50 protein-coding genes, 5 tRNA genes, 1 rRNA gene and 1 pseudogene are annotated in these 54,676 nt (G+C 47.0%); 35 read left to right on the forward strand and 22 right to left on the reverse strand.

What is annotated here, in order from left to right; all coding sequences use genetic code 11:
- The 5 genes from DPF93_RS18490 to DPF93_RS18510 form a co-directional block, all read right to left on the reverse strand.
- The coding region (locus DPF93_RS18490) for a GTP-binding protein (RefSeq protein ID WP_244204753.1) at positions 1-221 on the reverse strand (221 nt) is incomplete at its 3' end.
- A 102-nt stretch (positions 222-323) separates the two neighbouring features.
- A tRNA-Thr gene (locus DPF93_RS18495) sits at positions 324-399 on the reverse strand.
- A gap of 13 nt (positions 400-412) precedes the next feature.
- Positions 413-487, reverse strand: a tRNA-Gly gene (locus tag DPF93_RS18500).
- Between the two features lie 34 nt (positions 488-521).
- Positions 522-606 (reverse strand) — tRNA-Tyr (locus DPF93_RS18505).
- A gap of 46 nt (positions 607-652) precedes the next feature.
- Positions 653-728 (reverse strand) — tRNA-Thr (locus DPF93_RS18510).
- 208 nt (positions 729-936) lie between these two features.
- Between DPF93_RS18510 and coaA the strand changes: the two genes are divergently transcribed.
- Complete coding sequence (coaA, locus tag DPF93_RS18520; RefSeq protein ID WP_114767537.1) at positions 937-1,860, forward strand: type I pantothenate kinase; 924 nt, start codon at positions 937-939, stop codon at positions 1,858-1,860.
- Between the two features lie 73 nt (positions 1,861-1,933).
- On the opposite strand, the gene DPF93_RS18525 is transcribed toward coaA, so the two are convergent.
- Together DPF93_RS18525 and DPF93_RS18530 are read right to left on the reverse strand one after the other, a co-directional pair.
- On the reverse strand, positions 1,934-2,359 hold the full coding sequence (locus DPF93_RS18525; protein WP_114767538.1) for a DUF805 domain-containing protein: 426 nt from the start codon (positions 2,357-2,359) through the stop codon (positions 1,934-1,936).
- Positions 2,360-2,380: 21 nt separating this feature from the next.
- A complete protein-coding gene (locus DPF93_RS18530; protein WP_114767539.1) occupies positions 2,381-2,728 on the reverse strand; it encodes a 5-carboxymethyl-2-hydroxymuconate Delta-isomerase in 348 nt (115 codons plus the stop codon).
- A 254-nt stretch (positions 2,729-2,982) separates the two neighbouring features.
- Between DPF93_RS18530 and tpiA the strand changes: the two genes are divergently transcribed.
- Positions 2,983-3,753 (forward strand): triose-phosphate isomerase, encoded by a 771-nt coding sequence (tpiA, locus tag DPF93_RS18535; RefSeq protein WP_114767540.1) that lies wholly within the window; start codon positions 2,983-2,985, stop codon positions 3,751-3,753.
- Positions 3,754-3,916: 163 nt separating this feature from the next.
- On the forward strand, positions 3,917-5,260 hold the full coding sequence (locus DPF93_RS18540; protein ID WP_114767541.1) for an MATE family efflux transporter: 1,344 nt from the start codon (positions 3,917-3,919) through the stop codon (positions 5,258-5,260).
- Between the two features lie 72 nt (positions 5,261-5,332).
- On the opposite strand, the gene rraA is transcribed toward DPF93_RS18540, so the two are convergent.
- The 3 genes from rraA to efp all read right to left on the reverse strand — a co-directional run bounded on the left by rraA (position 5,333) and on the right by efp (position 7,524).
- Entirely contained in the window at positions 5,333-5,857 is a 525-nt protein-coding gene (rraA, locus tag DPF93_RS18545) for a ribonuclease E activity regulator RraA (protein WP_114767542.1), read from the reverse strand.
- A 76-nt stretch (positions 5,858-5,933) separates the two neighbouring features.
- Complete coding sequence (locus DPF93_RS18550; RefSeq protein ID WP_114767578.1) at positions 5,934-6,851, reverse strand: 1,4-dihydroxy-2-naphthoate polyprenyltransferase; 918 nt, start codon at positions 6,849-6,851, stop codon at positions 5,934-5,936.
- Positions 6,852-6,957: 106 nt separating this feature from the next.
- Positions 6,958-7,524 carry an elongation factor P gene (gene efp, locus DPF93_RS18555; RefSeq protein ID WP_075649449.1) on the reverse strand — a complete coding sequence of 189 codons (567 nt, stop codon included), beginning with the start codon at positions 7,522-7,524 and terminating at the stop codon, positions 6,958-6,960.
- Between the two features lie 33 nt (positions 7,525-7,557).
- On the opposite strand from efp, the gene epmB reads away from it, so the two are divergent.
- From epmB to DPF93_RS18570, 3 genes are all read left to right on the forward strand, one after another.
- Positions 7,558-8,580 carry an EF-P beta-lysylation protein EpmB gene (epmB, locus tag DPF93_RS18560; protein ID WP_114767543.1) on the forward strand — a complete coding sequence of 341 codons (1,023 nt, stop codon included), beginning with the start codon at positions 7,558-7,560 and terminating at the stop codon, positions 8,578-8,580.
- 82 nt (positions 8,581-8,662) lie between these two features.
- Positions 8,663-9,166: a type II secretion system protein gene (locus DPF93_RS18565; RefSeq protein WP_114767544.1), complete on the forward strand. Its 504-nt coding sequence runs from the start codon at positions 8,663-8,665 to the stop codon at positions 9,164-9,166.
- 90 nt (positions 9,167-9,256) lie between these two features.
- The gene (locus DPF93_RS18570; protein ID WP_114767545.1) at positions 9,257-9,784 is read left to right on the forward strand and encodes an MgtC/SapB family protein; all 528 of its coding nucleotides are present in this window, start codon (positions 9,257-9,259) and stop codon (positions 9,782-9,784) included.
- A 90-nt stretch (positions 9,785-9,874) separates the two neighbouring features.
- On the opposite strand, the gene pfkA is transcribed toward DPF93_RS18570, so the two are convergent.
- From pfkA to DPF93_RS18585, 3 genes are all read right to left on the reverse strand, one after another.
- Positions 9,875-10,837 carry a 6-phosphofructokinase gene (gene pfkA / locus DPF93_RS18575; RefSeq protein WP_114767546.1) on the reverse strand — a complete coding sequence of 321 codons (963 nt, stop codon included), beginning with the start codon at positions 10,835-10,837 and terminating at the stop codon, positions 9,875-9,877.
- A gap of 270 nt (positions 10,838-11,107) precedes the next feature.
- Positions 11,108-12,016 (reverse strand): CDF family cation-efflux transporter FieF, encoded by a 909-nt coding sequence (gene fieF, locus DPF93_RS18580; RefSeq protein ID WP_114767547.1) that lies wholly within the window; start codon positions 12,014-12,016, stop codon positions 11,108-11,110.
- Between the two features lie 98 nt (positions 12,017-12,114).
- Entirely contained in the window at positions 12,115-12,603 is a 489-nt protein-coding gene (locus DPF93_RS18585; RefSeq protein ID WP_114767548.1) for a CpxP family protein, read from the reverse strand.
- A gap of 184 nt (positions 12,604-12,787) precedes the next feature.
- Here DPF93_RS18585 and DPF93_RS18590 point away from each other — a divergent pair, with 184 nt between their 5' ends.
- From DPF93_RS18590 to trmL, 4 genes are all read left to right on the forward strand, one after another.
- Positions 12,788-13,471, forward strand: a complete 684-nt coding sequence (locus DPF93_RS18590) for a response regulator (protein WP_114767549.1) — start codon at positions 12,788-12,790, stop codon at positions 13,469-13,471.
- Positions 13,471-14,895, forward strand: a complete 1,425-nt coding sequence (gene cpxA / locus DPF93_RS18595; protein WP_114767550.1) for an envelope stress sensor histidine kinase CpxA — start codon at positions 13,471-13,473, stop codon at positions 14,893-14,895. The genes DPF93_RS18590 and cpxA overlap by 1 nt, the downstream gene beginning before the upstream one ends.
- Before the next feature lie 99 nt (positions 14,896-14,994).
- A complete protein-coding gene (locus tag DPF93_RS18600) occupies positions 14,995-15,603 on the forward strand; it encodes a superoxide dismutase (protein WP_114767551.1) in 609 nt (202 codons plus the stop codon).
- Between the two features lie 123 nt (positions 15,604-15,726).
- A complete protein-coding gene (trmL, locus tag DPF93_RS18605) occupies positions 15,727-16,206 on the forward strand; it encodes a tRNA (uridine(34)/cytosine(34)/5-carboxymethylaminomethyluridine(34)-2'-O)-methyltransferase TrmL (protein ID WP_114767552.1) in 480 nt (159 codons plus the stop codon).
- 82 nt (positions 16,207-16,288) lie between these two features.
- On the opposite strand, the gene DPF93_RS18610 is transcribed toward trmL, so the two are convergent.
- Complete coding sequence (locus DPF93_RS18610) at positions 16,289-16,792, reverse strand: FxsA family protein (RefSeq protein WP_114767553.1); 504 nt, start codon at positions 16,790-16,792, stop codon at positions 16,289-16,291.
- Between the two features lie 145 nt (positions 16,793-16,937).
- Between DPF93_RS18610 and DPF93_RS18615 the strand changes: the two genes are divergently transcribed.
- The 9 genes from DPF93_RS18615 (at position 16,938) to DPF93_RS18655 (ending at position 28,468) form a co-directional block, all read left to right on the forward strand.
- Positions 16,938-18,857 carry a sensor domain-containing diguanylate cyclase gene (locus DPF93_RS18615; protein ID WP_114767554.1) on the forward strand — a complete coding sequence of 640 codons (1,920 nt, stop codon included), beginning with the start codon at positions 16,938-16,940 and terminating at the stop codon, positions 18,855-18,857.
- Positions 18,858-19,082: 225 nt separating this feature from the next.
- A complete protein-coding gene (aspA, locus tag DPF93_RS18620; protein WP_114767555.1) occupies positions 19,083-20,531 on the forward strand; it encodes an aspartate ammonia-lyase in 1,449 nt (482 codons plus the stop codon).
- Between the two features lie 145 nt (positions 20,532-20,676).
- Positions 20,677-21,984, forward strand: a complete 1,308-nt coding sequence (locus tag DPF93_RS18625) for an anaerobic C4-dicarboxylate transporter (RefSeq protein WP_114767556.1) — start codon at positions 20,677-20,679, stop codon at positions 21,982-21,984.
- A 213-nt stretch (positions 21,985-22,197) separates the two neighbouring features.
- Positions 22,198-23,991: a protein-disulfide reductase DsbD gene (locus tag DPF93_RS18630; protein ID WP_114767557.1), complete on the forward strand. Its 1,794-nt coding sequence runs from the start codon at positions 22,198-22,200 to the stop codon at positions 23,989-23,991.
- 159 nt (positions 23,992-24,150) lie between these two features.
- Positions 24,151-24,786, forward strand: a complete 636-nt coding sequence (locus DPF93_RS18635) for a response regulator (protein WP_114767558.1) — start codon at positions 24,151-24,153, stop codon at positions 24,784-24,786.
- 201 nt (positions 24,787-24,987) lie between these two features.
- The gene (locus DPF93_RS18640; RefSeq protein ID WP_114767559.1) at positions 24,988-25,614 is read left to right on the forward strand and encodes a MarC family protein; all 627 of its coding nucleotides are present in this window, start codon (positions 24,988-24,990) and stop codon (positions 25,612-25,614) included.
- A 217-nt stretch (positions 25,615-25,831) separates the two neighbouring features.
- Positions 25,832-26,095: a DUF4212 domain-containing protein gene (locus DPF93_RS18645; protein ID WP_075649464.1), complete on the forward strand. Its 264-nt coding sequence runs from the start codon at positions 25,832-25,834 to the stop codon at positions 26,093-26,095.
- 12 nt (positions 26,096-26,107) lie between these two features.
- Complete coding sequence (locus tag DPF93_RS18650) at positions 26,108-27,835, forward strand: sodium:solute symporter family protein (RefSeq protein ID WP_075649465.1); 1,728 nt, start codon at positions 26,108-26,110, stop codon at positions 27,833-27,835.
- Positions 27,836-27,985: 150 nt separating this feature from the next.
- Positions 27,986-28,468, forward strand: coding sequence for a hypothetical protein (locus DPF93_RS18655; RefSeq protein WP_114767560.1), 483 nt, complete (start codon positions 27,986-27,988; stop codon positions 28,466-28,468).
- Between the two features lie 14 nt (positions 28,469-28,482).
- On the opposite strand, the pseudogene DPF93_RS18660 reads toward DPF93_RS18655, so the two are convergent.
- Both DPF93_RS18660 and DPF93_RS18665 read right to left on the reverse strand, forming a co-directional pair.
- A pseudogene (locus tag DPF93_RS18660) lies at positions 28,483-31,913 on the reverse strand (hybrid sensor histidine kinase/response regulator).
- 75 nt (positions 31,914-31,988) lie between these two features.
- A complete protein-coding gene (locus tag DPF93_RS18665) occupies positions 31,989-33,176 on the reverse strand; it encodes a 3-phenylpropionate MFS transporter (RefSeq protein ID WP_114767561.1) in 1,188 nt (395 codons plus the stop codon).
- A 186-nt stretch (positions 33,177-33,362) separates the two neighbouring features.
- On the opposite strand from DPF93_RS18665, the gene DPF93_RS18670 reads away from it, so the two are divergent.
- The 11 genes from DPF93_RS18670 (at position 33,363) to DPF93_RS18720 (ending at position 45,535) form a co-directional block, all read left to right on the forward strand.
- Complete coding sequence (locus tag DPF93_RS18670; protein ID WP_114767562.1) at positions 33,363-35,189, forward strand: DUF294 nucleotidyltransferase-like domain-containing protein; 1,827 nt, start codon at positions 33,363-33,365, stop codon at positions 35,187-35,189.
- Positions 35,190-35,201: 12 nt separating this feature from the next.
- Positions 35,202-35,834, forward strand: coding sequence for a 3'-5' exonuclease (locus tag DPF93_RS18675; RefSeq protein ID WP_114767563.1), 633 nt, complete (start codon positions 35,202-35,204; stop codon positions 35,832-35,834).
- A gap of 223 nt (positions 35,835-36,057) precedes the next feature.
- The gene (acs, locus tag DPF93_RS18680; RefSeq protein ID WP_114767579.1) at positions 36,058-38,010 is read left to right on the forward strand and encodes an acetate--CoA ligase; all 1,953 of its coding nucleotides are present in this window, start codon (positions 36,058-36,060) and stop codon (positions 38,008-38,010) included.
- Positions 38,011-38,303: 293 nt separating this feature from the next.
- A complete protein-coding gene (aroQ, locus tag DPF93_RS18685) occupies positions 38,304-38,753 on the forward strand; it encodes a type II 3-dehydroquinate dehydratase (protein ID WP_114767564.1) in 450 nt (149 codons plus the stop codon).
- Between the two features lie 58 nt (positions 38,754-38,811).
- Positions 38,812-39,270, forward strand: coding sequence for an acetyl-CoA carboxylase biotin carboxyl carrier protein (gene accB, locus DPF93_RS18690; RefSeq protein ID WP_114767565.1), 459 nt, complete (start codon positions 38,812-38,814; stop codon positions 39,268-39,270).
- 14 nt (positions 39,271-39,284) lie between these two features.
- The gene (gene accC / locus DPF93_RS18695) at positions 39,285-40,628 is read left to right on the forward strand and encodes an acetyl-CoA carboxylase biotin carboxylase subunit (RefSeq protein ID WP_114767566.1); all 1,344 of its coding nucleotides are present in this window, start codon (positions 39,285-39,287) and stop codon (positions 40,626-40,628) included.
- 108 nt (positions 40,629-40,736) lie between these two features.
- Positions 40,737-41,624 (forward strand): 50S ribosomal protein L11 methyltransferase, encoded by an 888-nt coding sequence (prmA, locus tag DPF93_RS18700; RefSeq protein ID WP_114767567.1) that lies wholly within the window; start codon positions 40,737-40,739, stop codon positions 41,622-41,624.
- A 139-nt stretch (positions 41,625-41,763) separates the two neighbouring features.
- A complete protein-coding gene (gene dusB / locus DPF93_RS18705) occupies positions 41,764-42,732 on the forward strand; it encodes a tRNA dihydrouridine synthase DusB (protein ID WP_164675397.1) in 969 nt (322 codons plus the stop codon).
- A 23-nt stretch (positions 42,733-42,755) separates the two neighbouring features.
- Positions 42,756-43,052, forward strand: a complete 297-nt coding sequence (fis, locus tag DPF93_RS18710; RefSeq protein ID WP_000462885.1) for a DNA-binding transcriptional regulator Fis — start codon at positions 42,756-42,758, stop codon at positions 43,050-43,052.
- Between the two features lie 304 nt (positions 43,053-43,356).
- A complete protein-coding gene (gene adhP / locus DPF93_RS18715; protein WP_114767580.1) occupies positions 43,357-44,373 on the forward strand; it encodes an alcohol dehydrogenase AdhP in 1,017 nt (338 codons plus the stop codon).
- A 175-nt stretch (positions 44,374-44,548) separates the two neighbouring features.
- A complete protein-coding gene (locus tag DPF93_RS18720) occupies positions 44,549-45,535 on the forward strand; it encodes a sensor domain-containing diguanylate cyclase (protein WP_114767569.1) in 987 nt (328 codons plus the stop codon).
- A gap of 18 nt (positions 45,536-45,553) precedes the next feature.
- Here the strand turns inward: DPF93_RS18720 and zntR are convergent, their stop codons facing one another.
- On the reverse strand, positions 45,554-45,991 hold the full coding sequence (zntR, locus tag DPF93_RS18725; protein WP_114767570.1) for a Zn(2+)-responsive transcriptional regulator: 438 nt from the start codon (positions 45,989-45,991) through the stop codon (positions 45,554-45,556).
- A gap of 261 nt (positions 45,992-46,252) precedes the next feature.
- Here zntR and purH point away from each other — a divergent pair, with 261 nt between their 5' ends.
- Entirely contained in the window at positions 46,253-47,845 is a 1,593-nt protein-coding gene (purH, locus tag DPF93_RS18735) for a bifunctional phosphoribosylaminoimidazolecarboxamide formyltransferase/IMP cyclohydrolase (protein WP_114767571.1), read from the forward strand.
- 282 nt (positions 47,846-48,127) lie between these two features.
- Complete coding sequence (purD, locus tag DPF93_RS18740; protein WP_114767572.1) at positions 48,128-49,417, forward strand: phosphoribosylamine--glycine ligase; 1,290 nt, start codon at positions 48,128-48,130, stop codon at positions 49,415-49,417.
- Positions 49,418-49,482: 65 nt separating this feature from the next.
- On the opposite strand, the gene DPF93_RS18745 is transcribed toward purD, so the two are convergent.
- Positions 49,483-50,178, reverse strand: coding sequence for a DUF1481 domain-containing protein (locus DPF93_RS18745; RefSeq protein ID WP_114767573.1), 696 nt, complete (start codon positions 50,176-50,178; stop codon positions 49,483-49,485).
- A gap of 48 nt (positions 50,179-50,226) precedes the next feature.
- Positions 50,227-50,499 carry a nucleoid-associated protein HU-alpha gene (gene hupA / locus DPF93_RS18750; RefSeq protein ID WP_075649482.1) on the reverse strand — a complete coding sequence of 91 codons (273 nt, stop codon included), beginning with the start codon at positions 50,497-50,499 and terminating at the stop codon, positions 50,227-50,229.
- Between the two features lie 351 nt (positions 50,500-50,850).
- Here hupA and DPF93_RS18755 point away from each other — a divergent pair, with 351 nt between their 5' ends.
- Positions 50,851-51,951: a CNNM domain-containing protein gene (locus DPF93_RS18755; protein WP_114767574.1), complete on the forward strand. Its 1,101-nt coding sequence runs from the start codon at positions 50,851-50,853 to the stop codon at positions 51,949-51,951.
- A gap of 53 nt (positions 51,952-52,004) precedes the next feature.
- Here the strand turns inward: DPF93_RS18755 and DPF93_RS18760 are convergent, their stop codons facing one another.
- The gene (locus DPF93_RS18760) at positions 52,005-52,592 is read right to left on the reverse strand and encodes a YjaG family protein (RefSeq protein ID WP_114767575.1); all 588 of its coding nucleotides are present in this window, start codon (positions 52,590-52,592) and stop codon (positions 52,005-52,007) included.
- Positions 52,593-52,664: 72 nt separating this feature from the next.
- Here DPF93_RS18760 and DPF93_RS18765 point away from each other — a divergent pair, with 72 nt between their 5' ends.
- Positions 52,665-53,591 (forward strand): D-2-hydroxyacid dehydrogenase, encoded by a 927-nt coding sequence (locus tag DPF93_RS18765; protein WP_114767576.1) that lies wholly within the window; start codon positions 52,665-52,667, stop codon positions 53,589-53,591.
- Complete coding sequence (locus DPF93_RS18770) at positions 53,591-54,160, forward strand: uracil-DNA glycosylase family protein (protein WP_114767577.1); 570 nt, start codon at positions 53,591-53,593, stop codon at positions 54,158-54,160. Before DPF93_RS18765 ends, DPF93_RS18770 begins: the two co-directional genes overlap by 1 nt.
- Positions 54,161-54,471: 311 nt before the next feature.
- On the opposite strand, the gene DPF93_RS18775 is transcribed toward DPF93_RS18770, so the two are convergent.
- A tRNA-Asp gene (locus DPF93_RS18775) sits at positions 54,472-54,548 on the reverse strand.
- Between the two features lie 42 nt (positions 54,549-54,590).
- Positions 54,591-54,676, reverse strand: a 5S ribosomal RNA gene (gene rrf, locus DPF93_RS18780); the annotation flags it as partial.

Here is a 54,676-nt window from a genome sequence, read left to right on the forward strand (position 1 = left end):
GTTGGAGTGTCGTACTCTACGTGTGAAGTAGAGATTGTGATACCGCGCTCACGCTCTTCTGGAGCGTTATCGATAGATGCGAAGTCACGAGCAGCACCGCCGTAAACTTTTGCAAGAGTAGTACAGATAGCTGCAGTTAGAGTTGTTTTACCGTGGTCAACGTGGCCGATAGTACCAACGTTTACGTGCGGTTTTACACGTTCAAATTTTTCTTTAGACATGAGTTGTCCCTCTAGGTACGGATTTAAGTGGCGCAAAAGACCACGTAACCAAACTTATTGGTGATAAAGTATATATCAAAAGGAAAATTTTGCTTTGAGAGCTGGTGCTGATACCCAGAGTCGAACTGGGGACCTCATCCTTACCAAGGATGCGCTCTACCGCCTGAGCTATATCAGCAACAAATTGTGATTGGAGCGGGCAGCGGGAATCGAACCCGCATCATCAGCTTGGAAGGCTGAGGTAATAGCCATTATACGATGCCCGCACACGTAACTCTTCGAGCTATTTCCTAAAGAATATGGTGGAGGGGGACGGATTCGAACCATCGAAGGCAGTGCCGGCAGATTTACAGTCTGCTCCCTTTGGCCACTCGGGAACCCCTCCAAATTTTTAGCCATTCTCGCTTCCCTGTTTCTAAAACAGGAGGGAATGGTGCCGACTACCGGAATCGAACTGGTGACCTACTGATTACAAGTCAGTTGCTCTACCTACTGAGCTAAGTCGGCATAAGTGGTGCGCATTCTATTGAATGATTTTCTAGCTTGCAATAGCTAATTTGAAAAAAGTAAAATTTTTGCCTAGATTCCACTCATTTGCTGAAATTTCGCACAGTTTTACGCAGAAAATAGTGAATGCCGCATGCTTGTGATTTGCTTTCTAATCCGCTTGATGTATTTTCGCAACTTCTAAGCGACAAAAACAGTTAGGATAACTATGACGCCATACCTCTCTTTTACTCGGCAACAGTGGGCTGAATTGCGCAATTCAGTGCCGATGACATTGTCCGAAGCAGATCTAAAAGAGCTGCAAGGTGTCAATGAGAGCCTAACCATGGAAGAGTCGGTGGAGATCTACCTGCCGCTCGCTCGTTTACTTAACCTGTATATTTCTGCGCGCCAAAGCCGCAACTCAGTTTTGCAGAACTTTCTTGGTGCCACCAATAGTGCGCCGCCGTTTATTATCGGCATTGCCGGCAGTGTCGCGGTGGGTAAAAGTACCACGGCTCGCTTGCTTAAGGCCCTGCTCTCTCGCTGGAGTGACCACCCAAAAGTCGAGTTGGTCACCACCGATGGTTTCCTTTACCCGAAAAAAGTGCTCGACGAGCGCGGTATTATGCACCGCAAAGGCTTTCCTGAGTCATACGATATCAAGCGCTTAGTTGAATTTGTTTCTGACATCAAAGCCGGTAAGCCCAACTTACAAGTGCCCGTCTATTCGCACATTACTTACGATATTACCGATGAAGTCAAAATCGTTGATCGCCCAGATGTGTTAATTATTGAAGGGTTGAACGTTTTGCAAAGTGGTATGGACTACCCGCACGATCCTCATCGCGTCTTCGTCTCTGACTTTTTAGACTTCACTTTGTATGTCGACGCTGAAACCGATGTGATTGAGAACTGGTATGTCGAGCGCTTTTTGAAATTCCGCCAAGGCGCTTTCACGCAACCGGGATCCTACTTTAGTCACTACACACAGTTAACCGAGCAAGAAGCGGTCGATAAAGCGCGCGCCATTTGGCGTAGCATCAACGGGATCAATCTCGAAGAGAACATCTTGCCGACCAAAGGACGCGCGCAACTTGTACTTAAAAAAGGCGCCAGTCACTTAGTCGAAGAAATCCTACTGCGTAAGTAAAGCGCGACTTCGCCAAGCACACAAAGCAAAAGAGCAAGCCACTGGCTTGCTCTTTTCACGTTAGTATAATGAATTAAACTGGCTCAGAACCATATTTATTCTCACCTGGCTGACCTTTTAGAAAGCCACACTCAACCAAAATCCACACACCACATACCAATGCCGCAAGAGATGTCACCATTTGTAGCGTTGAGGTTTCTACAGGCACGCCAGCATCTGCCGCCGGCATCGTCATACGTCCGATGATCAAGGGAATATTGAGTAGCAACCACCAGCTCGATTTACCTCGGTCATGCCAGCGTTTTGCAGTGATCGCCAGATCAGGAATCAACACCAAAATCAAAAAAACTGGCAAAATCAAATGCGCCAAAGATGGGAACAATGCATTCATCCCAATCCCAAATCCGACGATAGTAAAGTAATAGAAAATATTCCAAGTCCAATAGACTTTGCGTCCTATACGACCTTGAAAGGAAAACAGTAACTCTTTCATTGACATCTTACATACCTAAATGGGTGGCTAATTGACCACTTTTTGAAAACACTCTCGGTCCATATCACGTATGTTGATGGTTAAGCTACGAATATGACTGGCTTGCTGCTGCAAAACCGACATAAGCAAACGGGATAACTCTCGTTTTTGATCAGCACTGCGACCATCTAACAGCTCAAACGTCACATGGATAAAGTCTACACTATCAGCTTCTTCACCAATCAGCCAATCGTGATAGCGACGGGCACGCGATTTCAGCGACGGTGTATCGAACAACGCAGATTGTAGCGCAGCATGATGTAAGTCTTCCAACAAACGTTGAATGTTGACTCGCTCTTCAACGGAATTGGAATATTCCATGACTAGATGTGGCATAACGTCCCCTGTAAATCGCCTTTAGTTAGGCACTAATACCAATTTCCCTCACAGATGCCGAGTCTGTTGCTATCATTCTGTCTAAGAGATCACTGATAGCACCTCGCTCGCCCCCTTTGACACAATTTGTCTCTGACAGCGAGTTAGATCCTAAATAAGAAATGATACGGGTCATGATCTACAAGATTTATTCTGTTATATTCTTACGTAGATTTTTTACATTAACGCTTTAATTTAAATATGGAGATATTCCTATGCGTCGTCCTGTAGTGATGGGTAACTGGAAACTTAATGGCAGCAAAGCAATGGTTAAAGAGCTGCTAACTGGTCTTAACGCTGAGCTTGAAGGCGTTGAAGGTGTTGACGTGGCAGTTGCTCCACCAGCACTTTACATCGATCTAGCTGAACAGCTAATCGCAAAAGGCGGTAACAAGATCATCCTTGGTGCACAAAACACTGACCTAAACAACAGCGGTGCATTCACTGGCGACATGTCTCCAGAAATGTTGAAAGACTTCGGTGCTTCTCACATCATCATCGGTCACTCAGAGCGTCGTGATTACCACAACGAATCTGACGAGTTCATCGCGAAGAAATTCAACTTCCTAAAAGAGAACGGTCTAACGCCTGTTTTCTGTATCGGTGAATCTGAAGCACAAAACGAAGCTGGCGAAACTGAAGCTGTATGTGCACGTCAAATCAACGCAGTGATCGACACTTACGGTGTTGAAGCGCTAAACGGTGCAATCATCGCTTACGAACCAATCTGGGCTATCGGTACTGGTAAAGCAGCAACAGCTGAAGATGCACAACGCATCCACGCTTCTATCCGCGCACTAATCGCAGCGAAAGACGAAGCAGTAGCTGAGCAAGTAATCATCCAGTACGGCGGCAGCGTTAAACCAGAAAACGCTGAAGCTTACTTCTCACAACCAGACATCGACGGTGCTCTAGTTGGTGGTGCTTCTCTAGACGCTAAGAGCTTCGCGGCAATCGCTAAAGCAGCTGCGGCAGCAAAAGCTTAATTTTCGCCTTCATTGTCGAAAATAGATTCAAAGGTCAGCCTCGGCTGACCTTTTTGCTACCTACTCAAACAACAATTATAGTTTGCGGCAAATTCACACCTTTGCCCTATCACCTGCGCGGTGAATCAAGTATTCTACGCTTTTCCCCTAGTTCGACTACTTTATGCACGATAAACATGGTCTATTGACCGGCTCGATCCCTAAAGTGCTGCGGCAGATGACCATTCCAATGACGGTTGGCATGATCGCCATCTTAATGTTCAATTTAGTCGATACCTTTTTTATCTCCTTGCTCGGTACTCAAGCGCTGGCGGCAGTCAGCTACACCTTCCCAGTTACCTTTACGGTTAACTGCATTACCATGGGCATTGGCGTAGGACTATCAACCACCATTGGTCGCCTGCTGGGTCAGCGCCAAGCGCAAGATGCCGCGCGCGTGACCAGTCACGGACTGCTGCTCGCCGTAGCGCTAGTCACGCTAGCCTCCACATTGGGCTTACTTACCATTGAACCGCTTTTCCTTGCACTGGGCGCAGAAGCCAAACTGATCCCGCTGATTGAGCAGTATATGGCTATTTGGTACTTCTCAATCCCACTGCTAGTGATTCCTATGGCGGGCAACAGCGCAATTCGCGCCACGGGGGATACCAAAACACCGGCAAAAATCATGATGTTGGCAGGGCTTATTAATGGCGTACTCGACCCGCTGCTGATCTTTGGCTACGGTCCTTTTCCTGAGCTCGGCATCCAAGGTGCAGCCATCGCCAGTGCGGTAAGTTGGTTTGGCGCGTTAATTGGTTCGCTCTATGTGTTGATCAAACGTGAGAAGTTGCTTGCTTGGCCGCACTTCGCTTACCTGGTCGATGATTGCAAGATGATCCTTAAAATTGGCACGCCAGCCGGGCTATCAAATGCGATGTCACCGCTTTCTGGTGCGCTGCTGATGATGATCTTATCGACGCACGGCACCTCGGTGGTAGCTGCCTATGGCGCGGCGCAGCGCATTGAATCTATTTTGATTTTAGTATTGATGTCGCTAACCTCTGCCCTATCGCCATTTATGGCGCAAAACTTTGGCGCAGATAATCCACAGCGCAGCTTTGCGGGGCTTTTCCTTAGCATGCGCTTTGCCATCGCTTTCCAACTGGTGATCTTTATTATGATGGTACCGCTCAGCATTCCGCTTTCAGCCATGTTCTCGCAAGAGCAAGCAGTACAAAACCAGCTGTGGCATTACCTCATTGTGGTGCCGTTTAGCTACGGATTTCAGGGGATCATGATGATGCTGGTTTCCGGTCTCAACGCGATGCATCAACCAATTAAAGCTTTTCAATGGAGCGCAATGCGTTTATTCCTCTTCACCCTACCATTGGCGTGGTTAGGCGGTGTCTGCTACGACGTTGAAGGGGTGTTCTTTGGGATTGCTGTCGGCAACATTTTGGGGGGGAGCTTAAGCTACCTCTATGCATTAAGGCTGCGCGACCAGTATCGCCATCTTTCTGCCTAGCCAAAACTTGAGATGTAAAAAAGCCAGCTTGAATAGCTGGCTTTTATCTATCTTGGTGACTTACTTAGCAACTTATCGCTCTTCGTCCTCAACATCATCTTCATCGAGTTCAAGATCAATATTAAGCGGCTCTTGAGAAAGAATGACACCAGTATTATCTGCATACAGGTAATCTTCTGGGATAAACGTTACGCCACCGAAGTTAACCGGTACATCGATTTCACCTTCACCTTTATTGGTGGCGCCAACAGGAATCGATGCTAAAGCTTGAATACCAATGCTCATGTCTTCCAGCTCATCGACTTCACGCACGCAGCCATAAACCACAATGCCTTCCCATTCGTTCTCTTCTGCCAGCGCAGCAATCTCTGCATCGACCAATGCGCGACGTAATGAACCACCACCGTCAACCAGCAGGACTCGACCTACGCCATCTTGCTCAAGAACATCGCGAATAATGCCGTTATCTTCAAAACATTTTACCGTTGTGATTTGACCGGCAAACGACGCACTACCGCCGAAATTACTAAACATAGGTTCAACTACATCCACTTGATCTAAGTAGATGTCGCATAATGCTGACGTATTGTATTCCATAGCATTTCTTCTCATCGCATTGGTCATATAGATCGAGTATATCCAGTCACTTTGTCATTGCAATGACAAGCTGAATTTAACTCACCAGAGTTTGAGCTATAACCACTCCCGCAAACAGCAAGTTGGTTACCAGCGAACACTTCACTACCACCGGCATCATTGGCGCAATTTGCGCAGGCTGCTCAGCGAGCCAAACCGCTTTGCCGTGCTTAAAAGTCACCATCAGACTGAGTAAAAATGGCAACATCACCCACACTGGTGATGGCTGCAGCAGCAGATAAGCAATAAACGCACACACAGCACCAGCAAGCAGGACAAAGTGATACTGCTTGGCACGCTGTTGCCCTAAGCGTACTGCGACGGTGCGCTTACCGCACAATTCGTCGTTTTCAATATCACGCATATTATTGATATTGAGCACCGCTACCGCGAGTAGACCGCAGCCAATTGCCGGTAAAGCTAAAGAAAGGTCAACGATACCAGTATGGAGAAAATACGTGCCTGCCACGCCGAGTAAACCAAAGAAGATAAACACCGAGATATCACCCAGCCCCACATAACCGTAAGGCTTATTGCCAACGGTGTAAGCTATCGCAGCCCCGATTGCCAGCAGCCCTAAGCCAATAAAGGCGAGGATACTTTCCCAACTGGTTAGGGCATGCAGAACCAAAATTAACCCCGCAATCATGGTCAAAATTACATTGACGATAATCGCTTGCTTCATGGTTTTTGGCGTCACCGCCCCAGATTGAATCGCTCTTGTCGGACCTAGGCGAGCTTCATTGTCGGTTCCCTTGACTGCATCTCCATAATCATTCGCCAGATTCGATAAGATCTGTAGTAGCGTCGCAGTAATAAATGCCAATACCGCAACAGAGAGAGAAAAATGGTGGCTCGAAAACGCCAAAACACTACCGGTCAAAATAGAGACCAGTGCCAAGGGCAAGGTTTTTGGGCGAGCGGCATCAAGCCAAATTTGCAGCGTCTGTTTCATGCTCATCAGTTTAGTGAGATATCCAATAATAAGAATTGTGTCATATCAAAGTTAGCAGAAAAATAAAAAAGGCCACCGAAGTGACCTTTTTTATTTCTAAGCCAGATTATTTAACGCGGCTTACGTATTCTGCTGAACGAGTGTCAACACGGATCACTTCGCCGATAGCGATAAATAGAGGAACACGTACTACTGCACCAGTAGATAGTGTTGCAGGCTTACCACCCGTACCTTGAGTGTCACCTTTTAGACCAGGGTCTGTTTCAACAACTTCTAGCTCAACGAAGTTTGGTGGAGTAACAGCGATTGGGTTACCGTTCCAAAGCGTTAGCATACAAGTGTTGTTTTCTACTAACCACTTAGCGTTTTCGCCAACAGCTTTCATGTCTGCCGCGATTTGCTCGAACGTTTCGTTGTTCATAAAGTGGTAGAATTCGCCATCGTTGTATAGGTAATCTAGATCGATATCCATTACGTCAGCCACTTCAACAGTGTCGCCAGACTTAAATGTTTTCTCTAGAACTTTACCTGAAAGCAGCTTACGGATTTTAACGCGGTTGAAAGCCTGACCTTTGCCTGGTTTTACATACTCGTTTTCGAGAATGACACAAGGCTCGTTATCAAGCATAATTTTAAGACCGCCTTTGAATTCATTCGTGCTAACAGTAGCCATTTTTTCCTCTTACCATTCTTCGAGTTAAATTTAATGCCGCACATCATAACCCGAAATGTCGATTCTGTTGAGCAAAACTGGCTCAAACTGCTAGCGAATGGGATCTCTGATCCTGCAAAACTGCTGGAACTACTGGAGATTGATCCATCACCATGGCAACACGGATTTGAAGCAAGAACGCTTTTTGCACAGCGTGTGCCGCAAAGTTTTGTCGATAGAATGGAAAAAGGCAATCCTTTTGATCCGCTTTTACGCCAAGTTTTACCGTTATCTGAAGAATTTGCGGTCCATGAAGGCTACTCAAATGATCCATTGGAAGAGCAAGATAACGCCATCCCAGGGCTGCTGCACAAATATCGCAATCGCGCGCTGATGATTGTCAAAGGTGGCTGTGCGATCAACTGCCGCTACTGTTTTCGTCGTCACTTCCCGTATGAGGATAACAAAGGCAGTAAAGCGGTGTGGCAAACCAGTTTGGATTACATTGCCGCTCACACTGAGCTCAATGAAGTGATCCTCTCCGGTGGCGATCCGCTGATGGCAAAAGATGCAGAACTGGATTGGCTGATCAAACGTATTGCAGATATTCCGCATATCAAGCGTCTGCGTATTCACTCGCGTCTACCTGTGGTGATCCCCGCTCGTGTTACACCAGAACTGTTAGAAATCTTGCACACTACCCGCTTGCAAGTGGTACTGGTTACGCACATTAACCATGCCAATGAAATCAATCATGAGCTGGCAGAAAAAACGACTCAGCTAAAACAAGCAGGTGTGACGTTACTTAACCAAGGCGTTTTGCTCAAAGGCGTCAATGACAATGTTCCAGCACTAATCGCGCTCAGTGAAGCTTTGTTTGATGCACAGATTTTGCCGTATTACCTACACGTGCTCGACAAAGTACAAGGTGCAGCGCATTTCTTTGTCAGTGACGAGCAAGCAAAACAGCTGATGGCGGGGTTGATAGAGGCTGTCTCAGGCTACTTAGTGCCAAAGCTAACCCGTGAAATTGGTGGTCGCTCGAGTAAGACACCACTCGATTTACACTTAGAGTAATTTTTACGTAATGCGCACAGTTGCCGGCGCTGAGTTTTGTTACAATACTCCAGTCTGTTAACTCACTCACCTCATATGGATCATGAATAGAACACCGCGCGGCTTTACACTTATTGAACTGGTTATTGTTATTGTCGTACTTGGCATCCTCGCGGTTACCGCCATGCCTCGCCTGATCAATTTGCAATCTGATGCGCGCATTGCCGCTCTTGAAGGATTGAAAGCCGGCATGCAAAGCGCTTCGGACATGGTTCATCCCATTGCCATTCGCGAAGGCAAAGACACGCTAGTCAGCTCCGCCATCACGGTTGAAAATGACACTATACAAATTGCTTATGGTTACCCAGCGGCATACGCGAAAGATACTTGGGCTGAACTGATCGAAGCCACTTTTACTGATAGCACATTTCATCCTGACGATCCCGGTGATTGGTACTTTAGCAACCCTCAAGGTGGCGACAACGATAGCTTGATCTACTTTATGCACAAGTCACGCAAGCTAAGGGGCGAAAATTGCTATTTGCAGTACAACGAAGCGAGCGCCACTACCCCGCCATCATTTGAACTTGAAACTAGCGGCTGCTAAAACAACAAACTAAATTTACCTTAAGCAAAACAATCTTTTGTTCGCTAGGACAAAAGATTGCGCCGATACTCCGCGTTTTTGGAGGTCACTATGTCTATTTCACTTGAGTACTATCTCGATTTGGGTCCATTTAGTTGGGCGGGGCTTTTTTGCTGCGCACTGAATGGCGTGCTGATCGGCGTTGAGCGTCAAACTCGCGGTAAACCAGTTGGTATTCGCACCTCGATTTTAGTGATCTCAGGCACCTACTTCTTTATGTCGATGGCAGTCTCACTCTCACCGAACACTCTTGACCAAGCCCGCGTGTTGGGACAAATCATTACCGGTGTAGGCTTTCTCGGCGCTGGGGTCATGATGACGCAAGATGGCAAGATTCATGGCGTAACCTCCGCGGCGGTTATCTGGGTTCTTGCCGCTTTAGGAATGATGATAGGGCTTGGCTATATGCAGCAATCGGTGCTGATTACCTTACTGGCTTTAAGCGTGTTGCTCGGCGTCGACAAAGCGGAAAACCGCATCAAAGCACTGCGTCGTGGGGTACATAAAACCTTTCAAAAACGCGCCGCGCCAAGTCGGGCTAAGTCGATCGATAAGAACAAAAACGACAAACAAAACTGAGTTGTCATCTTTATAGCAACAACGAAGACCGCCAATCACAGATACAAAAAAACCACCTCAAAAGGTGGTTTTTACATCATTCAAAGTCGCTTAGAACAATTCTTCCGCCACTTTGTATAGATCGTTACGTACTGGACGCTTCATGTTCTCGATTGCATCGATGATATCGTGGTGAACAAGTTGCTCTTTAACGATACCAACACAACGACCACCGTGACCTTCTAGTAGTAGGTGTACTGCGTAGTTACCCATACGAGATGCTAGTACACGGTCAAATGCCGTTGGACGACCACCACGTTGAATGTGACCTAGAACGGTTGCACGAGTTTCACGACCTGTCGCCGATTCAATCTCTTTTGCTAGCTCGTTAGCATCCATCATTAGCTCAGTAAGCGCGATGATCGCGTGTTTCTTACCTTTTTCGATGCCATCTTGGATATTGCCAATTAGCTTCTCTTTGTCTAGACCCGTTTCAGGCGTGATGATGTACTCGCAGCCGCCTGCGATAGCAGACATAAGAGTTAGGTCGCCACAGTGACGGCCCATGATTTCAACGATAGAGATACGTTGGTGAGATGATGAAGTATCACGAAGACGGTCGATCGCATCAATAACTGTGTTTAGTGCAGTTAAGTAGCCGATAGTGTAATCCGTGCCTGCGATATCGTTATCGATAGTGCCTGGCAGACCGATACATGGGTAACCCATTTCAGTTAGCTTTTTCGCACCCATGTAAGAACCGTCACCACCGATCACAACCAGTGCGTCAATGTCGTGTTTCTTCAGGTTTTCGATCGCTTTTTCACGAACTTCAACTTCACGGAATTCTGGGAAACGTGCAGAACCTAGGAAAGTACCACCTTTGTTGATCACATCAGACACGCTAGAGCGGTCTAGTTTCACGATGCGGTCTTCGTATAGACCTAAGTAACCGTCTTGAACGCCGTAAACTTCCAAACCTTCAGATAACGCTGTGCGTACTACGCCACGGATTGCCGCGTTCATACCTGGTGCGTCACCACCACTCGTCAAAACACCGATCTTCTTAATCATGCTCACCCTCGATTTTTGGGAATCTTGTTTCAATTTTTACGTTAGAGGCTTTCAAAAAAGCCGCTGACCAGATTCTTTAGTTGTGCAATATGTTACCTTGCCTTGAAAGGAATACTACTTTTATTTGCACGAAATTATGTAAGTTTTCTACTTATGTAAGAGTATTACAGTTTTACTCATTAACTTTGTTGATACATATCAGTATCACGTTTATTTGTCGTATCGCTGAAAAGATAGCCAATGAAATCTTGCTGTCCAGCACCCGTTTTTTTACCAATCTGCCGACTTTTGTATCCGCTCTGAGGTATGTACCACCGAGTATGGGTCTTGGTGGATAAGGATATCCGCCTGAGGAAAGGCTGCCAGTAAACTCAGCTCTACCTGATCAGAAATTCGATGCGCCTCAATTAATTTTAGTTCGTCTTCCAATTCTAGATGGAGTTGAATAAAACGCACCGGCCCCGACATACGAGTTCGTAACTGATGCACACCAAGTACCCCTTCAACCTGTAAGCAGACCTGTTTTATTTTCAGAAGTTCTTCCTCAGGTAACTGGCGGTCGAGTAAGGCTTGAATCGCCTCATGCACCATTTTAAACGCGCTATATAAGATGTAGATGCCGATGGCGACAGCAAACACAGCATCCGCCTGCCCTAACCCAAACCAGCTCAGCCCCAGCGCCAACATGATTGCCGCATTCATATAAAGGTCGGTTTGATAATGCAGTGAGTCTGCAGCAATCGCCTGGCTGCCAGTTTTGCGTACGACACTTTTTTGAAATTGCACCAGCGCAAATGTAACCAAAATGGCAAAGAAGCTGACATAAACACCAAGCTCTGGCGATTGTAAGTCTTGCGGACGGAAAAAACGCTCAATGCCGTTGAGGATCAAGAACACCGCCGAGCCGGAAATAAACATCGCCTGTGCCAAAGCGGCGAGCGACTCCGCTTTACCATGCCCAAAACGATGCTCTTTGTCGGCAGGTTGCAGAGAAAAGCGAATCACGATGAGATTGACCACTGACGCCGCAATATCAAGCATCGAGTCGATCAATGAAGCCAATAAACTGACCGATCCGGTGATCCACCAGACCGCCAGTTTAACAATCAGTAAGAAGGTGGCGACTAGGGTAGCCGCCCATGCCGCTAAGGTGACAAGTTTTGCGTAGTCTTGTTTCATTGCACTGTTTTTATCATCTAGGATGTCGCAATTATAACCAGCTTAGCCAATAAGCAACAAGGCAGCCAATTGGCTGCCTTGTATCGGTATCAATTTGATTAATCGTGATGTTTACGTTTATCTGCACATTTCTCCATGCGCTCTTTGCTCAGCTCAACAAACTTAGCTTTTTGCTCTGGCGTTAACACGCTCAGCATTTGGTGCTGCTTCTCTAGCATCTTCACTTTGCGCTCTGTTTGCTTCTCAACCATCTGCTTCGCAAGCTCATTCGCTGCTGCTTGGTCAAAGTTATCTGCTAATACAAGTTGCTGAACTTTCTCATGTTGAGCTTGGCGCTCAGCTTTACGCGCTTCAAAGTTCGCTTGATAGTTCTCTTTCATCTGCGCTTTGTTGGTTTCACGCATCTGTTTAAGCTGATCTTTTTGTGCGTCAGTTAAATCTAACTGTTTGATGATGCCACGATCCATACCACCTTGGCAGTGACCACCTTTGTGATCACCTTTGCCACCGAAAGCTAGTGCACTTGCTGATGCAAATACCATTGGAACAACCGCTGCAGCCAATACAAGTTTCTTAACAGTTTTCATAATCTATACCTTTTAAGTGTGTTCGAGAGGCTGCGATTGCAGCGCTTGAATATAGATTAGATCTCTGGAGGTAAATTGGCGTCTAGGGAGCGTAAAGATACGTAAAGAGCAAAATTTACGCTAATGCTCAGACGCAATAACCAGTAATATACTTGAGGTAACGCTTATATAAAGGGCATAAAGCATGGCGCATATCTTATTGATTGATGACGATACCGAACTCACTGGTTTACTCAAAGAAGTACTCTCCTTTGAGGGCTTCAGTGTTTCTGAAGCCAATGATGGTGAAGCTGGGTTGGCAGCATTAAATAAAGACATCGACTTAATCTTATTGGATGTGATGATGCCAAAACTCAATGGCACGGAAACCCTCAAACGCATTCGCGAGAAATGGGATACGCCAGTATTAATGCTCACCGCCAAAGGCGAAGAGATTGACCGCGTGATCGGTCTTGAACTTGGCGCAGATGACTATTTGCCTAAGCCATTTAGTGATCGTGAACTGATGGCACGTATTCGCGCCATTTTACGCCGCACACAGAACACCACCAGCAAATCGAGTGATTGCCTTGAATATCAAGATCTCAAAGTCTATCCAGGCAAACAAGAGGCTTACTGCCAAGAGCAGTTAATCGAGCTCACTACCACGGAGTTTGCTTTGCTCAGTCACTTTGTTGCCAATCCTGGCGCGACGATCACTAAAGAAGAGCTGAGTTTAGATGTATTGGGTAAACGTCTTGCCGCCTTTGATCGTGCTATCGATATGCATGTCTCCAACTTACGCAAGAAACTGCCTGAACGCTCTGATGGCAAACCGCGCATTAAAACCCTGCGCGGACGTGGCTACCTGTTGATGGAGGAAGATTGATGCGCTTTCCGCGTTTCACCAGCCTGTATGGGCGTATTTTTGCGATTTTTTGGCTAACCATGCTGCTCGTGTTGATCGCGGTACTTGCCCTGCCACACCTTGACCCACGTAAGCCTCATGCCATTCCAGCCGAAAATTATAAACAGATGCAGCTGTTCGCTGCCTCTGTGGAAAAGCGCTATCAAGACGAAACCAATTTCAAGCGGCTACTACGTAAAATAGAGGCGGATCGCCCTGCATCTTTGCACTCAAAGTCAGATCCTCGCGATGGTAAATCTCGCTCGCGCTCGACAAAACCGCTCTATTTCCTAACCGATCTCGACGGCAATATTGTCAGTATTCAAAAGCAACACGATTTTAAGATCCGCGCACTGCAAAACCTGATTTCCACCATAGAGTCACCTGAACAACCAAAGCAGCGCTTATACGGTCGCTTTATGGTAGCCGGTCCAGTGCCAGTGACATTAGCGGGACAACCTTTACACATGTATATCTCATTTAAATGGGATGAGCCGCCACCGTTTCTGCTGCGCCTATTTGATCACCCATTGCAACTGCTACTGACTGTAATGCTGGTGAGTACTCCATTTTTGCTGTGGCTTGCTTGGGCGTTGAGCCAACCCGCACGCAAGTTAGAACGCGCAGCAAAGCGCGTGGCAAAGGGCGAATTTATTGCCGATCCCAGCTTAGAAAAAGGCACTTCAGAGTTTCGTCAAGCGGGCACTGCATTTAACCAGATGGTACAAGACGTCAATCAGATGATTTCTGGTCAACAGCGCTTGTTATCGGATATCTCTCATGAGCTGCGCTCACCTTTGACTCGTCTGCGCATGGCGACCGCGCTGGCAACACGTAAACAAGGTGAAAGTCCTGAACTGACTCGTATTGATACCGAAGCGCAGCGACTAGAGCAGATGATCGCAGAGCTGCTAGAACTGTCGCGCACTCAGTTGGATAGCCACACTGATCGAGAGCAACAGCCGCTTACCAGTTTATGGGAAGCGATCCTGAGCGATGCCCAATTTGAAGCGGAGCAGATGGATAAAACACTCAGCTACTCTCCGATTCCCGAGCGAATGATTTCTGGTAAGCCTAAGCTGCTAATGAGTGCGCTGGATAACATCGTGCGCAATGCCATTCATTACGGCAAAGATCAGATCCAAGTCTCCATCAACGCCGATCGCGAACAGGTGATTGTGCATGTAGATGACAATGGTGAAGGGGTTGCAGAACACGAGCTAGAAGCAATTTTCCGTCCTTTCTACCGTGTCTCCACTGCGCGAGACCGTGTGAGCGGTGGTACTGGATTAGGGCTGGCGATTACTCAAACGGCCGTGCGCCAGCATAGTGGTACTATCGAGGCAAGCCGCAGCCCACTTGGTGGATTGCGGGTCACGGTGTGTTTACCACTACTCTACGAATAAGGTTATTTGGAACATCACGGCAAATACCCTTATAAAATCACAGTTGATAATCGATATCATTATCATTTAAAGTAAATCCTTCACCGAGGAGGATTTACTATGTCGCATTTATTTCCAGAGCTTCCTTACGCTTATGACTCGTTAGAGCCATATATCGATGCTAAAACAATGGAAGTTCATTACAGCAAACATCATCGCACTTATTACGATAAATTCATTGTCGCTATCGCAGGTAGCGACCTTGAAGCCACCCGTCTAGAAGACATCTTCGCCAATATCTCTCAGTTATCACCCGCTGTGCGCAATAATGGCGGAGGTTACTACAATCACATTCTCTATTGGAACTGCATGGCACCCAATGGTGGTGGCGAGCCAAGCGGCAAACTGGCCGAGGCAATTAAGCAAACCTTTGGCAGCTTTAGCGCCTTCCAAGAGCAATTTGCCCAAGCAGCAGTCAATACCTTTGGTTCTGGTTTTGTGTGGTTAATTGTCAAAGATGGTCAGCTAGAGATTGTTTCCACCCCCAACCAAGACAATCCTCTAATGGATGTCTCCTCGGCACAAGGCGAGCCAATCCTTGCTTTAGATGTGTGGGAGCATGCTTATTACATCAGCTATCAAAACCGTCGCCCAGAATACATCGATGCATGGTGGAACGTAGTCAACTGGTCAGCGATTGAAGATAACTATAGCCAAGCTATCGCGTAGTCAGTTTACTAATAACGTCAGTCAGCGACGTGCATAACGTCGCTAAATTTTGCCTATCTATCCCCCACATCCGTGCATACTGTTATACTCGATGCAGTTTTCTTCACTACACCGTTAGATTCCATGTTTGATATCGCTTTATACGAACCGGAAATTGCGCCAAATACTGGCAACATTATTCGACTGTGTGCCAACTGCGGCGCCAACCTACACCTAATCGAGCCGCTTGGTTTCGATTTAGAAGAGAAAAAAGTCCGCCGTGCAGGCTTGGATTACCACGATCTGGCCCGCGTGAAACGTCATAAAAACCTGCAAGAATTCCTTGATTATTTGCAAGATGAACGCGAAGGCGACTTCCGTATTTTCGCTTGTACCACCAAGACAACCGGTCATCACGTTGATGCCAAGTTCCAGCAAGGTGATGTGCTGCTATTTGGTCCTGAAACGCGCGGCTTGCCTGCTGATGTCATTGATAGCTTGCCAATGGAACAACGCATCCGCATTCCTATGATGCCAGATGCGCGTAGCCTCAACTTGTCGAATGCAGTGGCGATCATCGCGTATGAAGCGTGGCGCCAAATGGGATTTGACGGTGCGCAGTAAGCGCAGATTTTCGATATAACTTCGATATAGCTACAATATAAAAAGGGCGTCGAAGCGCCCTTTGTGTCAATTAATACCAAGCTTAGTTGAGCTTGTGACGATCATTGTCATCGTCATCTTTACGCTCATATTCACCTTCAAAGGTGTTGCCATTCTCACCGCGTTGATCGAATGGATTTCTTTGGAGCGGATCTTGATCAAAACCGCCATGAAAACCACCACCGACGGATTTCACCACCATTTTGCTCATCAAATATTTAGCAATGGCAGCGCGTGGGGCCGGCAATAGCACCAACATGCCAAGCGCATCGGTCATAAAACCTGGAGTGAGCAGCAAGACACCAGCAACGGCAAGCATTACGCCTTCAAAGATTTGCTGCGCAGGTAATTCACCTTGTTGTAGACGGTTTTGCACATTCATTAATGTCTGCAAACCTTGGCTTCGAACCAATGACGCACCAACAAACGCGGTGATCAACACTAATGCAATCGTTGGCCATAAGCCAAGAAATCCGCCCACTTGGATAAACAGGCCAATCTCAATAATCGGTACTAAGATAAATAGTAAAAGTAAGATAGGAAACACAAGCCCTCCTTTGTTACGCACACATTAGCGTTAAGCCGCCCGAACGACAACTGTTTCCATTCACGAAATGTTAGAAATCATGACTGGCAAAAATATCCAGAATGATCTACGGTATAGCTGTAAACAGTGCGAGTGACATACAATAATGAAAAGACTAGTGCGTATTGGCAAAAATATACTGGTCTTGTGGTTAGGTCTAACACTGATCCCGCTGCTCTACTACTGGTACGTCAGTTCCAAAACACAAGACGAGATTTACGCTCAGCTTAAAGATCAGGGGCTGCAGTTTCTCTCGTTTGTCGATCAGCGAGCGCAAGTCATCTATTCTGAAATTGACAAAACCACTTACGAAATCAGCCACTCCTCACTGCTGCATGATTTTGCTCATACCAACGACAAAACACTCAAAAACTATCTGCAGAAGCAATGGTATATTGCCTCTCTCAATTCATCTCGTTTTGATCAACTACGTTTTCTTGATGCTAACGGACAAGAGGTGATTCGAGTCGACTACCCAAATGGCAGCGAGCAACCGTCGATTGTGCCAGCCAAACAACTGCAGAACAAAGCGCACCGCGACTACTTTTTACATGCGCAGCAACTCAAACAAAACCAAACCGGTTATGTCGGTCTTGATTTAGAGTATGAGTTTGGCAAACCAGTACTGCCCTATAAACCCGGCTTTCGCATTATCTATCCTCTGGATTATCACCACGACGAGCGACACGAAAGACTTGGCTATTTTATTGCCAACTTAGACGTACTGCAGTTGATTGATGAAATCACACAAAACACTCAAGATTTGCCGGTCGATTTCGTTAATCAAGATGGCTTCTATATTCTCAGCACCCGTACCAATCGTCTCTTTGGTCACTTAATTAATGAAAGAGAGCACCATCAACTCAGCCAAGAGCAACCTGAGTTATGGCATAAGATACAACAGCAACCCAATTCAGGCAGCTACCTAACGAGCGAAGGGCTTTACGTTTATCGCGCGGTACAAACGCCGTTACTTGATCATGTAAACAACCTGACCTCTCTCACCTTCTACCCGAAAAGTCTGTTTAGCCAAGGGAGTAATAACCGTTTTGAGCTCTTGTTACTTGAAGTCGGCATCATTTGGTTAGCGTTAGGCTTAGGTGCCGGTATTTTTACCCTGATGTTCGAAGCCTATCGGCGCAATAAAATCGATCATGCCTTTACCAATCTTTTGCTCGAGAGCGGCAGCGCTATCGTTTTAACCGATAGCCAATTTAATATCCTTAAAGCCAATGGGCGCTTTATGGAGTTAACCGGACTGCATCACGAACAACTGATCGGTGCACAAGTAACCCATTTGCAACAGTTGCCGATTTCCAGTGAACAGCTCCAGAAGGCGTTACATCAATATCGCTATTGGAAAGGCAGCAGTGAACTGCGCACCACCACAGAGCAACTGGTCAGTTGCGAGGTGGAAATACGCCCACTCAATCCACATCAGCCTAATGTGCACTATTTCGTCCACGCTTTTACCGATATCAGCGTCCACCAACAGCGAATCGCTCAGTTGCAAGCGCTGAGTGAATGCGACAGCGCGACAAACCTGTGGAACAAAGCCAAGTTTGAAGCCTTGCTGAGCAATCAAGCCCAACTCATCGCTCGCTATAAAAACCATCCACCGAGTTGTTTGGCTATTATTGATATTGATGACTTTAAACGGATCAATGACTCTCGTGGTCATGCTTTTGGCGATCAAGCCATCTTGCATGTCAGCCATACCTTGCGCCAAGTGATGCGTGACAGCGATGCCATCGGTCGGATTGGTGGCGACGAATTTGCGATGATCATCCAACATGTCGACACTAAAAAAGCCTTGTTACTGATGCGCCGCGTCAGCCAAGAGGTGGCGCGTTGGTCTGAATACCCCATCACGATCAGTGTCGGTATCGCACCCATTGGTGCCAATTGGCAAAGTTGTTATGAATTGGCGGACAACTGCTTATATCGGGCGAAAAAATCGGGGCGAAATTGCGTGATTGCCCATGGCATTAACAATCTCGTCTCTATTGATCATCACTCTGCGTAACAACTTCGGCATGGTTAAATGAAGTGCATCAAATTGATGAAATATTTTTCATTGCTTTGGTGTAAATAGTGATCCAGTTACTATTTTTATGAACTAGGTCCAGTATCATGTGGCACATAAAGTCAGGACGGATTTTCAGCCAAGCTTTCTGGCGAATGGATTCTTAATTTCAGAATTGGCATGACATTCAGCTTAATTTGATAATAATTCTTAAAGGATCCACCTATGGCTACCCTAACAGAAGCGACTGCAGCTAACTCAGCCACTCGTATCGAAGAAGATCTACTCGGCGAACGCCACGTTCCTGCCGATGCTTACTACGGTATTCACACCCTACGCGCGATCGAAAACTTCAATATCTCTAACGTTACCATCTCTGATGTGCCTGAATTTGTGCGCGGTATGGTAATGACGAAGAAAGCCGCTGCTCTCGCTAACAAAGAGCTTGGCGCAATTCCAAAAGATGTTGCTGACTACATTCTTCAAGCATGTGATTTGATCTTGGAAACAGGCAAGTGCATGGACCAATTCCCGTCAGACGTATTCCAAGGCGGCGCAGGCACATCGGTGAACATGAACACCAACGAAGTGATTGCTAACGTTGCGCTTGAGCTAATGGGCAAAGAAAAAGGTCAATACCAGTTTATCAACCCGAACGATCACGTTAACAAGAGCCAATCAACCAACTGTGCTTACCCAACAGGTTTCCGTATCGCGGTTTACAACAGCGTACATAAACTGATGGATGCGATTGAGTACCTAAAAGGGGCATTTGAGCTGAAAGCACAAGAGTTCAAAGGCGTATTGAAAATGGGTCGTACTCAGTTGCAAGACGCGGTACCAATGACGGTTGGTCAAGAGTTCCACGCATGGGCTGTTACACTAAACGAAGAAATTCGTGCGCTTGATTACACATCTAAACTGCTACTTGAGATCAACCTAGGCGCAACAGCTATCGGTACTGGTCTAAACGCACCTGCAGGTTACCAAGGTCTTGCGGTTAAGCACCTTGGCGAAGTTACTGGTCTTGAAGTTGTGCCAGCAGAAGACTTGATTGAAGCGACCTCAGACTGTGGTGCTTACGTAATGACGCACGGCGCACTAAAACGCCTAGCGGTTAAGCTATCTAAGATCTGTAACGACTTGCGTCTACTTTCTTCTGGTCCACGCGCTGGTCTTAATGAGCTGAACCTTCCTGAACTACAAGCAGGTTCATCTATCATGCCAGCTAAAGTAAACCCAGTAATTCCTGAAGTGGTTAACCAAGTATGTTTTAAAGTACTAGGTAACGACAACACCATCTCTTTCGCAGCAGAAGGTGGTCAACTACAGTTAAACGTAATGGAACCAGTCATCGCGCAAAGCATGTTTGAGTCAATCTCTCTACTACACAATGCGTGTGTGAACCTACGTGATAAGTGTATTGACGGCATCACAGTAAACAAAGAAATCTGTGAGAACTACGTGTACAACTCAATCGGTATCGTCACTTACCTAAACCCATACATTGGTCACCATGAAGGCGACATCGTGGGCAAAATTTGTGCAGAAACCGGTAAGAGCGTGCGTGAAGTAGTGCTAGATCGTGGATTATTGACTGCAGAAGAGCTTGACGAGATCCTTTGCGTTGAAAACTTCATGCATCCAACGTATAAAGCCAAACGTTACGAATAACAAATACCACAAGGGTCCCAAGCGGACCCTTTTTTAACGCCGCAATTTGGCGAAAATTTCAGTTCATGGTAAATGGCGCGTTTTGCTAATACGCTTTTTTTAGCAACGCCAATCATGGGCAAACTAAAACAGACGGGGGTCATTTATGGTAGCGGTCGAACTGTTCGTCGTTCTGCTCTTTATCTTTATAGGGGCGAGAATTGGCGGTATTGGCATTGGTTTTGCGGGCGGTGCTGGGGTTATTGCACTGTCTTTAGGCTTGGGTGTACCCACCAGCCAAGCTTACATTCCAGTCGATGTTATCTTAATCATTATGTCGGTGATTACCGCCATTGCTGCTATGCAAGTGGCAGGCGGCTTAGAGTGGTTGGTACAAGTGGCAGAAAACTTTCTGCGTAAAAATCCTAAACGCATCACCTTCTACGCACCGATTGTGACCTTTGTGATGACTTTAATGGCAGGCACAGGACACACTGCATTTTCAACCCTACCAGTGATTGCAGAAGTGGCGAAGGGTCAAGGCGTGCGACCATCTCGTCCGCTGTCTATCGCAGTGATCGCTTCACAAATTGCCATTACAGCCTCACCAATTTCAGCAGCCGTGGTTGCCTTTGCTGCCATGCTCGCCCCTGTGGGTGTCGACTACCTCACACTGCTTGCGGTGTGCATTCCAACCACTTTTATTGCCTGCATGATTGGCGCATTTGTAGCAAACTTTATGGGCAGCGAGCTTAAAGATGACCCTATCTACCAAGAGCGTCTAGAGCAAGGTCTAATAAAACTGGCAAGCGAAGAACAGCGAGAGATTCTACCAAGTGCCAAAAAGGCAACCTATGTGTTCCTGGCTGCAATTGCCTTGGTTGTCGGCTACGCAGCACTGATTTCTGATTCCATCGGACTCATTGAAAATCCCGCATTGGGTCGCAATGAAGCGATCATGACGGTGATGCTTGCTGCTGCTGCGGTGATTGTCATGATCACCAAAATTGATGCTAACCAAATCCCATCTGCCAGTACTTTCCGCTCAGGCATGACTGCCTGTGTGTGTGTGCTCGGTGTGGCTTGGCTGGGGGCGACATTTGTTAACGCACACGTCGATGGCATCAAAGAGATCGCCGGTGAACTACTGGCAGACTACCCTTGGATGCTGGCGCTGGTGCTATTTTTTGCCTCGATGCTACTTTACTCACAAGGCGCGACTACGGTAGCGCTAATGCCAGCTGCACTTGCGATTGGCGTTGCCCCATTAACTGCGGTCGCCTCTTTTGCCGCGGTGAGTGCGCTATTTGTGTTGCCAACCTACCCAACCCTGTTGGCGGCAGTTGAAATGGATGATACTGGCTCAACTCGTATCGGTAAGTATGTATTTAACCACCCATTCTTTATTCCTGGTGTGGTAACCATTACTTCAGCAGTCACACTCGGCTTTATCTTTGGTGGCATGGTGATTTAGTCACTCCAAAAAAGACATCGAACACAACATCTTTTAAGGCGCTGCGGCGCCTTTTTTATACCAGCTTTGCCGCTTCCTCTACCATTAATAAAAACCACCTTGGTTGAAACTATTTAGTGCTTTTCCCTGTCCTATACAGTCTGCGAAGGTTAGATTGGATAAAAAGTCAGCCTGTACGTAAAATACCCGCAAGTTAAATAAAGTGATGTCTCTATGCGCTCAGTTTTTTCCCTGTTATTTTTATGCCTGAGTTTTTTGGCAACCCCAGCAATGGCGCTGTTTGGCAACAATGCCGCCACGCCAAGCTTTGCCACTGACAACAACCGCTTTGTGCCGGTTGATGAAGCATTCCCGTTCAACCATTTTCAACAAGGTAATCGTGTCTTCCTCGACTGGCAGGTAAAACAAGACTATTACCTTTACCAAGAACGTATTTCGGTCAGCGCAGAAAATGTCTCGCTCGGTGATCTCACCATGCGCAATGGTGAGCCATACCACGATGAGTTTTTTGGTGATGTGCACATCTATACCGAGCCGCTGTTTGTTGAAGTACCGCTTGAACAATATCAAACTGGCGCACGTTTGATCGTCCAATATCAAGGGTGTGCTAAAGCTGGCTTTTGCTACCCACCTGAGACACGTGTGATTGATGTCGAGCCCTTTGCTACCAGCACCAGCGAAGCCGTTAATAACACAGTCAATGCAGAGCCTGCCGCCCAAACGGCAACGCAAACTCAATCAAGCGCACCTCAATCACAAGAAAGCTCACTGGCGGGGAAACTAGCCGATAATTGGTGGACACCACTGCTATTTTTAGCCCTTGGTGTGGGTCTGGCATTTACGCCTTGCGTGTTACCTATGTACCCAATTCTTACCAGTATTGTGTTGGGTAGTGGCAAGCTAAGCCATCGCCGCGCGTTAAGCCTGTCGTTTATCTATGTGCAAGGCATGGCATTAACATACACCTTGCTCGGCTTGGTTGTTGCCTCGGCGGGCATGCAGTTTCAAGCCGCGATGCAGCATCCATACGTGCTGATCGGTTTGAGCGTTATGTTTGTCGCGCTAGCGCTTTCTATGTTTGGCGTTTATACCCTACAACTGCCTGCCAGTGTGCAAACCTGGCTAAGTGGTTTAAGTAATAAACAGCAAGGTGGCAGCAATGCTGGCGTGTTTGCCATGGGGGCAATTTCAGGCTTGGTCTGCTCACCATGTACCACTGCCCCGCTGTCTGGCGCACTGCTTTATGTGGCGCAAAGTGGCGATCTGCTGACTGGCGCGGTGGCTCTGTATGCACTGGCATTAGGCATGGGGATCCCGCTGATGCTCGCGGCAGTGTTTGGCAACAAGCTGCTGCCAAAAGCTGGCGGTTGGATGGATAGGGTGAAAATCCTGTTTGGCTTTGTGCTGCTTGCTGCGCCGATTTTCTTACTTGAACGCATCTTGCCTGAAGCGTGGGCAATCACGCTTTGGTCGGCACTTGGCATCGTCGCGTTTGGTTGGCTCTATCATGTTAAAAACAGCCTCACCTTTGGTGGCTGGAAACAGAGCATGGTCGGTATTATCGCCGTGCTGGGCTTAGTCACCTCGGTGCAACCGCTCTATAGCACCTGGATAAATCCACCAGCACAAGAGCATCAAACCAGTATCGAATTTATCAAAGTCACGACCGTCGCCGAGCTTGAACAGCAGTTGAGTGCCGCCAAACAAGCGGGTAAGCCCGTGATGCTCGACTACTACGCCGATTGGTGTGTCGCCTGTAAAGAGTTTGAGAAGTACACCTTCCATACGCCGAACGTCGAAGCCAAGCTGCAAGATTTCGTTTTGTTGCAAGCTGACGTAACGAAAAATCAGCTACAAGACATCGAGTTACTGCAACGTCTTAATGTGCTCGGGCTACCAACTATTGAGTTTTGGGACGCCAGTGGCAAACATGTCGTCAATGCGCGTATTACTGGCTTTATGGATGCGCCAAGCTTTATTGATCACCTTAATAGCCACCAGCTATAAGCGAGATCTTGGTTAACTTAAACGCCTCAGATTAACTGAGGCGTTTTTATTTCTAAGACAAAAGTCGATTTAGTTCAGACTTTTAGCGTACAAAGATTGTTCAAAACGTCAAACGACATAATAATTCTATTAACTTAATAACAATAAGTGATTAACGTCATGGACTCGACTTACACGATTATTATTGCTGACGACCATCCGCTATTTCGAAACGCGCTATTTCAGGCGATTCATATGGCGATCAGTGGAGCAAACTTGCTTGAAGCTGATTCTTTAGAAGCGTTGTTGGCATTATTAGCCAAGGAGTCGGATCCCGATCTGTTACTACTCGACCTAAAAATGCCCGGAGCCAATGGCATGTCAGGTCTTATTCAAATGCGTGCCGAATACCCAGATTTGCCGATTGTCGTGGTTTCTGCCAGCGAAGAGCCATCGGTTGTGACACAAGTGAAAAGCCATGGCGCGTTTGGCTTTATTCCTAAATCAAGTGATATGCGTGAGCTTATCAGTGCACTCAATCAGGTCCTCAATGGCGAACCTTTCTTCCCTGAAGGATCCATTACCAACAATGCCGCTTGTACCGATCTCGCGGAAAAGATTGCGACCTTAACTCCACAGCAATACAAAGTACTGGGCATGTTGTCCGATGGCTTGCTCAACAAACAGATCGCCTACGAGCTCAACGTATCTGAAGCGACCATCAAAGCGCACATGACGGCGATTTTCCGCAAACTCGGGGTTAAAAACCGTACTCAAGCGGTGATCTTATTACAGCAACTTGAATCTGAAGGTTGATTTCACTTAGCGCTAACTTTCTCGCCCCGCCCTTTTGCTACACTTAGTCTGTTGGCGCGATACGCGCCCATCCCTCTGTTAATTCCTTGAGATAAGTCGACTCGCTATGGCTAATGCCCCGCTGTCGTTCAGACCGCGCTGGCAGTACTGAGTCCTGCGTTATGGTTTTCTCACTCATCTAACTAACTCTGGGAGATCACTTTGCTTAGTATTGTGCTTACTCAATTCGTCGTCTTGTGGGCGGTCATCGATCCGGTCGGAACCGTACCTGTCTACTTATCACAAACCCAGCATCTATCAGTTAAGCAGCGCCGTCTCGTGGCACTCAAAGCCGTTGCTATTGCCACTGGGTTATTGCTGTTTTTCTTAATTGCCGGTCAGTTGCTGCTCGAAGCGATGCAAATCCCATTACCTGCTTTTCAAGCTGCTGGCGGACTAGTGCTACTCCTGTTTGCACTCACCATGATCTTTGGTGAAAGCAAGCCAGAGCAAGAACAGAAATTAACCCAAGAGCTGAGCCACTCAGAACTCGCCGATTTGGCGGTTTACCCGCTCGCCATGCCTTCTATTGCCTCACCGGGTGCCATGATGGCAATTGTGATGCTAACCGATAACCATCGCTATTCATTCATCGACCAAGCGATCACCGCTGGTGTGATGCTCGCAGTATTGATTGTGACGCTGTTGTTTTTGTTAATGGCTAGCCATATCCACAAGCTGATCGGCAACGTAGGAGCTGCGATCATTAGCCGTGTGATGGGGCTGATCTTGGCGGCAGTTGCACTCAATAACCTCTTAATGGGTATTCGCGACTTCTATTTTGTGTGATCGATCTACTATTACGCGTGCTACAGCATTAGACCTTTGGCTTAGTTAACACAAAATTAACATTCATAAAATCCATTACATTTATTTATATGACTGATTAATAAGTAAATAATTAAAAATCATTGCCGACTAAAGTTGAAAAGAGATCTTGTTACGACGCTGCTATTGTAAATCGTGAAACAAATTCTTAACAACAAACATGCGTAAGGAGACGGCAATGGCGTTTGAAAGTCAGGAACGAGCCAAAGCCTATTGGGAAAAGAACGTAAGACTGATGATCGGTTTGATGGTTGTTTGGTTCTTCGTATCTTTTGGCTGTGGCATCTTATTTGTTGATGTGCTTAACCAATTCCAGATTGGTGGCTACAAACTTGGCTTCTGGTTTGCTCAACAAGGCTCCATCTATACCTTCCTAGGGATCATTTTCTACTATGCGTGGAAGATGCGTCAGATCGACCGCGAATTTAATGTAGATGAGTAAGGAGTAGCTCAGATGGATTTGAAAACTATCACTTACCTGGTTGTAGGGGCGACATTTATCCTCTACATAGGTATTGCAATCTGGGCACGTGCTGGCTCAACGAAAGAATTCTACGTTGCTGGCGGCGGTGTAAACCCAATTGCAAACGGCATGGCGACAGCCGCTGACTGGATGTCAGCAGCATCGTTCATCTCAATGGCGGGTCTAATTGCCTTTATGGGTTACGGTGGTTCCGTATTCCTAATGGGTTGGACTGGTGGTTACGTACTACTTGCTCTACTACTGGCACCTTACCTACGTAAGTTTGGTAAGTTTACCGTGCCTGAATTCGTAGGCGAACGCTTCTACTCAAACACAGCACGTATTGTAGCGGTTGTGTGTCTTATCATCGCTTCGGTAACTTACGTTATCGGTCAGATGAAAGGTGTGGGTGTGGCATTTGGTCGTTTCCTAGAAGTTGATTACTCAACAGGTCTACTGATCGGTATGTGTATCGTATTTATGTACGCCGTAATGGGCGGCATGAAAGGTATTACGTACACGCAGATTGCTCAATATTGCGTACTCATTCTTGCTTACACTATCCCTGCAATCTTTATCTCTCTGCAGCTAACTGGTCACCCTCTACCACAAATCGGTCTTGGGAGTACCATCTCTGGTACCGATGTCTATCTACTCGACCGGCTCGATCAGGTGGTAACAGAGCTTGGCTTTAGTGAATACACCACTCAAGTTCGTGGCGACACACTCAACATGTTCGTCTACACCATGTCACTAATGATTGGTACTGCAGGTCTACCGCACGTAATCATCCGTTTCTTCACTGTACCTAAAGTACGTGATGCACGAACGTCAGCAGGTTACGCGCTACTGTTCATCGCGATTCTATACACAACTGCTCCTGCAGTATCAGCGATGGCGCGTCTAAACCTAATGGATACTGTGAACCCGGCTCCTGGTCAGCACCTTGCTTATGATGAGCGTCCTGACTGGTTCAAGAACTGGGAGAAAACCGGTCTACTAGGCTTTGATGACAAAAACAACGATGGTCTGATTGAGTACACCTCAAACCCAGCGACCAACGAGTTGAAAGTTGACCGTGACATCATGGTACTGGCTAACCCTGAGATTGCGAAACTGCCTAACTGGGTAATCGCACTTGTCGCAGCGGGTGGTCTGGCAGCAGCACTATCAACCGCAGCAGGTCTATTGTTGGCTATCTCCTCGGCGATATCCCACGACTTAATCAAAGGCGTTATCAACCCGAATATTTCTGAGAAGAAAGAGCTACTTGCTAGCCGGATATCGATGGCGGTGGCAATTGCGGTGGCAGGCTATTTAGGTCTTAATCCACCAGGCTTTGCCGCCGGTACGGTAGCACTAGCATTCGGTCTTGCGGGCTCGTCTATCTTCCCGGCACTGATGATGGGTATCTTTAGCAAGAGCATCAACAAAGAAGGCGCGATTGCCGGTATGATCGCTGGTATCAGTGTGACGCTATTCTACGTATTCCAACACAAAGGCATCCTATTTGTTGCCGATTGGACTTACCTAGAAAGCTGGGGCAGCAACTGGTTCTTCGGTATTGAGCCAAATGCATTCGGTGCAATTGGTGCGCTATTCAACTTCATCGTGGCATTCGCAGTATCGAAAGTAACCGCGGAAACACCACAAGAAGTGAAAGATTTGGTAGAACACGTACGTGTACCAGCTGGTGCTGGCGACGCAGTCGACCACTAAAATCTAACGTAAAGCACAAAAGCCCCTTCGGGGGCTTTTTTATTCCTGACAGTCTGTTTAAATAAACATCTATACCCAATAACTTAACGCGATAACTTGATGAGTTATTGGGTATAAATGTTTATCCCGTCGTAGTAGCAAGGAAGCCCTATGTTTAAAAATAAACACATTATCATTGCCCTGTTGGTCGCACCGATTCTCTCTATCATCGCTTATTTCGGTACCGATTTAGCACTCAGTGAAAAACCTCATGCGGCAAAAGAAGGACAGAGTTACAAGCTACTGAGTAAGTCAAACTGCCGTTATACCAGTGGCATCTGTGATATGGAAAATGGCGAGTTCAAGATCAAGTTTCGCTCGGAGAAACTGACTGCCGAAGGGCTAGAACTTTCACTGACTTCTGCATTCCCGCTAGAAGGCATTAAGCTCTCTCTGGTTGACGATGCTGAGCAACAAGCCAAACCTATCGATATGCAATCTAGTAGTGACGATGGTAAGAACTGGTTGATTAAGCTACCAGCACCGGCTTCAGAAGAAAGCTGGTTGCGTGTTGCGGCGCAAGCAGATGGTGTGCTGTACTACGGCGACACTCAAACAGCGTTTGTAAAATACGAAACGCTGCTGAGTGAGTAAAACAACCTTTTAGACTAGGCGATACGATTGAGTATCGCCCTGAGTTTGAGCGGTTTAACTGGCTTAGGAATAAAGCTAAAACTGTTCGACTCTATCCCTGCCAACATATCTGGCGTGCGATCAGCACTGATAATCACACCAATAAAACTGTCGCCAAGGCGCAAGCGGCATTGCTGCAAGATCTCTAGACCTGTACGCCCATTATCAAGCCGGTAGTCAGACAGAATCACATCGGGAAGCCAATCATCATCAATGGCTCGCATGCTCTCAACAATGTCGACTGCACAGCGCACATCACAGCCCCAACGCGCCAATAGTTGCTCCATACCAATTAAGATATCCGGCTCATTATCCACACACAGCACCTTGATATGACTTAAGTCCGAGACTGCCTGCACAGGGGAAACCATAGCTTGTGGCGCAGCCTGACTGGCTCGCTTCAAACGAATAGAAAATACGCTGCCACTACCTGGCCAAGAACGCATCGAAATCTGATGCCCAAGTACGCTGGCAATCCCTTTGGAAATCGCCAGCCCAAGCCCTAAGCCTTGGTCTGAGCGCACCTGGTTGCCGCGATTAAACTCTTCAAAAATCTCTTGCTGTTTATCTTCACTAATCCCCTCACCGTTGTCCCACACTTCAATGCGAACATCCTCACCACAGCGGCGTACGCCGAGTACAACTTTGCCACGCGGGCTATAGCGAAAGGCATTGGTCAAAAAGTTTTGCACTACCCGGCGCAGCAATTTGGGATCTGACTCGACCAGCTGCTTACTCGGCACCATACTAAACTCAATACCTTGCTGCTTGGCTAACGCACTAAATTCGGCATTAAGATTGGTCAATACACCGCTAATCGCAAATCCATGCACATTAACATCCAACTTGCCTGACTCTAAACGCGAGATATCCAGCAGATCGCCAATCAAGTCTTCCGCCGCGCCCAGCGCACTTTCAATATGATTCGCCAGTTGCTTGGTTTCGCTCTCTTTCGCCACTTCAGACAAAGAGGAGGCAAATAAACGCGCAGCATTGAGCGGCTGCATTAAGTCATGACTCACCGCCGCCAGAAAACGCGATTTAGAGCGCGATTCATGCTCAGAACGCTGCGTGGCAGTGACCAATTGTTTATTTAACCGCTCCAATTCTTGGGTACGCACTTGCACGCGCTCTTCCAGTGTTTCATTGGCATCTTTGAGCGCTTGCTCGGCATCACGAAAGACAGTGATATCGGTAAAACTCATCACAAAGCCGCCACCTGGCATCGGGTTTCCCTGCACCTCAATCACACGCCCATCAGGACGAACACGAGAAGAAGTATGCCGCGTGCCTTGTTCTAAATGGTAAATTCGCCGGCGCACATGATCTTCAGGGTCGCCCAAGCCACACAAACCTTGCTCGGCATTGTGACGAATCACATCCGCGATCGGACGACCCACTTGGATTAACCCAGGAGGGAATTCAAACAACTCAAGATAACGCTGGTTCCACGCCACCAGCCGCAACTGTTTATCGACCACGGCAATGCCTTGTCCGATATGTTCAATCGCCCCTTGCAATAAACCACGGCTAAAGTCATACAGCTCAGAGGCTTCATCAACAATGGTCGCCACTTCTTCGAGCTGCATATTGCGACCTTGTAGCGCCGAAGTCAGTACTAACTTAGCTGAGGAAGCGCCAAAGACGCCAGCCAAAACCCGCTCAGTGTGACGAATCAAACTTGCCGGAGCTTGCTGGGTCGGCATCAAGGTTTGTCTTTGCTGTCCCCAATATTGCTTAAAGGCGCTGCGCACCCGATGACGCCCAACAAATCGCGAGGCTAACATCTCCAATTCTGCCACCGTGACTCGGCTTTGATAGAGACTCATGTTCTCACTTTCAGGCAGAGGGGTACCGATAAACGATGCTGATTGTAGGCGTTCACTTAAACTGGCGCGCGTGACCAAAGAGATCAGCACATAGCAGAGAGTATTCACGCTTAAGCTCAGCACGATTCCCCAATCTGAAGCCTGCAACCCCACTTCGCGTAACACTAATGGCGGCTCAATCAACCACAACAAGACGTTATTGTGGCTATCGCCAGCAAGTAAGCCAGTGGCATTCATCAAGGTGATCAGCCAGAGGGTAAAACCAAACAGCAAACCAACATACACCCCTTTGCGGTTGCCTTGGCGCCAATACATACCGCCAATCAGCGCTGGGGCAAATTGGCTGATCGCGGCAAAAGAGAGAAATCCTATCGCTGACAAAGATTGAATGTTGCCCAGCACTTGATAAAACCCCCAAGCCCCAAGTAGCAGCAATAAGATTAACGCGCGACGAATCACCAATAAAAGCCCCGAGAACTGGCGATGCCCGCGGCTGCTAAGACGCATTCTTCTTAGCAATAAAGGCATCACAAGATCATTGGAAACCATGATGGCGAGCGCGATGGTTGAAACAATTACCATCCCACTGGCAGCCGAAGTGCCACCAAGGAACGCGAGGAGCGCCATATCCGTTGCGCCCACCGACATTGGCAAACTAATTACATAGGTATCGGCGCTCACCCCAGAAAGCAGCGCTTGCCCAACCCACGCGATCGGCAAAACGAAAATACCCATAAGCACAAGATATAACGGAAAAAGCCAGCGGGCGGTATGCAGATCTTGTGGTCGCTCGTTCTCCACCACCATGGTATGGAATTGGCGCGGCAAACAAAGAATCGCCATCATGGTCAGCACAGTATGAATGATAAGCGTCGGCCAGTTGGGCGCCTGATAGGTTTGCACCGCGAGATCCATTAAGACGATATCGGCGCGATTAAGAGCAAGAAAGAGAATAAAGCAGCCCACCACCATAAAGGCAATCAACTTGACCATCGATTCAAACGCAATCGCCATCATCATGCCACGGTGGTGTTCGGTGTTATCGATGTGGCGCGTACCAAACAGCATGGTAAAGACCGCTAAGGCGAGCACTACAAACCAAGAAGCATCCACGCCAAATAGCATGCCTTCGGCTTTTAAACTTGGTGCGACAACCTCTAATCCCATGGTGATGCCACGCAACTGCAGCGCAATATAAGGCAAAATACCCACCACCGCGATCAAGGTGATCACCACCGCGAGTCCTTGTGATTTGCCTAACGGGCAGCAATAAAGTCGGCAATAGATGTGATGTGTTCGCGCTTAGCGACAATGATCAGTCTGGCGAGAATGCGCCACCCTAAGGTGAAGACGATAATTGGGGCGATATAGATAGGTAGAAACGACCAAGGGTTACTGCTGGCTTGCCCGACCGTGCCGTAGAATGTCCAAGAGGTACAGTAAACCGCGATGGATAAGCTGTAAATCCACGGTCGCCATTTGGCGAGCCAACCGCGCTGTTTGTCTCCGTACCATGCAATCCAAAATAACAGTCCTAGATATAACAACGATACGGGAATCACGAGCCATCCTTGCATGCGATATCCTTTAAATACACTCTGTTAGATAGCGCTATTAAACTAACAGAGTGTATAAATATCAATCAGATGAGGTTAATTCTGTGCTTCAAGCTCAGCTTTATCTGCCCCATCTTTTCCACGTCGTGCTTTTGGCTCGGCGTGAATGAACAATGCCAGAGCGCCCATCGCCGCCATCGCCCAAAACACATTAGCGCCCCAATTCTCATAGCCCCAGCCACTTAGTGCTGTCATCAGTGCAATAAACGCTCCTAATGGAATCGCGTTGTACAGCGCCTGCAAAGCCACCATACGATTTTGATCAGAGGCTTGAATGTATTGAATCGCGGCAATGTGCGCCACCGCAAAGGTCACGCCGTGTAAAAGTTGGATCACCACCAGTGCCAGCAGTGCCGTGGTAGACGCGGTGATACCCCAACGCACCATGACGCCAACCGAGGCAACCACAAACAGCGCACGTAAACTCCAACCAACAAACAGTCGCTTACTCAGGGCAAACACCAACACTTCCGCGACCACCCCAAGGCTCCACAAATAACCGATCACAGCTTCTGAGTAACCCGCCTCTTTCCAGTAGATGGAGCTAAAACTGTAGTAAGCGGCATGGCTACCTTGGATCAGAGCCACCAAAGTTAGGAAGCGAATCACACTGCTTTCACGTAATAGTTCACTTAACTTAGGTCGCACCATCTGCTGCTCAGAGTCCGTCACCGGCATCGGATTGATGGCGCGCATCGAAAACAATAAGGCGATAAACATACCAAACAGCGCGGTGAAGAGGATCATGTCAGAGCCATACAGCGAGACCAAATAGCCAACCACCGTTGAACCAGCGATAAATGCCACCGAGCCCCACAAACGAGTACGACCATAATCCAACATCTTGAGTCGACCATAGTAGTTCGCCATCGCATCAGAGATTGGGATCAGCGGTCCAAGACACAGGTTGAATAAAATCGTTGCTGCCGCCATTAACCAGAAGCTACCGCCAGTAAAAAAGTGGAAACCAACAAATATAAGCCCGGCGAAGGTGATCATTCTCAGCGCAGGCATAAGGTGTTCCACCTTATGAATACGCGGAGTCAGCACTAAGTTCGCCACACAGCGGGTGGCAAAACCCAATCCCAATAAAATACCAATATCAGAAGGCGAGACGCCTTGCTCTTCAAACCACAGCGCCCAAAATGGCAAATAGACGCCATAAGCAAAAAAGAAACCAATCAGGTATTGAGAAATCCAGCCATAAGGCGAAGGGGTAAACATGACAACCTCTAAAATATGTATCAGCTGGCGGTATTATCTACTGAGCGCCGACAGAGAAAAAGGGAACATTCAATTTGTTGCTCTTTCCTCTTTGTCTAACACGACTTGCTTCGACCAAAGTCGTCTAGCGCAGCCAAGTAAATTTGTCACACTTAGGAGGTAGAAGCCGAGATTCTAAGGTGCATCATGCCAGACAAATTTAACATGCAATCTCCTCCATTCGACCGCTTGGATGAAGCTCAACAACAAACACTGCGAGCTTCACTAGATGTGGCTTACTTCCGTGGTCGAGATACGATTTTACGCAGCGGCGCAGCAAGCAAACACTTACACATTTTGATCAAAGGGGTGGTCGAAGAACAATCGACTGATGGTAAAGAAATTTTTGCCCATTATGCCAATGATGATTTGTTTGATGTGCGTTCGTTATTTGAAGGTGAAACACGCCACAATTATATCGCGCTTGAAGATACGCTTTCCTATCTATTGCCCAAAGAAGTATTTCTCGATTTATATGAGCAAAATGGGCAATTTGCGGCCTACTTCGACAATAACCTTGCCAAACGCCAAGCGCTGGTTGAAGCGGCGCAACAACAGCAGAATCTCGCCGAATTTATTTTGAACAAGGTCGATAGTGATATCTACCATCCACCGCGTATTCTTGCGCATGATCAGCCGCTTGATGAAGTCACTCTGTTTCTCAAGAGCAATGCGGTCGACTCGGCATTGATTGAACTTGCTGACGATGATCCTCGCTTACAACAAAACCCCAGTCAATTGCCCTACGGCATTATCACCCGCACCAATATGCTGCATGCGGTGATGCTCGATAGGCTGCCGCTCGATACGCCAGTTGGTCAAGTCGCAACGTTTCCCGTCATGCATGTCGATGAAGGTGACTTCCTGTTTAATGCCATGATAGCCATGACGCGCAACCGAATGAAGCGACTTATGGTTTGTGATGGCAACCAACCTGTGGGCATGTTGGATATGACGCAGATCCTCAGCGCCTTCTCCACCCATTCACATGTATTAACCTTAAGTATTGCCCGTGCGACTTGCGTTGAAGAGTTAGCAATCGCTTCCAATAAACAACGTCAGTTGGTCGACAGCTTGCTCAGCAATGGCATTCGCACTCGCTTTATTATGGAGCTTATCTCCGCGGTCAATGAGCAAATCATCGAGAAAGCGTTTGAATTAGTGGTGCCACCCGCTCTACACGATCATTGCTGCTTAATCGTACTTGGCTCAGAAGGTCGCGGGGAGCAAATCCTCAAGACCGATCAAGACAATGCACTGATCATTAAAGATGGCTTACATTGGGAACAATGTGCCAAGGTGATGAACGAACTGACTCACACCTTGCAGCAACTCGGCTACCCTCTTTGCCCGGGCAATGTCATGGTCAATAACCCCGAATGGGTTAAATCACAAAGCGAGTGGAAACTGACCTTAAAACAATGGTCAAAAGCCACTAATGCCGAGCAAGTAATGAAGCTGGCAATTATGGCGGATGCACATGCGGTAGCCGGTAATGAAGATCTGCTGCAACCGGTTAGTGATCACTTACAAAAAATCATGTTCAACAACATGTTGACGCTGCAAGACTTCTCGCGACCAGCATTGCAATTCTCCCTACCACTAACACTGTTTGGTAACGTCAAAAACGACAAACAAGGACTGGATCTAAAAAGCGGGGGCATCTTCCCCATCGTGCATGGTATTCGCACACTCGCGCTTGAATACGGCGTGATAGAGAAAAACACCTTTGAACGGATTGAGACCCTACGCCGCAAAAAGATCCTCGAGCCAGAAACCGCAGATAACCTCAATGAGGCGCTTAAGCTGTTCTTTAAATTGCGCCTTGCTCAGCAGCTTAGCAATCAACACAATCACAACCGGATTGATCTTAAGCAACTCGACCGAAGTGAGCGTGACTTATTGCGCCACAGCCTGCATGTGGTGAAAAAATTTAAGCAATTCCTTGGCTATCATTATCAGATAAGAGATTAGTGGAGAGCGGGTATGAATTGGTTACAACGACGCTATTGGCACTACAAACTCAAAGGCTCACCGTTCCAACACTATTTTGGTTCGTTAACTCAAGGCGAGTACGTCTCACTCGACTGTGAAACCACCAGCTTAGATCCCAATCGAGCTGAGCTAGTCACCATTGCGGCAACTAAAATCATTGATAACCGCATTATCACCAGCCAGCCCTTTGAGGTCCGCTTACGCGCGCCGCAATCTCTCGACTCAGGCTCGGTAAAAATACATAAGATCCGCCACAAAGATCTCGAAGACGGCATCGATGAAAAACAGGCGCTACTCAAGCTACTGCACTTTATCGGTAACCGCCCTTTGGTGGGCTATCACATTCGCTATGATAAGAAGATCCTCGATCTGGCTTGCAAAAAACAGCTTGGCTTTCCACTGCCCAACCCACTGATTGAAGTGAGCCAGATCTATCATGACAAATTAGAGCAGCACCTGCCCAACGCCTACTTCGACTTAAGTTTAGACGCCATCTGCAAGCATTTAGACTTACCGATGCAGGATAAACACGATGCACTGCAAGACGCAATTTCTGCCGCGCTTGTCTTTGTTAGGCTGACCAAAGGCGATCTGCCAAGTCTCTCCATTCCATACCAACGTTAAGGTACGCCGTTGATTTCAGCGCGGGGGATAGCCAGCCGTTTTAACTCGACTCATCCCCCATTCATCCTAAAGTCTAATTGAGAAAATAGCGGCGCTGGCTGACAGTTATAGCATTGCTAGGTTCAGGCTTATGAGCTTAGAGCTTGAAAACAAAGATGTGACTGTAGATGCCATTTCTTATTTTTTGTCTACAGAATCGCTCAATTCACAAGGAGAGAGAGCAATGAGTGAAGCCCACGTTTATCCGGTAAAAGAGAATATCAAAGCTACAACGCACGCGGATAATGACACTTACCTTGCCATGTATCAGCAGTCAGTTTCTGATCCAGAAGGGTTCTGGAGTGAGCATGGTAAAGTCGTTGACTGGATCAAGCCTTTCACCAAAGTAAAAAGCACCTCATTTGACACAGGTCACGTAGACATTCGCTGGTTTGAAGACGGCACACTGAACGTTTCTGCTAACTGTATTGATCGCCACTTGGCTGAGCGCGGCGATGAAGTTGCGATCATCTGGGAAGGCGACGATCCTGCCGATGATAAAACACTGACTTTTAACGAGCTGCACAAAGAAGTATGTAAGTTCTCTAACGCGCTAAAAGAGCAAGGCGTGCATAAAGGCGATGTGGTGTGTCTGTACATGCCAATGGTACCTGAAGCGGCTATCGCAATGCTGGCTTGTACTCGCATTGGCGCGGTGCATACCGTGGTATTTGGTGGTTTCTCTCCAGAAGCACTTTCTGGTCGTATCATCGACTCAGACGCAAAAATCGTGATCACCGCTGACGAAGGTGTGCGTGGTGGCCGTGCCGTTCCGCTGAAAAAGAACGTCGACGAAGCGCTGACTAACCCTGAAGTAACGACCATCAAAAAAGTGATGGTATTAAAGCGCACCGGTGGTGATGTTGATTGGCATGAGCACCGTGATGTTTGGTGGCATGAAGCAACCGCTAACGTTTCAGAAGTATGCCCACCAGAAGAGATGAAAGCAGAAGATCCGCTGTTTATCCTGTATACCTCAGGTTCAACGGGTAAACCAAAAGGCGTACTGCACACTACAGGTGGCTATTTAGTTTATGCCACGATGACGTTTAAATACGTATTTGACTACCAAGAAGGCGAGACATTCTGGTGTACGGCGGATGTGGGTTGGATCACCGGTCATACTTACCTTATTTACGGACCGCTAGCTAACGGTGCCAAGACGATTCTATTTGAAGGCGTGCCAAACTACCCAAGCACGGCGCGCATGAGTGAAGTAGTCGATAAACATCAAGTCAATATTCTTTACACTGCACCAACCGCTATCCGCGCGCTAATGGCGAAAGGTAATGAGGCAGTTGAAGGCACATCACGCTCTAGCCTACGAGTGATGGGCTCGGTAGGTGAGCCAATCAACCCAGAAGCGTGGGAGTGGTACTACAAAACCATCGGTAATGAAAAATCACCAATCGTTGATACTTGGTGGCAAACAGAAACTGGCGGCATTTTGATTGCACCATTACCAGGCGCAACAGATTTGAAACCAGGTTCGGCAACTCGTCCATTCTTCGGCGTACAACCTGCGCTGGTTGATAACATGGGTAACATCATCGAAGAAACCGCGGCTGAAGGTAACCTTGTTATCCTCGACTCATGGCCAGGTCAGATGCGTACCGTTTACGGTGACCATGAGCGCTTTGAACAAACGTACTTCTCAACCTTCAAAGGCATGTACTTCACTAGTGATGGTGCTCGTCGTGATGAAGATGGTTACTACTGGATCACAGGTCGTGTTGATGACGTCCTGAACGTTTCTGGTCACCGCATGGGCACAGCAGAAATTGAGTCAGCACTAGTGGCTCACGATAAGATTGCTGAAGCGGCGATTGTGGGTATTCCGCATGACATCAAAGGTCAAGCTATCTATGCCTACGTGACGCTTAACGATGGTGAGTTCCCATCAGCTGAGCTACACAAAGAAGTGAAAAACTGGGTACGTAAAGAGATTGGTCCAATCGCCACACCAGATGTACTGCACTGGACAGATTCACTACCGAAAACGCGTTCAGGTAAGATCATGCGTCGTATCCTACGTAAGATCGCCACCGGTGACACCAGCAACCTTGGTGACACGTCAACACTGGCAGATCCAAGCGTAGTCGACAAACTCATCGCAGAGAAAGCTGAATTAGCTTAATCACGCTCTCACTATCACTAAGCCGTCACATCGTGGCGGCTTTTTTTGTGTCTAGATCGGATTATTTCCCGTCAATCCTACTGTGACAAACAGTGTTTCTGTTATCTCGGTTACAGAAAACAAAGGCAAATATAGGTGATTAGACCAGTAAATTGCTGCTAATTGCGCTGAATTAGCTATAATCGTGGACGATTTTTTAAAAATCGCTCGATTTGCACTGAAAAATCGCGTTGATTTATCGTATATTAGGAAACCGACTCGTTTCACTCACGATAAAGGAAGATAGCCACATAATGTCAGCAAAATCACGAATTCTACTTCTGAACGGTCCGAACCTTAATTTATTAGGGCTTCGCGAACCTGCACATTATGGGTCACAAACCCTTGACCAAATCGTCGCAACTCTAGCGCAACAAGCTACAGAGGCGGGAATCGAATTTGAGCATCTTCAATCGAACCGTGAATATGAACTTATTGAAACGATTCATGCTGCGTACAACCAAGTGGATTTTATCATTATAAATCCAGCGGCGTTTACTCACACCAGCGTTGCGCTGCGAGATGCCCTACTTGGCGTGGCAATTCCATTTATTGAAGTACATTTGTCCAATGTGCACGCCCGAGAGCCATTCCGTCACCATTCTTACTTGTCAGATAAAGCGCAAGGGGTGATTTGTGGTTTAGGTGCACAAGGCTACGAATTTGCATTGTCGGCAGCAATCAAACACCTGCAGGCGAAGTAACCTAACACTCTGCAACCTTAAGGGTTGTCTTACTCACAAGATAAAAGAGAAAGCAAACATGGATATCCGTAAAATTAAGAAGCTGATTGAATTAGTAGAAGAGTCTGGCATTGCTGAGCTTGAGATTTCTGAAGGTGAAGAGTCAGTACGCATCAGTCGTCACGGCGTGGCAGCACCAGTACAAGCGGCTCCAATTCAATACGCAGCAGCACCTGCTCCAGTAGCAGCGCCAGCGGCAGCACCAGTTGCAGCAGAAGCACCAGCTGCAGCGGCAATGCCAGCGGGTCACCAAGTGCTTTCTCCAATGGTTGGTACTTTCTACCGTTCACCAAGTCCAGACGCGAAATCATTCGTAGAAGTTGGTCAAACAGTTAAAGCTGGCGACACGCTATGTATCGTTGAAGCAATGAAGATGATGAACCAAATCGAAGCAGATAAGTCTGGTGTGGTAACTGCAATCCTAGTAGAAGATGGTCAACCAGTAGAATTCGACCAGCCGCTAGTAGTAATCGAATAATCGAGGCTGAAGCTATGCTAGATAAATTAGTCATCGCGAACCGAGGTGAAATTGCACTTCGTATCCTTCGCGCATGTAAAGAGCTAGGCATCAAAACCGTAGCGGTACACTCTACGGCTGACCGCGACCTTAAGCACGTATTGCTAGCAGATGAATCAATCTGTATCGGTCCTGCACGCGGTATTGATAGCTACCTAAATATTCCACGCATCATTTCAGCAGCTGAAGTGACTGGCGCAGTGGCGATTCACCCAGGTTACGGCTTCCTGTCTGAAAACGCAGACTTTGCTGAGCAAGTTGAACGCAGTGGCTTTATCTTTGTTGGTCCAAAAGCGGATACCATCCGCATGATGGGTGACAAGGTTTCAGCTATCAACGCCATGAAAAAAGCAGGCGTTCCATGTGTTCCAGGTTCTGACGGTCCACTAGACAACGATGAAGTGAAGAACAAAGCCCACGCAAAACGCATTGGTTACCCAGTAATCATCAAAGCGTCTGGCGGCGGCGGCGGTCGTGGTATGCGTGTTGTACGTAGCGAAGCTGAGCTAACTCAAGCTATCGCAATGACGCGCGCAGAAGCAAAAGCAGCCTTCAACAACGACATGGTTTACATGGAGAAATTCCTAGAGAACCCGCGTCACGTTGAAGTTCAAGTGATTGCTGACGGTCAAGGCGGTGCTATCCACCTAGGTGAGCGTGACTGTTCTATGCAGCGTCGTCACCAAAAAGTGGTTGAAGAAGCGCCTGCACCAGGCATCACGGAAGAGATGCGTAAGTACATCGGTGAACGTTGTACACGTGCTTGTATTGAAATCGGCTACCGCGGCGCAGGTACTTTTGAGTTCCTATATGAAAACGGCGAGTTCTACTTCATCGAAATGAACACCCGTATTCAAGTAGAGCACCCAGTAACAGAAATGGTTACTGGCGTTGACCTCATCAAAGAGCAGCTACGTGTTGCAGCAGGTCAACCTCTGTCGTTTACTCAAGATGACATTAAGATCCGTGGCCATGCGATTGAGTGTCGTATCAACGCTGAAGATCCAGAGCGTTTCCTACCTTCTCCAGGTAAGATCGAACGCTTCCATGCTCCTGGCGGTATGGGCGTACGTTGGGAATCGCATATCTACTCTGGCTACACAGTGCCACCGCACTACGATTCAATGATCGGTAAGCTAATCACTTACGGTGAGAACCGCGACGTAGCTATCGCACGCATGAAAAATGCGCTAGGCGAGATGATTGTAGAAGGCATCAAAACTAACGTGCCACTACAAATGTCGATTATGAACGACGAGAACTTCCAACACGGTGGTGCAAACATCCACTACCTAGAGAAGAAGCTTGGTCTGCAATAATTGCCTCGCTTAATCGAGTTAAATGCCCACATTACGTGGGCATTTTTGCTTCTGGCTGCTAAACTCTGCGCCAATATTCTGATTCAACCACGTTAAGAGCACATACTCATGCCTTGGATTCAAATCAAACTCAATGCGACCAACCAAAACGCCGAAATGATCGGTGATATGCTAATGGAAGAGACTGGCGCGCTATCGGTAACCTTTTTAGATGCGCAAGACACACCAGTATTTGAACCTCTACCAGGCGAGACTCGCTTATGGGGTGATACTGACATTCTGGCGCTGTATGACGCTGAAGCCGACACTCAATTGGTGTTAAACCAAATCAAAGCAAGCAACATGCTGGCAGAAGATTTTGCTCATAAAGTTGAGCAGCTTGAAGATAAAGATTGGGAACGCGAATGGATGGATAACTTCCACCCAATGAAATTTGGTGAGCGCCTATGGATTTGTCCTAGCTGGCGTGAAATCCCAGAGCCTGATGCCGTCAATGTTATGCTGGATCCTGGTCTAGCTTTCGGTACGGGTACGCACCCAACAACTGCACTATGCCTTGAGTGGCTAGAAAGTCTGGATCTCCAAGGCAAAACGGTTATCGACTTCGGTTGTGGCTCTGGCATCCTAGCGATCGCGGCGATCAAACTGGGCGCAGAAAAAGTTATCGGGATCGACATTGATCCTCAAGCACTTCTTGCTTCGAAAGACAACGCCGAGCGTAATGGCGTGGCTGAGCAGCTAGAAGTATTCCTACCTCAAGATCAGCCTGAAGGTTTGATTGCAGACGTCGTGGTAGCAAACATTCTAGCCGGTCCTCTACGAGAACTTTCTCCTATCATTAAGAGCCTTGTTAAGCCAAATGGTCTACTTGCGATGTCTGGCGTACTAGACACGCAAGCTGAAGATGTTGCCGACCATTACCGTGACGAGCTTCACATTGATCCGATTAAAGAGCAAAGTGAGTGGTGTCGCATCTCTGGCCGCAAGCAAGGCTAGACAAGGTTTTTACGCTTAATAGACTGAATTTTATACAAATTAACAAAACAATTTGTAAATGCTCAAATATTAGTCTTTTCACGCAGTGAAAAAATGCGTAAAATGCGCGCCCTTGCTGGTACAGAACTGTGAAGACGTTTTGAAAATAGGTAATTATCAACTTAAGAACAAACTAATCGTTGCTCCAATGGCGGGCGTTACGGATAGACCGTTTCGAGAGTTGTGTCTCCGTTATGGCGCGGGTATGGCCGTCAGTGAAATGATGTCGTCGAACCCGAAACTTTGGAAGACTGCGAAATCAAAACAACGCATGGTACACGCAGGCGAATCGGGCATCCGCTCGGTACAGATCGCCGGCGCTGATCCCCAGCTTATGGCTGAAGCAGCTCAGTTTAGTGTTGAAAACGGTGCGCAAATCATCGACATCAATATGGGCTGCCCAGCTAAAAAAGTGAATAAGAAGCTAGCCGGCTCTGCGTTACTTAAGTATCCAGATATCATTGAAGATATCTTGAAAACAGTAGTTAACGCGGTCGATGTCCCTGTGACATTGAAAACCCGTACTGGCTGGGACACAGACAATAAAAACTGCGTCCAAATCGCTAAATTAGCCGAAGACTGCGGCATACAAGCTTTAGCCCTGCACGGGCGTACTAAGGCGTGTATGTACAAGGGTGAGGCCGAATACGACAGCATCAAGGCGGTAAAACAAGCCATCTCTATCCCGGTTATCGCTAACGGTGATATCGATAGCCCTGAGAAGGCGAAATTTGTACTGGATTATACCGGTGCAGACGCTCTGATGATTGGACGCCCTGCCCAGGGTCGTCCGTGGATTTTCCAGGAAATCCAGCACTATTTGGAAAACGGCACCGTAATGCCACAGCTTCCTCACGAGGAAGTGAAAGGCATTATGCTTGGTCATGTGAATGCTCTGCATGAATTTTATGGAGAGTTCTTAGGCCCTCGCATTGCCCGTAAGCATGTGGGTTGGTACCTAAAAGAGCATGAGCAAGCTAACGAGTTTCGCCGTACCTTCAACGCGATTGAGATTGCTGCAGAGCAACTTGAAGCGTTAGAGGGTTATTTTGATAACGTTGCACCATAATTACGAGAAGAGCTAGACCGAATATGTTCGAACAAAATCTAACTTCAGAAGCATTAACAGTAACTACAGTAACTTCACAAGATCAAATCACGCAAAAGCCACTACGTGATTCTGTTAAAGCGTCTCTTAAAAACTATCTTGCTCAATTAAACGGTCAAGAAGTTACAGAACTATACGAATTAGTTCTAGCTGAAGTTGAACAGCCACTACTAGACACCATCATGCAGTACACTCGCGGTAACCAAACTCGCGCAGCAACTATGATGGGCATCAACCGCGGTACTCTTCGTAAGAAACTGAAAAAATACGGCATGAACTAATCTTTTTTGGTTCATCATTAATTAAGAGGTCATGTTAGCAATAACATGACCTTTTTTTATCTCTTCAACATTGATATTTCCCTCAATGGGCATGCATCACTTCTAGCACGTAAATCCCTTAAATTTGTGCAGTCTTTTCGCCCTGTTGCGTGATTGAGTACTCGATCGCAAAACCTAATCCATACCCTGCATTGAATAATTCTCATTAAGCGTTCAGTTTGAATGTATCGCACAAAGGTTTGTCAACTCGAGCAATCTCGATAATGGATTGTCGGTTAATTAAAACAAACGGAGAATAACAATGATGAAAGCAGCAGTAGTCAGTGAATTCAAAGGTCCACTGGTCATTAAAGATATCCCACTACCTAACGTGAAACCACGTGATGTATTAGTCAAAGTTCATGCTTGTGGTGTTTGCCATACCGACTTGCACGCCTGTCATGGTGATTGGCCGGTCAAACCCAAAATGCCACTCGTGCCTGGGCACGAAGGCGTGGGTGAAATTGTTGAAGTGGGCAGTGAAATAAGCCACCTTAAAGTCGGTGACCGAGTCGGCGTTCCATGGTTATACAGTGCATGTGGTCACTGTGACTACTGCCTAGACGGTCAAGAAACCCTGTGTCACGATCAACATAACGCGGGTTATTCGGTTGACGGTGGTTACGCGGAGTTCTGTCTTGCCAACGGCGAGTACGTCGTTAAGATCCCTGATGGCTTAAGTTATGTCGATGCCGCGCCGCTATTTTGCGCCGGCGTCACAACCTACAAAGCGCTCAAAGTGACGGGGGTAAAACCGGGACAATGGGTGGCAGCGATTGGTGCCGGTGGTCTTGGGCACCTAGCGATTCAATATGCCGTTGCGATGGGGATGAATGTTATTGCTGTTGATACTGGCGAGGAGAAGCTCGCCCTTGCTAAAGAGCTTGGCGCGCAGCATACCATCGACTTTATGCAAGAAAGCCCATCAGAGCGCATTCGCGAAATCACCAACGGTGGTGTGCACGGCGTTGTCTGTACTGCCGTTTCTCAGCCTGCATTTAAAGAAGCTTACGCGTCGATTCGCCGTGGTGGCGCGTGTGTTCTTGTGGGATTGCCACCTGAAGAAATGCCAATCCCTATCTTCGATACGGTACTAAATGGCGTCAAAGTCATTGGTTCCATTGTCGGCACACGTAAAGATCTACAAGAGTGCTTACAGTTTGCCGCAGAAGGTAAAGTCAAAGCGATCACTCAAGTTAAGCAACTAGAAGACATTAATGACATCTTTGCCGATATGGAAAAAGGTGAAATTACCGGTCGCATTGTAATGGAACTCGCTTAAGCCACCCACTTAACCAATAGCTAAGCAAGTAGCGGCAGCTGCTTGCTTATTCCTTTTTGCGCAATTTGTACACACTGCTATAAAAACAAACACTTAATATGCAACCAAAGTAAATTGTTTTATGAATACAATACGCTAAAATGCTTATTCCAATATTCACCAGCTAAGGCAATGCATGTTAAATCGTCGAGAGGAATGGTTAGATTTCATTCTTAATTCCTTGCCTGATCACGTCTTTATCTTAGATGAAGCTGGTAGATATGTTGATAGCTACGGCGGTCAATACAACTCGAAGGATTTTGATGCCAAGAGTTATATAGGCTTGCACCTAGACCAAGTGCTCTCCAATGACAAAGCTGCCGAGCTGAAGCAATATATCGATCAAGTCATCGAGTCAAAACAGACTCTCGTGGTGAAATACAACCTTAAGCTGCACGATCATTTATTACTCTCTATCGAAGAGTTACAAGATTCCGCTCTGCCTGAAGAGAGTTGGTTTGAAGCGATCATTAATTATGTCTCGCCAGCACAAACCGGTTCACATCAAGTTATGTGGTCGGTGCGTAACGTTACTCAAACTCATCTATTAGAAAGCAAGCTGAAAAAACTCTCAGAGACGGATGAACTCACCAATATCCTCAACCGCCGAGCATTTTTGCTTGAGCTTGAACAAGCCTTTCTCGCGCAAAAAGAAAAAGATCAGCCCTTGGTGTGCTTGATGATCGACATCGACCACTTTAAAGAAATTAATGATATGGTCGGACACTTATCTGGTGATGAAGTGATTAAACACGTCGCTCAGGTGTGCCAAACGCAGATCCGCGCTACGGATCATATTGGTCGTTTGGGCGGTGAAGAGTTTGGTATATTGCTTAGACATACTAACGCGATTCAAGCTTTTGATATTGCCGAGAGGGTTCGTCATTCACTCAGCACATCTGCTTGCAACGTCGAAAATAATGACATTTTCCCGACCGTGAGCATCGGCATCGCGGAGTGCAATCAAAACGTTGATTCAATGAAAAGACTACTGATCAACGCCGACAAAGCGATGTACTACTCAAAGCGTACCGGGCGCGATCAGGTAACGATTTATCACGATAATCTACCGGATCTCAAGATACACTCTGCTGCAAAGTCGCAAATTCTCCGCGCCTGCTAGCCACCAGCAGCGCGCGGCTCACTTATGGTGATGACAACAGCTCTCTGCTTCTTCCTCACTCGCCAGTGCTCCTAAGATTGAGCAATGACTGGCGTTATCGTCTACATCACCACAACAGGCATCGTTGATCTTTTTTAGTGCGCTGCGAATGCGGGTCAATTCTTCAATCTTCTCATCAATCACTTGCAGTTTTGCCGTCGTGATGGCTTTTACCTCAGCACAGCTATGTTCAGTCGCCTCGAGCTTAATCTCAAGCAGTTCTTTGATCTCCTCAAGGCTAAGCCCCAAATCTTTGGCTTTGAGAATAAACGCGACTTGCTTTTGGTTCTCTTCACTATACAAGCGGTACCCTGACTCGCTGCGGCTTGCAGGTTTAATCAGGGCGTTTTTTTCATAAAACCTCAGCGTATCAGCGGTAACACCACAGCGTTTTGCCAATTCTCCGATTTGGAACATAACTTTTCCTATTAACCGTTTCGTTACTTATCAAGCTAAACATGACGGAAATTACAATTATTTTTGCGATGCCAAACGATTGCGCGAGCTTTTTTGTAATAAATTAGTTAGAATGTGCGCCATCAAATTCAGAGCATCGCAAATGCTCTTGGAAATGGCAAAAGGTCTTTACCAAAACTGGCCAATATTCTAGCCAAGGTTAGAAACAAGTTCATTTTTGGCAAGCATCTTTTAATTCGTGAATTTGAGGAAAATGGAAGCATGAATAACGCTCGTCCTATTCGCCGCGCGCTTATCAGCGTATCAGACAAAACAGGTATTGTTGAGTTTGCTCAAGCTCTAGCGGAGCGTGGTGTCGATATTCTATCGACTGGTGGTACTGCTCGCCTACTGGCTGATAAAGGTATCTCAGTAACAGAAGTATCTGATTACACTGGTTTCCCAGAAATGATGGACGGTCGCGTTAAGACCCTGCATCCAAAAGTTCACGGTGGCGTTCTCGGTCGTCGCGGTCAAGATGACAACATCATGGAAAAGCACGGCATTAATCCAATTGATATGGTGGTCGTCAACCTATACCCATTTGCAGAAACAGTAGCTAAAGAAGGCTGTACGCTTGCTGATGCGGTCGAAAACATCGATATCGGTGGTCCAACTATGGTTCGCTCAGCCGCTAAAAACCATAAAGATGTCACGATTGTAGTTAACGCCAAAGACTACAACCGCGTTATCGCGGAAATGGATGCCAACCAAACGTCATTGACGCTAGAAACGCGTTTCGACCTTGCGATTGCCGCTTTTGAGCACACTGCAGCGTATGACGGCATGATTGCCAACTACTTCGGTACTATGGTTCCCTCTTACGGTGAGAACAAGGAAGGCGACCAAGAGAGCAAATTCCCTCGCACCTTCAACCAGCAATTCATCAAGAAGCAAGATATGCGTTACGGTGAGAACAGTCACCAAGATGCAGCTTTCTATGTTGAAGAGCATCCGCAAGAAGCCTCAGTTGCGACAGCTCGCCAAATCCAAGGTAAAGCGCTTTCTTACAACAACATCGCTGATACTGATGCCGCACTTGAGTGTGTGAAAGAGTTCAGTGAGCCAGCATGTGTGATCGTCAAGCATGCTAACCCTTGTGGCGTGGCACTAGGCAAAGACATCTTGGAAGCCTACAACCGCGCTTACCAAACAGACCCAACGTCTGCGTTTGGTGGCATCATCGCATTTAACCAAGAGCTGGATGCAGCAACCGCTTCAGCTATCGTTGAGCGTCAGTTTGTTGAGGTAATCATTGCGCCGTCTGTGTCAGCTGAAGCAGTTGAAGTCGTGGCAGCGAAAAAGAATGTTCGCCTACTAGAATGTGGGGAATGGTCAACGCAAACCACTGGCTTTGACGTGAAACGCGTTAATGGCGGCTTGCTAGTTCAAGACCGTGATCAAGGCATGGTTAGCTTGGGCGACCTAAAAGTTGTATCAAAACGTCAGCCAACGGAAGAAGAACTAAAAGACGCTCTGTTCTGCTGGAAAGTAGCGAAATATGTCAAATCGAACGCGATTGTTTACGCGAAAGGCGATATGACCATTGGTGTTGGTGCTGGTCAAATGAGCCGCGTCTACTCAGCGAAAATTGCCGGCATTAAAGCTGCAGATGAAGGTCTAGAGGTTGCTGGTAGCGTGATGGCGTCAGATGCTTTCTTCCCATTCCGTGATGGCATTGATGCAGCAGCAGAAGCAGGCATTAAGTGTGTGATTCAACCTGGTGGTTCAATGCGCGATGACGAAGTTATCGCAGCAGCCGATGAACATGGTATGGCGATGATCTTTACCGGAATGCGTCACTTCCGCCACTAATTTCCTCTGCGTAATTGGTGATGTGGCGTTGTTAACTGCTTTCGCCCACCCCGGTCACATAGCGGACCATGCTCCCGGGGATGGGCTCAATTGCTGCCTAGCCACATCACCAATTACTTTGAGCAAGACTTATAATTTTGTTTTTTAAATATTCCGATATTTGAAATACGTAGAGCAAGTCAGTGACTTTAGTTCAAGGAAAACACGCGGAGCTTATGACCATAAGTGAGCATGTTTGACACAGCAATAAAGGCTCTGAAGCAGCTATAAGGATTTTAAAACATGAATGTATTGATTATTGGTGCCGGCGGTCGTGAACATGCACTGGGTTGGAAAGTCGCACAAAACCCTAACGTAGAAACAATCTTTATTGCCCCAGGTAACGCAGGCACCGCTCTTGAGCCTAAGCTTGAAAACGTCAACATCGGTGTAGAAGACATTGATACCTTAGTGAATTTCGCCAAAGAAAATTCAATTGAGCTAACCATCGTTGGCCCTGAAGCGCCATTAGTGATTGGTGTGGTTGATGCGTTCCAAGCAGAAGGTCTTGCGATCTTTGGTCCAACTCAAGGCGCTGCGCAACTGGAAGGTTCGAAAGCCTTCACCAAAGATTTCTTAGCTCGCCACCAAATCCCTACTGCCGCTTATGCGAACTTCACTGAAATCGAGCCAGCACTGGCTTACGTTCGTGAACAAGGTGCACCTATTGTGGTGAAAGCAGATGGTCTCGCGGCAGGTAAAGGCGTGATTGTGGCAATGACGCTGCAAGAAGCAGAAGATGCGATTCAAGATATGCTAGCTGGTAATGCATTTGGCGATGCCGGTAGCCGCGTGGTGATCGAAGAGTTCCTTGATGGTGAAGAGGCGAGCTTTATCGTCATGGTAGACGGTGAGAACGTACTACCAATGGCAACCAGCCAAGATCACAAACGTGTTGGCGATAAAGACACCGGACCAAATACAGGGGGGATGGGCGCGTACTCACCAGCTCCTGTAGTCACCACTGAAATCCACAACCGCATTATGGAAGAAGTGATTTACCCTACGGTTCGCGGCATGGCAGCCGAGGGCAACCCATACACCGGTTTCCTATATGCAGGACTAATGATCGATAAAGCTGGCACTCCAAAAGTAATTGAGTACAACTGCCGCTTTGGTGACCCAGAGACTCAACCAATCATGATGCGTATGCAATCAGATATGGTTGAGCTGTGTCTTGCTGCGCTAAACAAGAGACTCGACCAAGTTGAATCGAAGTGGGATCCACGTGCTTCGATTGGTATCGTACTTGCAGCTGGCGGCTACCCTGCCGCTTACGACAAAGGTGATGTTATTTCCGGTCTGCCGCAAGTTGAAACTGAGGGCGAGAAAGTCTTCCACGCAGGCACCGACAATAAGGCCGGTGATATCGTGACTAATGGCGGTCGTGTATTATGCGCGACAGCGTTGGGCAATACGGTTTCTGAAGCGCAGGAACGCGCCTACGAGCTTGCTAAACAAATTAGCTGGAAAGGTATGTTCTACCGAAATGATATCGGTTATAGAGCGATTGAGCGCGAAAATAACGCATAATCAGACAAGCTAAACAGAAAAGGCGCTCATTGAGCGCCTTTTTTTATCTAAATTCAGTGGGTAGTTTAATTTTCCAGTAGCTGAGGTCTTGCAATACAAGATTGGCTATCGTCAGACAGCATTAGCAGGTCTTCAATCACTAAGCTGTCTCCGTCAGCACGGCCGACAAACGCCACAAAGCTATCGATACCCGCTAAGCGATCAACCACAAAGCTTGGTAAGCTTTGGTTAAACTCGAGCTTGTGGTATTCAGCGCCAGAACATGTTTCAAACTCACGTCCATCCCAATAGCCTTGGATAAGCTCCATGCCCTCTTTCTCTTGCTGCTTGGTTTTCTCCGCGACATTGACCGCTTCACCTTGCAACTGCTCAAGCATGTCATTTTTCAAGGGTAAAACTTTACCATCGAGACGATACATCTGATAAACCGCTTCACCCTGTTGGTTAAAGCGCACGTGAATCGTATAAGGCACTAAGCCTTGACTACCTTTGAGTTGTTCACCTTCACGAATCAGCTCTCTAACACTGCCCTCTTCCCAGCGATAATTACTTTGGTACCAACCATAGTCACCTGCAACCACGTAATCAGCAGCACTTAATGGAATCGCGAGCCTATCGGTAAACCAATACAGACTGGTGGCATCACCCATGCTTTGACCGCCAGAATGGTTTAGCGTCGCATCAATGGTCGAGTTAGTAATATCAGCTGAACAGCCGAAAAGAAAAGAGATGATTAGTGAAGGAAGGAGGTGTTTTTTCATATAAGGTCTTGCAAACGCCAAGGTCAGATGACCTTGGCGTTAATTAAATTATTTCACTGCGTCTTTAAGTGCTTTACCAGCAACGAAAGCAGGAACATTTGCAGCTGCGATTTGAATCTCAGCACCAGTCTTAGGGTTACGACCAGTACGTGCTGCGCGGTGGTTTACTTTGAATGTACCAAAACCAATTAGTTGAACTTGGTCACCCTCTTTAAGTGCGCCAGATACGCCTTCAAGAGTTGCTTCAAGAGCAGCTTTAGCTTGTGCTTTTGATAGGTCTGCTTTCTCAGCGATAAAGTCGATTAATTGGGTCTTGTTCATTAGGTTTCCCTTCTCATATGTTATCGAATTCAACTCACTCTAAAACATAAATGCCCCATCTGGCAAAGGTTTGTAGGCATTCTTTGGCTTTAATGCGTGACTTTTAACCATAATATGAGTATTAACTCACAAATTGTTACTGGTTGAGTCATAATCAATACTTGTTTTTCAACCAATTTAACCTTATTTATAAACCGCTCAAGTCATGTGAAGCCTGATATTACGGGGCTTGAGCGATGACAAAATACACACACCAATAATGCCCAGGTATATCGAACGTGCTTCCATTGAGAACAGTGATAGCAATTCGCAGCAAAATTAGGTCGTGGTAATAACTTTTATAGGAACAATATGTTGCTGCTAACTATATACGTCACTGTCGCGATTGGCGTATCTTTTATCTGTTCAGTTCTCGAAGCGGTCTTACTAAGTATTACTCCGAGCTTTATTGCTCAAATGCGCCAACAGGGACACCCTGCAGCAGACAGACTGACTGCTCTAAAACAGGATATTGACCGTCCACTGGCGTCTATCTTGACGCTTAACACCATTGCGCACACCATCGGTGCAGCAACCGCCGGTGCGCAAGCTGCCGTTGTGTTCGGCAGTGAATGGCTCGGCGTGTTCTCTGGTGTACTAACGCTAGCGATTCTTGTGCTATCTGAAATCGTACCGAAAACCATTGGCGCGACATACTGGCGTCAACTCGCGCCGTTTGCTGCAACCACACTACGTTGGATGGTATGGTTACTGACTCCATTTGTTTGGTTCTCAGAACAGATCACTAAGCGTCTAGCTCGTGGTCATGAAGCACCAAAAATGCGTGATGAACTATCAGCGATGGCTATTCTTGCCAAAGAGAGCGGCGAGTTCGCCGAAGGTGAATCTAAGATCCTAAGCAACCTACTGGGTATTCAAGATGTACCAGTAACCCAAGTAATGACGCCTCGCCCAGTGGTATTCCGTGTTGATGCCGAGATGACGATCAAAGAGTTCTTAACCGAGCATCGTGATACGCCATTCTCTCGTCCACTGGTATACAGTCAAACGAATGACAATATCGTTGGTTTTGTTCACCGCCTAGAGCTATTCAAACTTAAGCAATCAGGCAGTGGTGATAAACAGCTAGGCTCTGTAATGCGCCCTGTGCACGTTCTGCTAAATAACATGCCATTGCCTAAGGCATTTGACCAAATGCTGTCTAAACGCCTTCAGCTTGCGTTAGTGGTAGATGAATATGGCACAGTTCAAGGCCTGCTAACGCTAGAAGATATCTTTGAGCATTTAGTTGGTGAAGAGATTGTTGACGAAGCAGATAACGCCACTGACATGCAAGAGCTGGCTTTTGAGCGTTGGGAAAAGTGGAAAAAGCAGCACGGCGTGATTGAAAGCCGCGACGATGATGAAGACGATGAAAAAGAAGAGTCTGAATCGAACGACAAAGATAAGTAAATACTGAAATAGACAAAGGGAGCGCAAGCTCCCTTTTTAGTACCAATTAAAAATTAAAGACCGATACCAATATTGCTGACGCCTTCATCTTTTAGCTCAGCGCGCAGATCTTTAATCAATTCAATATCACGCTCTTCAGCATCTTTCAGCGGACGGAAGATTGCCCACTGCACATCCCATTCAGCACAAACCGCTTCGTTGTCCTTTTGGTTTTCATCGGTGATCTCAATACCAGTCTGCGCCTCTTCTAATTGCGCGACCGTAAGCACAGATTGCTGGCTAACCTTCTGCATGCTTTCAAAAAGATCATCACGATCCAAAAGACCATGAAGCATTGTCGATAGAGCCACACACGCATCGATTGCTGGGTAAACGCCGTAAAAGTCGAAATCTTCTGAACTTGGAATAAGCTCTTCCAACTTCTCTAGCTGACGCTCGAAGTTAACCTTCGCAGTTTTCACCGTTAGTTGTTCCCAGATACTATCCAGGATGTCACGATAAGTGCGAGCAGAAGCAAACTGAGTGTTTTCACAAAACATTGCGTAGTTTGGATACATACGCTCACACAGACAAGCCATGAAGGTTATCTGTTTCCATGGTTCTAACTTCTCTAGACGAAGCTGAAGTGGGTTTCTTAGCATAATGGCTCAATTGGTTGCAGAAAAATACAGCGGCAGTTTACTTGATAACCAGCAGGGAAAAAAGCAAAGCCTATGAACATTTTCTCGAAAAAACTCTATATTTTAACCGAGCAAAACGATCACTATCGCCAGTTGGTCGAATCTTACAATCTACCTAATTTAGAGATCACACAAGACAAGCAAGATGCCCAGATCCTACTCGCTGCTCCGCCATTGCTCGCCGAATGTTTAGATGAGTTCACAAGCCTTGAATGGGTACAGTCTGTCTATGCTGGTGTCGATGCTCTGGTAAAAGATAGCCTACGCCAAGACTATCTGCTGACAAATGTGAAAGGGATTTTCGGTCAGCAAATTGCTGAGTATGTGTTAGGTTATACCATTGCTCATTATCGCCACTTCCTTGAATACCGAGAACAGCAAGCGAATAAAGATTGGCACCCCATTCCTTATACCTGCCTTGATAGTCAAACTATGGTCATTGTCGGAACAGGAGAGATAGGTAGCCACCTAGCGACAACAGCCAAGGCTTTTGGTCTCAAGGTTATCGGCGTGAATACACGTGGGATCCCCAAACCAGACTCACCGTTTGATGACATCTACCATATCGATGAACTCTCTAACGCGATTGCTAGCGCCAATATTGTCGTCAGTACGCTACCCGAAACGCCAGACACTCGCGGAATTTTCAATAAGCAAAGTTTCGCTCTTGCTCGTAGCATTCTATTTTTTAACGTCGGGCGTGGCACTAGTATCAATCAAGCAGCGTTACTAGAAAGCTTGGATCAAAATAAAATCGCCCATGCTTTCCTTGATGTGTTTGAGCAAGAGCCGCTTGCCCATTATCATCCTTACTGGTCACACCCTAATATTACTGTGACTCCCCATATCGCAGCAGTTAGCTTCCCAGAACAAGTGGTGAAGATCTTCGCCGACTACTATCTCGATTGGGAGCAAGGCTACACTCTTCATAACACGATTGATTTTAGTAAAGGCTATTAATGTTAGAGCCCCTATTAAACGAAATTAGGCAATGTCGCCTCTGCGAAGCAAACTTACCGTTAGGAGCTAACCCTGTCATCCAAGCTCATCAAGACGCGCGCCTGCTAATCATCGGACAAGCGCCTGGACTGCGAGTACATCAAAGCTCAATTCCTTGGAATGACCCCAGCGGTGATCGATTAAGAACATGGTTAGCTCTAGATAAAGGGACGTTCTACGATCCAAGAAAAGTCGCCATTATGCCGATGGGATTATGCTACCCAGGCAGAGGAAGCAGTGGCGATTTACCGCCAAGAAAAGAGTGTGCACCACAATGGCATCAAGCTGTACTCGCAAAGCTTTCGAATGTCGAAATGACGCTGCTGATCGGTCAATATGCACAAAACTACTATCTTGACGATAAGCCAAAAACACTGACTGAAACGGTACAGAAATGGCGCCGTTGGGCTCCAAAATACCTACCGCTACCTCACCCATCACCACGCAATACTTTATGGCTTAAAAAGAATCCATGGTTTGAAGCAGAGGTTGTGCCCTATATCAGAGACTATGTAAAGCAGAAGGTGTAGAGATGGGACGTTTCACTATGGAACAAGGAACGCTTTGCTACGGATGCGAGGAAGACCTAGAACAAAAGATTATAGAATTGAGAGTCGATATATATTCGCTGAATCATTGGATGGTTAGAGAGTAGAACGTTCCCGATTCCCGCATCTATAAGTGAGGCGCTAGCCGAACGTTCTCACATCTCGCTTCTCGAAACGACGTATCGCTGATACGGCGTGTTCCCGAAGCACGATATCTTGATATCGAGCGTTCCAATTTCACTTTCGCAGAATGTGAAAAAGCCCTGCTATTTCTAGCAGGGCTTCTCAATAAGTGGCGGAGTGGACGGGACTCGAACCCGCGACCCCCGGCGTGACAGGCCGGTATTCTAACCAACTGAACTACCACTCCGCAGTGGCTTACTCGCTATCAAGCAAGTGTCCATAATATAAAGCCTGGCGATGTCCTACTCTCACATGGGGAAGCCCCACACTACCATCGGCGCTAATTCGTTTCACTTCTGAGTTCGGCATGGAATC

The organism is Vibrio rhodolitus, assembly GCF_003350325.1.
GTDB lineage: Bacteria > Pseudomonadota > Gammaproteobacteria > Enterobacterales > Vibrionaceae > Vibrio > Vibrio rhodolitus.

What these genes read in the sequence shown, in the direction of transcription:
- DPF93_RS18675 (WP_114767563.1), top strand. Translation starts at nt 35,202, where the DNA reads ATGAATTGGTTACAACGACGCTATTGGCACTACAAACTCAAAGGCTCA.
- zntR (WP_114767570.1), bottom strand. Translation starts at nt 45,991, where the DNA reads ATGTTCCAAATCGGAGAATTGGCAAAACGCTGTGGTGTTACCGCTGAT.
- hupA (WP_075649482.1), bottom strand. Translation starts at nt 50,499, where the DNA reads ATGAACAAGACCCAATTAATCGACTTTATCGCTGAGAAAGCAGACCTA.
- adhP (WP_114767580.1), top strand. Translation starts at nt 43,357, where the DNA reads ATGAAAGCAGCAGTAGTCAGTGAATTCAAAGGTCCACTGGTCATTAAA.
- purD (WP_114767572.1), top strand. Translation starts at nt 48,128, where the DNA reads ATGAATGTATTGATTATTGGTGCCGGCGGTCGTGAACATGCACTGGGT.
- pfkA (WP_114767546.1), bottom strand. Translation starts at nt 10,837, where the DNA reads ATGATTAAGAAGATCGGTGTTTTGACGAGTGGTGGTGACGCACCAGGT.
- efp (WP_075649449.1), bottom strand. Translation starts at nt 7,524, where the DNA reads ATGGCTACTGTTAGCACGAATGAATTCAAAGGCGGTCTTAAAATTATG.
- DPF93_RS18665 (WP_114767561.1), bottom strand. Translation starts at nt 33,176, where the DNA reads ATGTTTACCCCTTCGCCTTATGGCTGGATTTCTCAATACCTGATTGGT.
- DPF93_RS18645 (WP_075649464.1), top strand. Translation starts at nt 25,832, where the DNA reads ATGGCGTTTGAAAGTCAGGAACGAGCCAAAGCCTATTGGGAAAAGAAC.
- DPF93_RS18615 (WP_114767554.1), top strand. Translation starts at nt 16,938, where the DNA reads ATGAAAAGACTAGTGCGTATTGGCAAAAATATACTGGTCTTGTGGTTA.
- DPF93_RS18590 (WP_114767549.1), top strand. Translation starts at nt 12,788, where the DNA reads ATGGCGCATATCTTATTGATTGATGACGATACCGAACTCACTGGTTTA.
- rraA (WP_114767542.1), bottom strand. Translation starts at nt 5,857, where the DNA reads ATGGAATACAATACGTCAGCATTATGCGACATCTACTTAGATCAAGTG.
- DPF93_RS18630 (WP_114767557.1), top strand. Translation starts at nt 22,198, where the DNA reads ATGCGCTCAGTTTTTTCCCTGTTATTTTTATGCCTGAGTTTTTTGGCA.
- DPF93_RS18765 (WP_114767576.1), top strand. Translation starts at nt 52,665, where the DNA reads ATGAACATTTTCTCGAAAAAACTCTATATTTTAACCGAGCAAAACGAT.
- tpiA (WP_114767540.1), top strand. Translation starts at nt 2,983, where the DNA reads ATGCGTCGTCCTGTAGTGATGGGTAACTGGAAACTTAATGGCAGCAAA.
- DPF93_RS18585 (WP_114767548.1), bottom strand. Translation starts at nt 12,603, where the DNA reads ATGAAAACTGTTAAGAAACTTGTATTGGCTGCAGCGGTTGTTCCAATG.
- DPF93_RS18550 (WP_114767578.1), bottom strand. Translation starts at nt 6,851, where the DNA reads ATGAAACAGACGCTGCAAATTTGGCTTGATGCCGCTCGCCCAAAAACC.
- DPF93_RS18530 (WP_114767539.1), bottom strand. Translation starts at nt 2,728, where the DNA reads ATGCCACATCTAGTCATGGAATATTCCAATTCCGTTGAAGAGCGAGTC.
- DPF93_RS18755 (WP_114767574.1), top strand. Translation starts at nt 50,851, where the DNA reads ATGTTGCTGCTAACTATATACGTCACTGTCGCGATTGGCGTATCTTTT.
- DPF93_RS18770 (WP_114767577.1), top strand. Translation starts at nt 53,591, where the DNA reads ATGTTAGAGCCCCTATTAAACGAAATTAGGCAATGTCGCCTCTGCGAA.
- DPF93_RS18600 (WP_114767551.1), top strand. Translation starts at nt 14,995, where the DNA reads ATGTCGCATTTATTTCCAGAGCTTCCTTACGCTTATGACTCGTTAGAG.
- DPF93_RS18565 (WP_114767544.1), top strand. Translation starts at nt 8,663, where the DNA reads ATGAATAGAACACCGCGCGGCTTTACACTTATTGAACTGGTTATTGTT.
- aspA (WP_114767555.1), top strand. Translation starts at nt 19,083, where the DNA reads ATGGCTACCCTAACAGAAGCGACTGCAGCTAACTCAGCCACTCGTATC.
- DPF93_RS18625 (WP_114767556.1), top strand. Translation starts at nt 20,677, where the DNA reads ATGGTAGCGGTCGAACTGTTCGTCGTTCTGCTCTTTATCTTTATAGGG.
- DPF93_RS18655 (WP_114767560.1), top strand. Translation starts at nt 27,986, where the DNA reads ATGTTTAAAAATAAACACATTATCATTGCCCTGTTGGTCGCACCGATT.
- DPF93_RS18745 (WP_114767573.1), bottom strand. Translation starts at nt 50,178, where the DNA reads ATGAAAAAACACCTCCTTCCTTCACTAATCATCTCTTTTCTTTTCGGC.
- trmL (WP_114767552.1), top strand. Translation starts at nt 15,727, where the DNA reads ATGTTTGATATCGCTTTATACGAACCGGAAATTGCGCCAAATACTGGC.
- DPF93_RS18720 (WP_114767569.1), top strand. Translation starts at nt 44,549, where the DNA reads ATGTTAAATCGTCGAGAGGAATGGTTAGATTTCATTCTTAATTCCTTG.
- cpxA (WP_114767550.1), top strand. Translation starts at nt 13,471, where the DNA reads ATGCGCTTTCCGCGTTTCACCAGCCTGTATGGGCGTATTTTTGCGATT.
- fis (WP_000462885.1), top strand. Translation starts at nt 42,756, where the DNA reads ATGTTCGAACAAAATCTAACTTCAGAAGCATTAACAGTAACTACAGTA.
- DPF93_RS18760 (WP_114767575.1), bottom strand. Translation starts at nt 52,592, where the DNA reads ATGCTAAGAAACCCACTTCAGCTTCGTCTAGAGAAGTTAGAACCATGG.
- epmB (WP_114767543.1), top strand. Translation starts at nt 7,558, where the DNA reads ATGCCGCACATCATAACCCGAAATGTCGATTCTGTTGAGCAAAACTGG.
- accC (WP_114767566.1), top strand. Translation starts at nt 39,285, where the DNA reads ATGCTAGATAAATTAGTCATCGCGAACCGAGGTGAAATTGCACTTCGT.
- purH (WP_114767571.1), top strand. Translation starts at nt 46,253, where the DNA reads ATGAATAACGCTCGTCCTATTCGCCGCGCGCTTATCAGCGTATCAGAC.
- DPF93_RS18635 (WP_114767558.1), top strand. Translation starts at nt 24,151, where the DNA reads ATGGACTCGACTTACACGATTATTATTGCTGACGACCATCCGCTATTT.
- DPF93_RS18525 (WP_114767538.1), bottom strand. Translation starts at nt 2,359, where the DNA reads ATGTCAATGAAAGAGTTACTGTTTTCCTTTCAAGGTCGTATAGGACGC.
- aroQ (WP_114767564.1), top strand. Translation starts at nt 38,304, where the DNA reads ATGTCAGCAAAATCACGAATTCTACTTCTGAACGGTCCGAACCTTAAT.
- DPF93_RS18540 (WP_114767541.1), top strand. Translation starts at nt 3,917, where the DNA reads ATGCACGATAAACATGGTCTATTGACCGGCTCGATCCCTAAAGTGCTG.
- fieF (WP_114767547.1), bottom strand. Translation starts at nt 12,016, where the DNA reads ATGAAACAAGACTACGCAAAACTTGTCACCTTAGCGGCATGGGCGGCT.
- prmA (WP_114767567.1), top strand. Translation starts at nt 40,737, where the DNA reads ATGCCTTGGATTCAAATCAAACTCAATGCGACCAACCAAAACGCCGAA.
- coaA (WP_114767537.1), top strand. Translation starts at nt 937, where the DNA reads ATGACGCCATACCTCTCTTTTACTCGGCAACAGTGGGCTGAATTGCGC.
- acs (WP_114767579.1), top strand. Translation starts at nt 36,058, where the DNA reads ATGAGTGAAGCCCACGTTTATCCGGTAAAAGAGAATATCAAAGCTACA.
- DPF93_RS18650 (WP_075649465.1), top strand. Translation starts at nt 26,108, where the DNA reads ATGGATTTGAAAACTATCACTTACCTGGTTGTAGGGGCGACATTTATC.
- DPF93_RS18670 (WP_114767562.1), top strand. Translation starts at nt 33,363, where the DNA reads ATGCCAGACAAATTTAACATGCAATCTCCTCCATTCGACCGCTTGGAT.
- DPF93_RS18570 (WP_114767545.1), top strand. Translation starts at nt 9,257, where the DNA reads ATGTCTATTTCACTTGAGTACTATCTCGATTTGGGTCCATTTAGTTGG.
- accB (WP_114767565.1), top strand. Translation starts at nt 38,812, where the DNA reads ATGGATATCCGTAAAATTAAGAAGCTGATTGAATTAGTAGAAGAGTCT.